The sequence below is a fragment of the Tateyamaria sp. 7Alg 36 genome, assembly GCF_059882455.1.
This window is the reverse complement of record NZ_CM187613.1, coordinates 2,252,707-2,309,288: the sequence shown is the minus strand read 5'-3', so window position 1 is coordinate 2,309,288 and position 56,582 is coordinate 2,252,707. Positions and strand designations below refer to the sequence as shown.

Annotated in this window: 55 protein-coding genes (2 of these 55 only partly in view); 18 read left to right on the top strand and 37 right to left on the bottom strand. The window is 59.6% G+C overall.

Features of this window, described 5'->3' with window-relative positions:
* On the top strand, window positions 1–224 hold the final stretch of the coding sequence (radC, locus tag AC6GQJ_RS11310; RefSeq protein WP_500768251.1) for a RadC family protein. The gene continues 526 nt to the left of window position 1, outside the view; 224 of the gene's 750 nt are visible here — the last part of the coding sequence; its start codon lies off the left edge, out of view; the stop codon is at window positions 222–224.
* Window positions 225–231: 7 nt separating this feature from the next.
* On the opposite strand, the gene AC6GQJ_RS11305 is transcribed toward radC, so the two are convergent.
* From AC6GQJ_RS11305 to secA, 3 genes are all read right to left on the bottom strand, one after another.
* Window positions 232–1,785 carry a phosphate ABC transporter substrate-binding/OmpA family protein gene (locus AC6GQJ_RS11305; protein ID WP_500768249.1) on the bottom strand — a complete coding sequence of 518 codons (1,554 nt, stop codon included), beginning with the start codon at window positions 1,783–1,785 and terminating at the stop codon, window positions 232–234.
* Between the two features lie 22 nt (window positions 1,786–1,807).
* On the bottom strand, window positions 1,808–2,815 hold the full coding sequence (locus tag AC6GQJ_RS11300) for a hypothetical protein (protein ID WP_500768247.1): 1,008 nt from the start codon (window positions 2,813–2,815) through the stop codon (window positions 1,808–1,810).
* 106 nt (window positions 2,816–2,921) lie between these two features.
* The gene (secA, locus tag AC6GQJ_RS11295) at window positions 2,922–5,621 is read right to left on the bottom strand and encodes a preprotein translocase subunit SecA (RefSeq protein WP_500768245.1); all 2,700 of its coding nucleotides are present in this window, start codon (window positions 5,619–5,621) and stop codon (window positions 2,922–2,924) included.
* Between the two features lie 177 nt (window positions 5,622–5,798).
* Between secA and AC6GQJ_RS11290 the strand changes: the two genes are divergently transcribed.
* From AC6GQJ_RS11290 to AC6GQJ_RS11275, 4 genes are all read left to right on the top strand, one after another.
* Window positions 5,799–6,638 carry a peptidylprolyl isomerase gene (locus AC6GQJ_RS11290; protein WP_500768243.1) on the top strand — a complete coding sequence of 280 codons (840 nt, stop codon included), beginning with the start codon at window positions 5,799–5,801 and terminating at the stop codon, window positions 6,636–6,638.
* Window positions 6,639–6,641: 3 nt separating this feature from the next.
* On the top strand, window positions 6,642–7,868 hold the full coding sequence (gene argJ / locus AC6GQJ_RS11285; RefSeq protein WP_500768242.1) for a bifunctional glutamate N-acetyltransferase/amino-acid acetyltransferase ArgJ: 1,227 nt from the start codon (window positions 6,642–6,644) through the stop codon (window positions 7,866–7,868).
* A gap of 22 nt (window positions 7,869–7,890) precedes the next feature.
* Window positions 7,891–8,289: a (deoxy)nucleoside triphosphate pyrophosphohydrolase gene (locus AC6GQJ_RS11280; RefSeq protein ID WP_500768240.1), complete on the top strand. Its 399-nt coding sequence runs from the start codon at window positions 7,891–7,893 to the stop codon at window positions 8,287–8,289.
* A gap of 106 nt (window positions 8,290–8,395) precedes the next feature.
* Window positions 8,396–8,530, top strand: a complete 135-nt coding sequence (locus AC6GQJ_RS11275) for a hypothetical protein (RefSeq protein ID WP_500768238.1) — start codon at window positions 8,396–8,398, stop codon at window positions 8,528–8,530.
* Between the two features lie 74 nt (window positions 8,531–8,604).
* On the opposite strand, the gene infB is transcribed toward AC6GQJ_RS11275, so the two are convergent.
* The 6 genes from infB to pip form a co-directional block, all read right to left on the bottom strand.
* On the bottom strand, window positions 8,605–11,085 hold the full coding sequence (gene infB, locus AC6GQJ_RS11270; RefSeq protein ID WP_500768236.1) for a translation initiation factor IF-2: 2,481 nt from the start codon (window positions 11,083–11,085) through the stop codon (window positions 8,605–8,607).
* A 7-nt stretch (window positions 11,086–11,092) separates the two neighbouring features.
* Window positions 11,093–11,713, bottom strand: a complete 621-nt coding sequence (locus AC6GQJ_RS11265; RefSeq protein WP_500768234.1) for an RNA-binding protein — start codon at window positions 11,711–11,713, stop codon at window positions 11,093–11,095.
* 22 nt (window positions 11,714–11,735) lie between these two features.
* The gene (gene nusA / locus AC6GQJ_RS11260; RefSeq protein ID WP_500768232.1) at window positions 11,736–13,358 is read right to left on the bottom strand and encodes a transcription termination factor NusA; all 1,623 of its coding nucleotides are present in this window, start codon (window positions 13,356–13,358) and stop codon (window positions 11,736–11,738) included.
* Window positions 13,358–13,939, bottom strand: a complete 582-nt coding sequence (gene rimP, locus AC6GQJ_RS11255) for a ribosome maturation factor RimP (protein WP_500768230.1) — start codon at window positions 13,937–13,939, stop codon at window positions 13,358–13,360. Before rimP ends, nusA begins: the two co-directional genes overlap by 1 nt.
* A 139-nt stretch (window positions 13,940–14,078) precedes the next feature.
* Complete coding sequence (locus AC6GQJ_RS11250; RefSeq protein WP_500768228.1) at window positions 14,079–14,855, bottom strand: ABC transporter substrate-binding protein; 777 nt, start codon at window positions 14,853–14,855, stop codon at window positions 14,079–14,081.
* Entirely contained in the window at window positions 14,852–15,823 is a 972-nt protein-coding gene (gene pip / locus AC6GQJ_RS11245) for a prolyl aminopeptidase (RefSeq protein WP_500768226.1), read from the bottom strand. Before pip ends, AC6GQJ_RS11250 begins: the two co-directional genes overlap by 4 nt.
* 49 nt (window positions 15,824–15,872) lie before the next feature.
* Here pip and ubiG point away from each other — a divergent pair, with 49 nt between their 5' ends.
* Window positions 15,873–16,622 (top strand): bifunctional 2-polyprenyl-6-hydroxyphenol methylase/3-demethylubiquinol 3-O-methyltransferase UbiG, encoded by a 750-nt coding sequence (gene ubiG / locus AC6GQJ_RS11240; RefSeq protein WP_500768224.1) that lies wholly within the window; start codon window positions 15,873–15,875, stop codon window positions 16,620–16,622.
* Window positions 16,623–16,628: 6 nt separating this feature from the next.
* On the opposite strand, the gene AC6GQJ_RS11235 is transcribed toward ubiG, so the two are convergent.
* Genes AC6GQJ_RS11235 through AC6GQJ_RS11220 form a run of 4 tightly spaced genes read right to left on the bottom strand, consistent with a single transcriptional unit; the run spans window position 16,629 to window position 18,934 of the window.
* Window positions 16,629–17,072: a MarR family winged helix-turn-helix transcriptional regulator gene (locus AC6GQJ_RS11235; protein WP_500768222.1), complete on the bottom strand. Its 444-nt coding sequence runs from the start codon at window positions 17,070–17,072 to the stop codon at window positions 16,629–16,631.
* A 6-nt stretch (window positions 17,073–17,078) separates the two neighbouring features.
* Window positions 17,079–17,909 carry a carbon-nitrogen hydrolase family protein gene (locus AC6GQJ_RS11230; protein WP_500768220.1) on the bottom strand — a complete coding sequence of 277 codons (831 nt, stop codon included), beginning with the start codon at window positions 17,907–17,909 and terminating at the stop codon, window positions 17,079–17,081.
* Window positions 17,909–18,166 (bottom strand): glutaredoxin 3, encoded by a 258-nt coding sequence (grxC, locus tag AC6GQJ_RS11225; protein WP_500768218.1) that lies wholly within the window; start codon window positions 18,164–18,166, stop codon window positions 17,909–17,911. The genes AC6GQJ_RS11230 and grxC overlap by 1 nt, the downstream gene beginning before the upstream one ends.
* A 42-nt stretch (window positions 18,167–18,208) precedes the next feature.
* Window positions 18,209–18,934 (bottom strand): double zinc ribbon domain-containing protein, encoded by a 726-nt coding sequence (locus AC6GQJ_RS11220; RefSeq protein WP_500768216.1) that lies wholly within the window; start codon window positions 18,932–18,934, stop codon window positions 18,209–18,211.
* A 22-nt stretch (window positions 18,935–18,956) separates the two neighbouring features.
* On the opposite strand from AC6GQJ_RS11220, the gene AC6GQJ_RS11215 reads away from it, so the two are divergent.
* Window positions 18,957–19,784, top strand: a complete 828-nt coding sequence (locus AC6GQJ_RS11215) for a methyltransferase domain-containing protein (protein WP_500768214.1) — start codon at window positions 18,957–18,959, stop codon at window positions 19,782–19,784.
* 55 nt (window positions 19,785–19,839) lie between these two features.
* Complete coding sequence (gene hemH / locus AC6GQJ_RS11210) at window positions 19,840–20,901, top strand: ferrochelatase (RefSeq protein WP_500768212.1); 1,062 nt, start codon at window positions 19,840–19,842, stop codon at window positions 20,899–20,901.
* Window positions 20,902–21,001: 100 nt separating this feature from the next.
* Here hemH and AC6GQJ_RS11205 read toward each other — a convergent pair whose 3' ends face one another.
* Together AC6GQJ_RS11205 and AC6GQJ_RS11200 are read right to left on the bottom strand one after the other, a co-directional pair.
* The gene (locus AC6GQJ_RS11205; RefSeq protein ID WP_500768210.1) at window positions 21,002–21,181 is read right to left on the bottom strand and encodes a hypothetical protein; all 180 of its coding nucleotides are present in this window, start codon (window positions 21,179–21,181) and stop codon (window positions 21,002–21,004) included.
* Window positions 21,182–21,322: 141 nt separating this feature from the next.
* Window positions 21,323–21,916, bottom strand: coding sequence for a L,D-transpeptidase (locus AC6GQJ_RS11200; protein WP_500768208.1), 594 nt, complete (start codon window positions 21,914–21,916; stop codon window positions 21,323–21,325).
* Window positions 21,917–22,088: 172 nt separating this feature from the next.
* Here AC6GQJ_RS11200 and dalA point away from each other — a divergent pair, with 172 nt between their 5' ends.
* Window positions 22,089–22,733, top strand: coding sequence for a divisome-associated lipoprotein DalA (gene dalA / locus AC6GQJ_RS11195; protein ID WP_500768206.1), 645 nt, complete (start codon window positions 22,089–22,091; stop codon window positions 22,731–22,733).
* A 2-nt stretch (window positions 22,734–22,735) separates the two neighbouring features.
* Here the strand turns inward: dalA and AC6GQJ_RS11190 are convergent, their stop codons facing one another.
* From AC6GQJ_RS11190 to hslO, 8 genes are all read right to left on the bottom strand, one after another.
* Window positions 22,736–23,233 (bottom strand): L,D-transpeptidase family protein, encoded by a 498-nt coding sequence (locus AC6GQJ_RS11190; RefSeq protein ID WP_500768204.1) that lies wholly within the window; start codon window positions 23,231–23,233, stop codon window positions 22,736–22,738.
* Between the two features lie 113 nt (window positions 23,234–23,346).
* Window positions 23,347–24,123 (bottom strand): ion transporter, encoded by a 777-nt coding sequence (locus AC6GQJ_RS11185; RefSeq protein ID WP_500773899.1) that lies wholly within the window; start codon window positions 24,121–24,123, stop codon window positions 23,347–23,349.
* Between the two features lie 16 nt (window positions 24,124–24,139).
* On the bottom strand, window positions 24,140–25,366 hold the full coding sequence (locus AC6GQJ_RS11180; protein ID WP_500768202.1) for a class I SAM-dependent RNA methyltransferase: 1,227 nt from the start codon (window positions 25,364–25,366) through the stop codon (window positions 24,140–24,142).
* Between the two features lie 39 nt (window positions 25,367–25,405).
* Window positions 25,406–27,238, bottom strand: coding sequence for an ABC transporter ATP-binding protein (locus AC6GQJ_RS11175; protein WP_500768200.1), 1,833 nt, complete (start codon window positions 27,236–27,238; stop codon window positions 25,406–25,408).
* Window positions 27,235–29,073 carry an ABC transporter ATP-binding protein gene (locus tag AC6GQJ_RS11170; protein WP_500768198.1) on the bottom strand — a complete coding sequence of 613 codons (1,839 nt, stop codon included), beginning with the start codon at window positions 29,071–29,073 and terminating at the stop codon, window positions 27,235–27,237. Before AC6GQJ_RS11170 ends, AC6GQJ_RS11175 begins: the two co-directional genes overlap by 4 nt.
* 166 nt (window positions 29,074–29,239) lie before the next feature.
* Entirely contained in the window at window positions 29,240–30,412 is a 1,173-nt protein-coding gene (locus AC6GQJ_RS11165) for a CCA tRNA nucleotidyltransferase (RefSeq protein ID WP_500768196.1), read from the bottom strand.
* Window positions 30,385–30,984 carry a CoA pyrophosphatase gene (locus AC6GQJ_RS11160; RefSeq protein ID WP_500768194.1) on the bottom strand — a complete coding sequence of 200 codons (600 nt, stop codon included), beginning with the start codon at window positions 30,982–30,984 and terminating at the stop codon, window positions 30,385–30,387. Before AC6GQJ_RS11160 ends, AC6GQJ_RS11165 begins: the two co-directional genes overlap by 28 nt.
* On the bottom strand, window positions 30,977–31,963 hold the full coding sequence (hslO, locus tag AC6GQJ_RS11155; RefSeq protein ID WP_500768192.1) for an Hsp33 family molecular chaperone HslO: 987 nt from the start codon (window positions 31,961–31,963) through the stop codon (window positions 30,977–30,979). Before hslO ends, AC6GQJ_RS11160 begins: the two co-directional genes overlap by 8 nt.
* Window positions 31,964–32,041: 78 nt before the next feature.
* On the opposite strand from hslO, the gene AC6GQJ_RS11150 reads away from it, so the two are divergent.
* On the top strand, window positions 32,042–32,479 hold the full coding sequence (locus tag AC6GQJ_RS11150; RefSeq protein ID WP_500768190.1) for an NUDIX hydrolase: 438 nt from the start codon (window positions 32,042–32,044) through the stop codon (window positions 32,477–32,479).
* On the opposite strand, the gene AC6GQJ_RS11145 is transcribed toward AC6GQJ_RS11150, so the two are convergent.
* Window positions 32,467–33,762 carry a PP2C family protein-serine/threonine phosphatase gene (locus AC6GQJ_RS11145; RefSeq protein ID WP_500768188.1) on the bottom strand — a complete coding sequence of 432 codons (1,296 nt, stop codon included), beginning with the start codon at window positions 33,760–33,762 and terminating at the stop codon, window positions 32,467–32,469. The genes AC6GQJ_RS11150 and AC6GQJ_RS11145 overlap by 13 nt on opposite strands.
* A 152-nt stretch (window positions 33,763–33,914) precedes the next feature.
* Here AC6GQJ_RS11145 and AC6GQJ_RS11140 point away from each other — a divergent pair, with 152 nt between their 5' ends.
* Window positions 33,915–34,247, top strand: coding sequence for an Hpt domain-containing protein (locus AC6GQJ_RS11140; RefSeq protein ID WP_500768186.1), 333 nt, complete (start codon window positions 33,915–33,917; stop codon window positions 34,245–34,247).
* Here AC6GQJ_RS11140 and ilvA read toward each other — a convergent pair.
* Window positions 34,244–35,470, bottom strand: coding sequence for a threonine ammonia-lyase IlvA (gene ilvA, locus AC6GQJ_RS11135; RefSeq protein WP_500768184.1), 1,227 nt, complete (start codon window positions 35,468–35,470; stop codon window positions 34,244–34,246). The two genes, AC6GQJ_RS11140 and ilvA, sit on opposite strands and share 4 nt — an antisense overlap.
* A gap of 117 nt (window positions 35,471–35,587) precedes the next feature.
* Here ilvA and AC6GQJ_RS11130 point away from each other — a divergent pair, with 117 nt between their 5' ends.
* Window positions 35,588–36,808: an argininosuccinate synthase gene (locus AC6GQJ_RS11130; RefSeq protein WP_500768182.1), complete on the top strand. Its 1,221-nt coding sequence runs from the start codon at window positions 35,588–35,590 to the stop codon at window positions 36,806–36,808.
* Here the strand turns inward: AC6GQJ_RS11130 and AC6GQJ_RS11125 are convergent.
* On the bottom strand, window positions 36,798–37,505 hold the full coding sequence (locus tag AC6GQJ_RS11125; protein ID WP_500768180.1) for a sulfotransferase-like domain-containing protein: 708 nt from the start codon (window positions 37,503–37,505) through the stop codon (window positions 36,798–36,800). The genes AC6GQJ_RS11130 and AC6GQJ_RS11125 overlap by 11 nt on opposite strands.
* 124 nt (window positions 37,506–37,629) lie before the next feature.
* Here AC6GQJ_RS11125 and msrA point away from each other — a divergent pair, with 124 nt between their 5' ends.
* Window positions 37,630–38,289: a peptide-methionine (S)-S-oxide reductase MsrA gene (gene msrA, locus AC6GQJ_RS11120; protein WP_500768178.1), complete on the top strand. Its 660-nt coding sequence runs from the start codon at window positions 37,630–37,632 to the stop codon at window positions 38,287–38,289.
* Here msrA and AC6GQJ_RS11115 read toward each other — a convergent pair.
* Both AC6GQJ_RS11115 and AC6GQJ_RS11110 read right to left on the bottom strand, forming a co-directional pair.
* Window positions 38,286–39,164, bottom strand: a complete 879-nt coding sequence (locus AC6GQJ_RS11115; RefSeq protein ID WP_500768176.1) for a ribokinase — start codon at window positions 39,162–39,164, stop codon at window positions 38,286–38,288. The genes msrA and AC6GQJ_RS11115 overlap by 4 nt on opposite strands.
* Window positions 39,164–41,419: an NADP-dependent malic enzyme gene (locus tag AC6GQJ_RS11110; protein WP_500768174.1), complete on the bottom strand. Its 2,256-nt coding sequence runs from the start codon at window positions 41,417–41,419 to the stop codon at window positions 39,164–39,166. Before AC6GQJ_RS11110 ends, AC6GQJ_RS11115 begins: the two co-directional genes overlap by 1 nt.
* 125 nt (window positions 41,420–41,544) lie before the next feature.
* Between AC6GQJ_RS11110 and mutS the strand changes: the two genes are divergently transcribed.
* On the top strand, window positions 41,545–44,175 hold the full coding sequence (gene mutS, locus AC6GQJ_RS11105; protein ID WP_500768172.1) for a DNA mismatch repair protein MutS: 2,631 nt from the start codon (window positions 41,545–41,547) through the stop codon (window positions 44,173–44,175).
* A 60-nt stretch (window positions 44,176–44,235) separates the two neighbouring features.
* On the opposite strand, the gene AC6GQJ_RS11100 is transcribed toward mutS, so the two are convergent.
* The gene (locus AC6GQJ_RS11100; RefSeq protein ID WP_500768170.1) at window positions 44,236–44,799 is read right to left on the bottom strand and encodes a nucleotide exchange factor GrpE; all 564 of its coding nucleotides are present in this window, start codon (window positions 44,797–44,799) and stop codon (window positions 44,236–44,238) included.
* 3 nt (window positions 44,800–44,802) lie between these two features.
* The gene (gene hrcA / locus AC6GQJ_RS11095; protein WP_500768168.1) at window positions 44,803–45,873 is read right to left on the bottom strand and encodes a heat-inducible transcriptional repressor HrcA; all 1,071 of its coding nucleotides are present in this window, start codon (window positions 45,871–45,873) and stop codon (window positions 44,803–44,805) included.
* A gap of 95 nt (window positions 45,874–45,968) precedes the next feature.
* Between hrcA and rph the strand changes: the two genes are divergently transcribed.
* From rph to hemW, 3 genes are read left to right on the top strand one after another with little or no spacing between them, the layout of a single operon-like run.
* Entirely contained in the window at window positions 45,969–46,682 is a 714-nt protein-coding gene (gene rph, locus AC6GQJ_RS11090) for a ribonuclease PH (RefSeq protein WP_500768166.1), read from the top strand.
* On the top strand, window positions 46,679–47,290 hold the full coding sequence (rdgB, locus tag AC6GQJ_RS11085; protein WP_500768164.1) for an RdgB/HAM1 family non-canonical purine NTP pyrophosphatase: 612 nt from the start codon (window positions 46,679–46,681) through the stop codon (window positions 47,288–47,290). Before rph ends, rdgB begins: the two co-directional genes overlap by 4 nt.
* Window positions 47,283–48,428 carry a radical SAM family heme chaperone HemW gene (hemW, locus tag AC6GQJ_RS11080; protein WP_500768162.1) on the top strand — a complete coding sequence of 382 codons (1,146 nt, stop codon included), beginning with the start codon at window positions 47,283–47,285 and terminating at the stop codon, window positions 48,426–48,428. Before rdgB ends, hemW begins: the two co-directional genes overlap by 8 nt.
* On the opposite strand, the gene AC6GQJ_RS11075 is transcribed toward hemW, so the two are convergent.
* The 7 genes from AC6GQJ_RS11075 to AC6GQJ_RS11045 form a co-directional block, all read right to left on the bottom strand.
* Complete coding sequence (locus AC6GQJ_RS11075; RefSeq protein WP_500768160.1) at window positions 48,425–49,312, bottom strand: ParB/RepB/Spo0J family partition protein; 888 nt, start codon at window positions 49,310–49,312, stop codon at window positions 48,425–48,427. The genes hemW and AC6GQJ_RS11075 overlap by 4 nt on opposite strands.
* Before the next feature lie 3 nt (window positions 49,313–49,315).
* Window positions 49,316–50,125, bottom strand: a complete 810-nt coding sequence (locus AC6GQJ_RS11070; RefSeq protein ID WP_500768158.1) for a ParA family protein — start codon at window positions 50,123–50,125, stop codon at window positions 49,316–49,318.
* Window positions 50,118–50,726 carry a 16S rRNA (guanine(527)-N(7))-methyltransferase RsmG gene (rsmG, locus tag AC6GQJ_RS11065; RefSeq protein ID WP_500768156.1) on the bottom strand — a complete coding sequence of 203 codons (609 nt, stop codon included), beginning with the start codon at window positions 50,724–50,726 and terminating at the stop codon, window positions 50,118–50,120. The genes AC6GQJ_RS11070 and rsmG overlap by 8 nt, the downstream gene beginning before the upstream one ends.
* Window positions 50,726–52,594, bottom strand: coding sequence for a tRNA uridine-5-carboxymethylaminomethyl(34) synthesis enzyme MnmG (gene mnmG, locus AC6GQJ_RS11060; RefSeq protein WP_500768154.1), 1,869 nt, complete (start codon window positions 52,592–52,594; stop codon window positions 50,726–50,728). Before mnmG ends, rsmG begins: the two co-directional genes overlap by 1 nt.
* Before the next feature lie 4 nt (window positions 52,595–52,598).
* Window positions 52,599–53,882 (bottom strand): tRNA uridine-5-carboxymethylaminomethyl(34) synthesis GTPase MnmE, encoded by a 1,284-nt coding sequence (mnmE, locus tag AC6GQJ_RS11055; protein WP_500768152.1) that lies wholly within the window; start codon window positions 53,880–53,882, stop codon window positions 52,599–52,601.
* Window positions 53,883–53,904: 22 nt separating this feature from the next.
* On the bottom strand, window positions 53,905–55,176 hold the full coding sequence (gene rho / locus AC6GQJ_RS11050) for a transcription termination factor Rho (protein WP_500768150.1): 1,272 nt from the start codon (window positions 55,174–55,176) through the stop codon (window positions 53,905–53,907).
* 124 nt (window positions 55,177–55,300) lie between these two features.
* The gene (locus tag AC6GQJ_RS11045; RefSeq protein WP_500768148.1) at window positions 55,301–55,750 is read right to left on the bottom strand and encodes a CopD family protein; all 450 of its coding nucleotides are present in this window, start codon (window positions 55,748–55,750) and stop codon (window positions 55,301–55,303) included.
* Between the two features lie 408 nt (window positions 55,751–56,158).
* On the opposite strand from AC6GQJ_RS11045, the gene AC6GQJ_RS11040 reads away from it, so the two are divergent.
* A protein-coding gene (locus AC6GQJ_RS11040) for a Maf family protein (protein ID WP_500768146.1) crosses the window boundary here: on the top strand, window positions 56,159–56,582 show its 5' portion. It continues 176 nt past the right edge of the window; 424 of the gene's 600 nt are visible here — the first part of the coding sequence; it begins with the start codon at window positions 56,159–56,161; the stop codon falls past the right edge of the window.

The window sequence follows — 56,582 nt, the reverse complement described above, 5'->3', positions numbered from 1 at the left end:
CCGTCTATCCCCGCGAGGTGGCAAAGCGTGCGCTGGAACTGAACGCCTCGGCGCTGATCCTTGTGCACAATCACCCGTCAGGTGACCCCACGCCCAGCCAGTCAGACATCGACATGACAGCACAGATTGACGCCGCTTGCGAGGCATTGGGGCTGACGTTGCACGACCACCTGATCGTCGGCAAATCGCGCGAGCTTAGTTTCAAAGCCGCAGGCTACCTGTGAGGCAATATTAGCGCACCCAGACCTCGACGCGGCGGTTGGCCTGCCGACCCCACGCGCTGTCGTCGCAGGCCATGGGCAATGCCTCTCCGAAGGCGTCAACACCTATGTCGATGCGGTCGAAGTTCACCGTCTCTGCGGCGCGTACAAGGGCGCGTTTCACCGCCTCGGCACGGCGTAAGGCAATCTCCCGGTTCGCCGTCGCGGGACCGTCACCATCGCTAAAGCCGACCAGACGCAACTGGCGCGAATCATAGGTGCCCTGTTCAAGCGCGCGGGCCAGTTGCTGCACGTTCGAACGCGATTGCGCATCAAGGCGCACCGACCCCGCCTCGAACCGGAACGAGGTGGTCAGCCGCGCCATGCCATAGAGGGTGCGCGTCATGCGCTGCAACTCTTCCAGCGGCACCTCGGGCCCTGCCGAAGTAACAGCATTGGCAAAGCGATAGCCCTGTTCATTGATTGACACCTCTTCGGGAGCCTGATCCACAAAACCGGCGCGCCGGATGACGATTTGCGCCGACGGCCCCCGCATATAGGCCAGCAATTCGCGCGCGATCTTCGGCAGTCGCCGTGCGGGCATATACAGGAACATCGGCGCGGTCAGAGGATAATCTTCGGTCTTGATCGTGCCCCGCGCTGCGCGCAGCGAGAACCCGCATTCCCCCGTCAGGGTAAGGGCGCGGGCATTCCCCGTTTCCGCAAAACTGGCGATACCAAAGGCGAACGGATCGTCCAGAACCGCTTCGACCACCTCGCTCGCTCTATCATGACGGCGGATGCCCTCCGCGAACGTGGCGCGCACAGGCCCCATGACCTTGTCTTCGATCGACTGGCCCAGTCCCGTGCGCTCTCCGGGAAGATGCAGCACGATTGGCGCGTCCGCCCCGCCAAGGGCCTGCCAATTCGTGATCTGCCCCGCAAAAACCTGCGCCAATGCCTGAGGCGAGATGCTGTTCACAGGGTTGGTCGGCGACACAATCGGCACCATCGCATCCAGCGCCAGAACGCGACTGCGATTGGCGTCCGTCATATCGCCCATCCCCGCCTCGCGGGCGCGCTGGCGTTCCTCGGGGCGTATTTCGCGCAGCGCCATGACCATATCGGCGTCATTGGCCAACAGGTCGGCAAACCCTTCGTCGGTGGTAGACACTTGGATATAGAACCGGGCCACGGGCTTTTGCGTCGCCTCGTTCGCCAGTTCGAACATCAGTCCCGAATATTCGGTCGCCTCGCGCCGCACCGTATAGCTGTTGCGCAGTGCGAACCCTTCGATCAGGGCAGGCACCAGCACCGCCCCCATGGTGGAAGAACCGGAAATCGACACTTCGGCCACGAAGTCCTGCAGGTTCGGGCAGGCGGGACCGTCGCACAGCACACCCGACCCATCGACCGTCAACTCGCCATAGACCGTCTGGATGCGATAGAATTCACCGTCAAAGCCCAACAACGTGCCGCTCAACTCCACCTGCCCATCAGGCGAGGTCAGCGTCACGTCCTGCGCCATCAGCGCGGAGGCCCAAAAAGAAAGTGCGGCGAAAATCGCCGCACGCGCCCAAGCCATAGTAAGCCCTTTGTTGCAACACTCAGTTGCTGGCGACTTTCAGGTCTGAGACAAGATTGTTCAACACAAGAAAGCTGCCGATCGCATCACATTGTGGCACGGACAGGCTCAAATCCTGCGATTTCATGCGACCACCTGCCAACATCTCCAGCGATTGCGCCTCAATCTCGACACCGCAATTGTGCGCGGTCACTTCGGCCTCAACGCTCAGGTCCACGGTGCCGGACTGTTTCGACACCCCGCTGGGAAAACTGTAGACCTCGGCCATCAGTGGTTCGGCCAGTGCCGTGTCGCCCAGACGCAGGGTCACACCACTGTCACCCGTGGTAAGCGCCACAAGATCCTGCTGCGCACCGGACCAGATATGGCCCGCGTCGCCGTAATCGGCCCCGAATTCACGGGCGTGCAGTTCAAAGCCCGAGTCGCCGCGCCATTGCAGCACCACACGGTCATAGGTCGCGATGTCGCTAACAGTGGCCTGAGCCACAGCGCCGTCGCCATTGGAAAATGCCATGATGAACACGGCCTGTTCGGTTAGGGCGGGCACGGTGACGAACAGTGCGCCGTCATTGTCTGTGGTTTCGGAAAACATCATGCCGTTGTGGTGCACGGTCAGCCGTTCGTTCGGCGCGCAAGGTGCCTCAAGCGACAGGTTAACCAACGCGCCTGCGACAGGCGTTGCAGTCGCGATGGCATCACAGCCTTCGGCCTCTGGCAGGTCATCAGGTGCGGGCGGCATATCGGTCGCTGGTGCGGCAGTGCGCTGCACCCCCGTCACGGCAGAGGGCATGTCTACACCCACCGTGTCGCTGGCCGAAGTCAGTTGCACGCCCTGCACTTGCAACAGGATGTCTGCACTGGCCGCGTTTTCCAGATCGGTTTCAGGTTCCGCGACAGGGCCTGCCACAACAGGGCGCGCTGCCTTGCCGTAATGTTCCTCGGCGGCCTCGCTGCTTTGCATGACAAAGCCGATGCCAGCCGCGATCACCAGCGTGCCGACCGCTGTTCCGATTTCCTTGACGTGTTTCACTGCCCGACTCCCCCTTAGCGGATTGGTTCAGGCAGAAACTGACAGGCCAACGCGGCTGTCTTATGACGGCCGCGCGGAGTCTTTGGGGCAGAATTGGGGCGGGCGGTTAGGCCAGCCGCCCGTGACAATGCTTGAACTTATTCCCCGACCCGCAGGGGCAGGGTTCATTCCGACCGGGGTTGCCCCACGTGCTTTGATCGTTTTCATCAAAGCCGTTATCGACCGCATCCGCCGTGGGCGACGGGGGCGATTCCGGTTCGGCAGCTTGGGTGGCCGCAGCCTGCTGGGCCGCGATATCGGCCAGCATCTTCTGGCGTTCCTCGTCCGTCATCGGGCGGATCATCGACAGTTTCTGCGTCACTTCGGTGCGCAGGCTGTCAAGCATCGCCTCGAACAACTGGAACGCTTCGTTCTTATACTCGTTCAGCGGATCACGCTGCGCATAGCTGCGGAAACCCACAACCGAGCGGAGGTGTTCAAGCGTTAGAAGATGCTCGCGCCACTTGGTATCGATTGCCTGCAACAGCAGCTGCTTTTCGATGCTGCGCATGTTCTCGGGACCGAACGCTTCGGCCTTTTGGGCCAGCAGGGCGTCGCTCGCTTCGATCAGGCGCTCGCGCACCTGTTCGTCGTCTACGCCTTCTTCCTCGCACCATGCCATCACGGGCGCATCCACGCCCAACTGTTCGATGGCAGCGGCATACAGCCCCTCACCATCCCACTGGTCGGCATAGCTGCCTTGTGGCAGGTACTGGTCAATCAGATCGTCCACCACCTGATCGCGCATGTCGGCCACGATCTCGGACAGGTCCTCGGCTTCCATGATCTCGCGGCGCTGGCTGAACACGACCTTACGCTGGTCGTTCATCACGTCGTCGAATTTCAGAAGCTGTTTGCGGATGTCAAAGTTGCGGCCTTCGACCTTGGCCTGCGCCCGTTCGAGCGACTTGTTGACCCATGGGTGCACAATCGCTTCGCCCTCTTCAAGGCCAAGCGTCTTGAGCACGCGGTCCAGACGGTCAGAGCCGAAGATGCGCATCAAATCGTCTTCGAGGCTGAGGTAGAAGGACGTACGCCCCGGATCGCCCTGACGGCCTGAACGACCGCGCAACTGGTTGTCGATGCGGCGGCTTTCGTGGCGTTCAGAGGCCAGAACATACAGACCGCCAGCGGCCAATACTTTCTGCTTTTCGTCTTCGTGCTCGGCTTCGATCCGTGCGCGCAGGGCGGCGGGATCGGCCTCTGGATCGGCGGTGATCGCCTCAAGCACTTTCATTTCGACGTTGCCGCCCAACTGGATGTCGGTGCCGCGTCCGGCCATGTTGGTCGCGATTGTGACCGCGCCCAGTTTGCCTGCATCCGCGATGATCTGCGCCTCTTTCTCGTGCTGGCGGGCGTTCAGGACGTTGTGCGGGATGCCTTCGGCAGCAAGCGCCTGCGCGAACATCTCGGACTTTTCGATGGAGGTCGTGCCGACAAGAACCGGCTGGCCCTTTTCGTGCGCTTTCTTGATCTCCTGAACCATCGCCTTGTATTTCTCGGCGGCGGTGCGGAATACCTGATCGTCCTCGTCAACGCGGGCAATCGGCTTGTTCGTTGGCACTTCGACCACGCCCAGACCGTAGATTTCGCTGAATTCCTCGGCTTCGGTCGCGGCGGTCCCTGTCATACCGGCCAGCTTGTTATACAGGCGGAAATAGTTCTGGAACGTGACAGAGGCGAGCGTCTGGTTCTCCGGCTGGATCTTGACATTTTCCTTGGCCTCGATGGCCTGATGCAGACCATCCGACAGGCGGCGGCCCGCCATCATGCGGCCTGTGAATTCGTCGATCAGGACAATCTCGCCCCCCCGAACGATGTAATCCTTGTCTTTCTTGAACAGCTTGTGCGCGCGCAGACCTTGGTTGACGTGGTGCACGATGGACGTGCTTTCGGGATCATACAGCGACGCGCCTTCTTCGATCAGGCCACGTGCGCGCAACTGTTCCTCGAGGAACTCGTTGCCGTCATCGGTAAAGGTCACGCTGCGCTGTTTCTCGTCCAGCTCAAAATGGCCATCTTCGATCAGGGGAATGATCGCGTCGATGGTCACATACATCTCGGAACGGTCCTGCAACGGACCGGAGATGATAAGCGGCGTACGCGCTTCGTCGATCAGGATGCTGTCCACCTCGTCCACAACGGCAAAGTTATGGCCGCGCTGCACCATTTCGGCGATGCTCGGCTTCATGTTGTCGCGCAGGTAGTCAAAGCCAAGTTCGTTATTCGTGGCATAGGTTACGTCGCAGGCATAGGCCGCACGCTTGTCTTCTTCGGTCATGCCAGCGATGGCGACGCCGGTGGTCAGGCCCAAGGTGGCAAACACCTTGCCCATCCATTCCGCGTCACGCTGCACCAGATAGTCGTTCACGGTGACAACATGCACGCCCTTGCCCGTCAGCGCGTTCAGATAGCACGCAAAGGTCGCGGTCAGGGTCTTGCCCTCACCCGTCTTCTGTTCGGCGATGTTGCCCTGATGCAGGAAGATCGCGCCAAGCAACTGGGTATCATAGGCGCGCAGGCCCAAGGTCCGGCGGGCGGCCTCGCGGCAGTTGGCAAACGCCTCGGGCAGAAGATCGTCCAGACTTTCACCGCTCATGGCGCGTTTTGCCAAGGCTTCGGTCTTGTCTTTCAGCGCCTCATCGCTCAGCGCCTCGAACTCGGGCTCTAGCGCGTTGATCTTCTCGACCACTGCTCGCGTTGCTTTGACCTTGCGGTCATTAGGCGTGCCAAACACCTTTTTAGTAAGGGTTCCGAAACCGAGCATGCGTTCTCCAGCCGATCAATTCATGTTGTACAGCAACTTGCTTGCCGGGCGTGCGCCAAGCCCATAGATAACGAAAGGGCAAAATTCGGCCCCGGCCACGTCCATAGGGCGATGTAAGGGTCGCACCAAACCGTGTCAATGCACGCAGCCCTGCGTGCCTATCTCAAGGACTGATTGATGATGAAACACCTGCTTTGTTTGCCCGCTTTGGGCTTTGTCGCCGCCATGGCCCTGCCCGCAGCAGCCCAGGACGCCGACAAAGTGGTGGCAACAGTGAATGGCACCGACATCACCGTCGGTCACATGATCGTCGCCCGTGCGACTTTGCCCGCCCAATTTCAGGAACTGCCCGCCGAAGTGCTGTTCAATGGCATTCTCGAACAACTGGTGCAGCAAACACTGCTGGCGCAGTCCTATGAGGGTGACCTGCCCAACCGCGCGCAACTGTCGCTTGAGAACGAAACACGCTCATTGACCGCTGGCGAGGCGCTGGAACTGGTGCTTGCAGATGCCTTGACGCCTGCGGCCATCCAGACCGCTTACGAGGCGCGCTATTCCGAGGCAGAAGAGACCAAGGAATATAACGCCTCCCACATCCTTGTGGAAACCGAGGATGCCGCCCTTGCCGTGAAAGAAGAAGTTGAAGGTGGCGCGGATTTCGCCGCTGTCGCGCGTGAAAAATCCACAGGCCCATCCGGCCCGAATGGTGGTCAGCTTGGCTGGTTCGGCGAAGGCGCGATGGTCCCCAGCTTTGAGGCGGCTGTGCTTGAGTTGAAAGTGGGCGAAGTGTCCGACCCCGTGCAAACGCAATTCGGCTGGCACGTTATCACGCTCAACGAAACCCGCGTAAAGGATCGTCCGACCCTCGATGAAGTCCGCGGCGAGATCGAAGAAGAAGTGCGTACTGCCGCCCTTGAGGCGCGGATCGAAGAACTGACTGCGCAGGCCACCATTGACCGTGCCGGTGCGGAAGGCGTCGATCCCTCCGTACTGCAAGACCTGTCGCTGGTGGACTGATCCATGGCCAAAATCACCAAGGTTTCCCCCCTCGCGCCTGCGCAATTTCCCGACCTGCCCGTCATTGACGGGGTGACATTCGCCGCTGTTGCGGCGGGTGTGCGCTATGCTGGGCGAACGGATGTCATGTTGGCCAAATGCGCCGCAGGCACGGCAATCGCCGGCACGTTTACCCGCTCTGCCACGCGCTCCGCTCCGGTTCTGGACTGTCAGGACAAACTGGGCGGTGCCAGCGATGCAGGGGCGGTCATCTTGGTGAACTCCGGCAACTCGAACGCCTTCACAGGGCGCAGCGGCCGCGAGGCTGTCAGCGCGATTGTGGAGGCCACGGCCAAGGCCACCGAAGTCCCTGCGGCGCGGGTTTTCACTGCCTCCACGGGCGTCATCGGTGAACCCCTGCCCTTCGACCGGATCACCGCCAAGTTGGACGAGTTGAACGCCTCACTGTCCCCCGACGGGATCGAGGATGCCGCGCGGGCGATCATGACCACAGACACCTATGCCAAAGGCGCTACAGCGACCGTTAAAGTGGACGGAAAAGAGGTCAAGATCGCGGGCTTTGCCAAGGGCAGCGGCATGATCGCGCCGGATATGGCGACGATGCTGGTCTATATCTTTACCGATGCAAAAGTGGACCAAAACGCGCTGCAGGAAATGACCAGCGCCATCTGTGACACCACGTTCAACTGCATCACCGTCGACAGTGACACGTCGACCTCGGACAGCCTGATCGTCGCGGCCACAGGGGCCAGCGGCGTGGATGCCTCAGACGACGATGGGTTCAAAGCGGCCCTAGGCGACGTAATGCTGGACCTTGCCCATCAGGTGGTGCGGGACGGCGAAGGGGCAACCAAGTTTGTCGAAATCACTGTCACCGGCGCGCAGGACGATGCCAGCGCCAAGGTACACGGCCTGTCGATTGCCAACTCCCCCCTCGTGAAAACGGCGATTGCTGGCGAAGATCCCAACTGGGGCCGCGTCGTGATGGCCGTTGGCAAATCGGGCGCCCCCGCGGATCGGGACACCTTGTCGATCTGGTTCGGTGACACTCTGGTTGCAGAAAACGGTTGGGTCAGCCCCACCTATGTTGAAGCCGACGCCGCCGCACATATGAAGGGCGAGCATATCCGTATCCGCGTTGATTGCGGCATGGGCACAGGATCGTCCACGGTTTGGACCTGCGACCTGACCCACGGTTATATCGACATCAACGCCGACTACCGGTCGTGATTGTCTGGCGGAGGCGTTCGCTGTGAAGGTCGTACTGGTATCGGCGGTAGCGCTGATTGATACGGATGGACGGGCGCTGCTGGCGCAGCGCCCCGAAGGCAAGTCCATGGCGGGCCTGTGGGAATTCCCGGGTGGCAAGGTCGAAGCGAATGAAACGCCCGAGGCCGCGCTGATCCGTGAGTTGCAAGAAGAACTTGGGATCAACACGTGGCAATCATGCCTCGCACCCCTGACCTTTGCCAGTCACAGCTATGATTCGTTTCACCTGCTGATGCCGCTGTTTGCCTGCCGGAAATGGGAAGGCACGCCGCAACCGAAGGAAGGACAGACCCTGAAATGGGTTCGTCCCAACGATCTACGGTCTTATCCCATGCCGCCAGCGGACATTCCGCTGATCCCGATCCTGCGCGATTGGCTTTGATCCGTACATAAGTCGCACAAATTTTAGGATTTCCGCATGATTGTTGATGACAAGTTAACAATTTTGCGGCCTAATTAAGGCAGGTTTTTTCTGGGGAGAGAAGGCAATGCTTAAGACTATATCTTTGGGTACCTCGATTCTGGTTCAGGGTCTGTACGTTAAAACGCTGCCAGACGGGCGTATGACCGTCCGCGTTGACGGAGAGCAGTATTCCGGCAAACCGATATCGCAAGTCGCCTGAGATAACTTTCAGACGGACATGCAAAAGGGGGGCAGTTTTCGCTGCCCCCCTTTTTCTTTGTCTGGTGATGACGATCAGTCGAGAGAGCGCGAAATCTCTTCCCGCTCGAAGATCTCGATAACGTCTTTCGGACGCACATCGTCGTAGTTCTCGAACGCCATACCGCATTCCTGACCCGACTGAACCTCCGCCACTTCGTCCTTGAAGCGCTTGAGCGTTTTCAGCGTGCCTTCGTGGATCACAACGTTGTCGCGCAGCAGACGCACACCAGCAGAGCGGCGCGCGACGCCTTCGGTGACCAGACAGCCGGCGACTTTGCCGACGTTGGACACTTTGAAGACCTCTTTGATCTCGGCATAGCCGATAAAGGTTTCGCGGATTTCGTTGCTCAGCAGACCGGAGGCCGCCGCTTTCACATCGTCCACAAGGTCATAGATCACCGAATAGTACCGGATCTCGACGCCCTTCTGGTTGGCGGTGTTACGGGCGGATGCGTTTGCACGGACGTTAAAGCCCATGATCGGCGCGTTGGATGCCTCGGCCAGACCCACGTCTGTTTCGGTGATGGCGCCGACACCCGAATGCAGCACGCGCACGCGCACCTCGTCGTTGCCGATCTTTTCCATCGCCTGAACAATCGCTTCGGCAGAACCCTGCACGTCGGCTTTGACCAGAATGGGCAGTTCGCTGACATTCTCGTCGGCTTTGGCGTTGGCCATAAGCTGTTCAAGAGTCGTTGCCGCACCGGCCGCTGCGCGTTTGTCCTTGGCGGCGTTGGCGCGGTATTCCGCGATCTCGCGCGCCTGCGCTTCGGTTTCGGTCACGTTCAGAACGTCACCCGCTTCGGGTGTGCCGTTCAGGCCCAGAACCTCAACAGGGACCGACGGACCGGCCTCTTTGACACGCTCGCCCTTGTCGTTGATCAACGCACGGACCTTACCGTACTGCTCACCCACAACAAAGATGTCGCCCTGACGCAATGTCCCGTTCTGCACCAGAACGGTGGCAACAGGACCGCGGCCCACATCAAGCTGCGCCTCGATCACGGCACCTTGGGCGGCGCGGTCGGGGTTCGCTTTGAGTTCGAGCAGTTCGGACTGCAGCGCAATCGCTTCCAGCAGGTCGTCGAGACCTTGGCCGCTGATCGCAGACACTTCGACGTCCTGCACTTCGCCCGACATCTTTTCCACGATCACCTCGTGTTGCAGCAGGTCGGTACGTACTTTGTCGGGGTTGGCCGCAGGCTTGTCGATCTTGTTGATGGCAACAATCATCGGTACCTTGGCCGCTTTGGCGTGCGCAATCGCTTCGATCGTTTGCGGCATCACAGCGTCATCCGCCGCAACAACCAGCACGACGATGTCCGTCACCTGTGCACCGCGGGACCGCATCGACGTGAACGCCGCGTGGCCAGGAGTGTCGAGGAAGGACAGAACCTGCCCGCCATCGGTTGTCACCTGATAGGCGCCGATATGCTGCGTGATTCCGCCCGCTTCGCCCGCGACAACCTTCGCATTGCGGATCGCGTCCAACAACGAGGTTTTGCCGTGGTCGACGTGACCCATGATCGTGATGACCGGAGGACGCGATTGCAGATCTTTTTCGTCGTCCACAATTTCCTTGATGACGTCTTCGACGTCCGCGTCGGAAACGCGTTGGATGTTGTGGCCGAATTCTTCGATGATCAGTTCGGCGGTGTCGGCATCAATGGTTTCGTTCTGCGTGACCATCAGGCCCATCTGCATCAACGATTTGACCACGTCACCGACGCGTTCCGCCATACGGTTGGCCAGCTCGGACACGACAATCGCCTCTGGCAGATTGACGGTGCGCGTGACCTTTTCACGCTCAACCGAACCACCCATGGCTTTCTGGCGTGCACGTTCCTGCTTCCGCTTCATCGCGGCCATCGACCGCTGGCGTCCACCTTCACCGCCCGAAAGCGCTTGGTTCAATGTCAGCTTGCCGGAACGGCGGCCATCGTCGCCCTTGTTGGGGCGTGCGTTGCGCTGATCGCGATCGCGATCCTGCTTGCGGGGCGCTGCCGTGGCAGGGGCCTGACGCTGTGCCGGTTTGGCGGCGTCTTCCTGCTTGGCCGCCGGTGCAGCAGCAGCTTGCGCGGCAGCAACAGCTTCGGCGGCTTTGCGTGCTTCTTCCTCGGCTTTCGCCTTGAGGCTTTCCTCACGCTCTTTCTCTTCGCGTTCCTTCGCCTCGATCTCGGCGCGGCGACGCTCGCGTTCTTCTTCGCGGGCCTTTTCGGCAGCTTCGCGTTCTGCAGCCTCTTCGGCCTCACGCGACTTGGCAGCCTGAACCGCCTTCAGACGGCGCTCCATCTCGGCGTCGGTAATACCAGCCGGACGGCGGCTTGGGTCGCCCACGGACGGCCCACTGGTCGCAGCAGGCTTTGCCGCGCCAGCTTTGGGTACAACGACCCGCTTGCGTTTCGTTTCGACGACGACATTCTTGGTGCGTCCATGGCTGAAACTTTGTTTCACATTGCCCGGACGCGCGCCGCTGCGCAGACCCAGTGTCTTTTTCCCGTCAGTATCGCTCAAAGCTCGTCTATCCTTCCAAGCGGCCGTTGCCGCCTTCATTTTCGCGCACACCGCGTAAACGGTTGGCTTCCTCTACAACACGTTGCGTGAGTCCACCAGAGGCCAGCGCGCCGTGTATCACAGTTTGGCGCCCAAAGGCCAAACCCAACTCATCCGCTGTCAACCAGCCGATATACGTTCCATAGTGCGGTGTACTAAGTTTGGACTTGCCACGTCCGGACCCATCAACCGCTTGTATCAGCACCTGCGCCTCTTCATTCTGAAGCCAAGCCTTTACTTTTTCATACCCTGCGACCGCGCGCCCCGACTTGCGGGACAGGGCGATCAGATCAATAACGCGTCGCGCCAATTGGCGTTCCACTTCACCGACAAGGTCGTCCGGCACTTGCACGGGCATCTTGGCGCCCCGTGCAAACAATTTCTTGGCGACCGCCTTGTCCAGCGCGGCACGATCCGCCGCAACATAGATACCACGACCAGGCAATTTGCCCGCGATATCCGGTACAATTTGCGTCTCTGGACCGACCACGAAACGGATCAGCCCGTATTTCGGCTGAACCTCTCCGCTCGCAATACATTTGCGTTCAGGTCCGTCCGACCGATCTTTTGAAGCGCCACCGCGACCCATGTTGTTGCCCCGAGGCCTGCGATCAGGCCTCGGACTCCTCAACGGTATCGCCGTCTACGTCTTCGCCGCCTTCTTCGGCTTCCAGCTCGGCGGGATCAACCCAACCCAGCATGATGCGTGCAGTCATAACCAGATGCTGCGCCTCTTCCAAGGATACGTCAAAGGATTCCAGCGTCCCTTCGTCCTTGTGGCGTTCGCCGTCCACAGTCGTCCAACCGCCAGCGAGCTCCCAATCCGCACAGGTTGCAAAATCTTCGAGCGTTTTCACGTCGTCTTTTGCCAGTGCTTCAATCATTTGGGGTGTCAGGCCGTCGAAATCAATAAGGCTGTCCTCGGCACCCAAAGCGCGCGCGTTTTCAAGCGCCTGCTTGGCCGCCGCTTCCAGCACATCGCGGGCACGGGCCTGCAATTCGGCGGCGGTGTCTTCGTCCACACCGTCGATGACCAGCAGTTCGTCCACTTCGACATAGGCGACTTCTTCGAGGTTGGTGAACCCTTCGGAAACCAGCAATTGTGCAAAGAATTCGTCAAGGTCGAGATTGTCCATGAACAGCTTGGTGCGCTGTTCGAACTCGGCTTGACGGCGCGCCGATTCGTCGGCTTCGGTCATGATGTCGATGTCCAGACCAGTCAACTGGCTGGCCAGACGCACGTTCTGACCACGACGGCCAATGGCAAGGCTCAGCTGCTCTTCTGGAACGACGACTTCGATCTTGCCGGCTTCTTCGTCCAGAACAACCTTGCTGACCTCGGCGGGCTGCAACGCATTCACAAGGAAGGTTGGCTGATCTTCGTTCCACGGGATGATGTCGATTTTTTCACCCTGCAATTCGTTCACAACGGCCTGCACACGGCTGCCGCGCATACCAACGCAGGCACCGACAGGGTCGATGGACCCGTCATAGGAAATAACAGCAATCTTCGCGCGCGAACCGGGGTCTCGGGCAACGGCCTTGATCTCGATAATGCCGTCATAGATTTCTGGCACTTCCATCTTGAACAGCTCGGCCATGAATTCGGGCGCTGTGCGGCTCAGGAAGATCTGCGGGCCACGCTGTTCGCGGCGCACATCCTTGATGTAGCAGCGGATACGGTCGTTCGGGCGATAGGATTCACGGCCGATCTTTTCGTTGCGACGCAGGATCGCTTCACCTGCGCCCACATCAACGATGACGTTGCCGTATTCTTCGCGTTTGACCAGCGCGTTGATGATCGTGCCTGCGCGGTCCTTGAATTCTTCGTACTGGCGGTCACGCTCGGCTTCGCGCACTTTTTGCAGGATCACCTGCTTGGCGGACTGGGCGGCGATCCGGCCCATTTCAACGGGCGGTACTTCTTCGATGAACTGCTGACCGACTTCGGGATCTGCCATGTACTGTTTGGCCTGCTCGACGGTGAATTCGGCCTGATAGTTTTCCAGCAGCTCATCCTCGACCACGGTGCGAACGCGAGTGAACGTGGCGCGACCGGTCTTGCGGTCGATGGAAACACGAATGTCCATTTCAGCGCCGTACCGCGACTTGGCCGCACGGGCGAGGGATTCTTCCATCGCTTCGATGACCAGCGACGGGTCGATCATCTTTTCGCGCGCGACCGCCTCGGCGGTTTGCAAAAGCTCAAGCTGGTTTGCAGATGTAATGGCCATCAGTCGTTCTCCTCGGTGGTGTCTTCTTCTTCAGACACTTCGTCAAATTCGGTTTCCTTGAGCACGCCCGCAGCTTTGCGTTGGCGCAACATTTCCTTGATCAGCTCGTCGGTCAGAACCAGTTTCGCTTCGGTCAGCCACTCGAACTTGAGCCCGATCGTACCTTCCGCGACGTTGATCAGAACCTCGTCACCGTCAATTCCGGCCAGCACACCCTTAAAGCGGCGGCGGCCATCAATCAGTTCATCGGTTTCCAGCTTGGCGTCATAGCCTTCGAACGTATCGAAATCCTTGAGACGGGTCAGCGGACGGTCGATGCCGGGGCTCGACACTTCGAGCGTGTAGGCATCCAGAATGGGGTCTTCGACATCCAGTGTGGCGCTGACAGCGGTCGAAATCGCGCCGCAATCGTCCACCTCAATCCCGCCATCGGGCTTGTCGGCCATGATTTGCAGCGTCGTTTCCTTGCCGCTCATCAACCGGATGCGCACCAGTTCATAGCCCAGATCCTCGATCACCGGTGTGATGATCTCGGCAAGGCGTCGGTCGATGGCTGCTTTTGCGATCAGGTCGTTTGACATGGGGTATTCGTAATCTTTCAGGCACAAAAAAACGGGCGCGCGGCCCGTTGATATTTCTCGGTGGAGCGTTGGGTTTGGACCCCAGCGCGCCGCTGTTGAAAGGGCATATACGCAGCTTGCCCGTCTGATGCAAGGCCCGTCAGGCCATCCACCACCTCTCGGCCATGCGCAGATTGTCCAGCGGCCACGACTTACCAACGGTTTGAGGCACCACAACCGAGGTCGACGCGATATGCGTCGTGGCCGCCGTTGCGGGCAATGTCTGGAAATGGCGCGGGTCGGCATCGGGGGTCAGCGCGGTAATATCCGCCACCTCGACCATGCCGTCCTGCAACGCCTCGGCACGGACCGCATCGGCGCTGAACTGCACGAACTCGACACTGTCGAACCAGCCTGCACGCTCTTTCCAGTGATCGCTGACGCGGGTGCCGATAAAGTGACGCCCCTGATCCAGCTTTTGCACGCGGTACAGCCCCGTGCCCGCACCTGTGGTGCTGCGCAACTCGTACCCCGGATGTGCCAGCAGATAGGGCAGATTGGGGTTCGGCGCGTTCAGCGTGATTTCAACCACATGCGTGCCAAGCGCGCGTACATCCATCGGCAATGCAGTGACCGCTTGGGCATCAAAAGCGCTGCCATCGTGGAACCGCACGCCTTCGCGCAAGTGGAACTGCCAGCGCTGCGCAGTGGCGTCCGAGGACCAGCCAACCGCGAGATCCCCGCGCAACGTGCCGTCGGCGGCGATTTCGGTCAGGTTATCAAAGACTGTCGCGGTCACCGCCTGATCGAACAGCGGGCGCGCCAATGCCGCACGCAACCGTCCGCCACGGCGCGGGGCCGCAGACACACCCGTGGCCGCCAGCAAAGCAGCGGCAGCACCGGAGGTAAAAAGGGCGCGGCGGTCTATTCGGGTCATTTCCCTGCGATCCTGTCCATGGTGCGTACCAGTTCAGCCGAAATTCCCGGTTCGGACAAGGCATGACCGGCACTGCGCACCATTTTCAGGTTCGACGCAGGCCAGACCTTGGACAAGGCATAGGCACTTTCGGGTGGACAGATCATGTCATATCGCCCCTGCACAATCGTACCTGGAATGTGTTTGATCCGGTCCGCATGGGCCAGAATCTGGCCATCGAACTCAAGGAATCCGCCATTGGTGAAATAGTGATTCTCGAGCCGCGCAAAGGCGCGCGCATAGTCGCCGGGGGCCTCGCCACCAATGCCAGTGGAATGGATCGACGCCAGCGCATTTTCCCAAGATGACCACGCGCGGGCATAACGGATTTCTGTCGCCATATCCCCTGAAAACAGGCGTCGGTGATAGGCAGCGATCAGATCGCCGCGTTCTTCTTCGGGCACCAGCGCCTCAAAACGGGCCCAGACTTCGGGCCAGAACCGACCGGCACCGCCGCCATAGAACCAGTCCAACTCGCGCTGTGTCATCAGGAAGACACCGCGCAGCACAAGGTTGCGCACACGCGCAGGATGCGTTTCGGCATAAATGAGCGCCAAAGTCGCGCCCCAACTGCCGCCGAACACGATCCAAGCGTCGACATCCAGCGTGCGGCGGATCATCTCGATATCATCGACCAGATGCCACGTTGTGTTGTTCATCACCGACGCATGGGGCCGCGACCGCCCGCAGCCGCGCTGGTCGAACAGGATGATTCGGTACACTTCGGGATCAAAATAGCGCCGCATTGATGGGCTGCACCCACCACCAGGACCGCCATGGAACACAACAACGGGAATCCCGGACGGATTGCCGCACTGCTCGACATAGATGCGGTGCCCCTGCCCAACGTCCATCATACGTTGGTCATAAGGATCGATCGGCGGGTACAGATATTGCACCGCGCGCTTTTGGTCACTGTGTTTGTCCATTACTGACCTACATAGGGCTAGAACTGCACCTGAGCATACGGAGACCGAAATGCAAACGCATCAAACCACCGTGGACCCACAAGAAATCGCCAAATTCGAAGCGATGGCCGCAGAATGGTGGGACCCGAACGGAAAATTCAAGCCGCTTCACATGCTGAATCCATGTCGGCTCGACTATATCACGCGCCAGATTGCCGCAGAGTTTGACCGCGATCTTACCACGGACAAACCGTTTTCGGGTCTGCGCATCCTGGATATCGGCTGTGGCGGCGGGCTGCTGTCCGAACCGATGGCGCGGCTGGGCGCGGATGTGGTGGGCGCGGACGCGGCCGAACGTAACATTCCAGTGGCCAAGGTCCATGCGGAACAATCCGGCCTCGATATCGACTATCGCTTTACCACGGCCGAGGACATGGCCGCAGCGGGCGAACAGTTTGACGTGGTGCTGAACATGGAAGTGGTCGAACATGTGGCCGATCCGCTCAGCTATCTGACGGCGTGTCGAGAGTTGCTGAAGCCGGGCGGTTTGCAGGTCTGTTCGACGATCAACCGCAACCCCAAATCCTATGTGGTGGCAATCATCGGCGCGGAACATGTGATGCGTTGGTTGCCCAAGGGCACGCATGAATGGTCCAAGTTCATCACACCGGACGAACTGTTCGAACTGCTGCGCAAGGCGGGTCTGGAACCGGTCGACCGTCAGGGTTTCGTTTTCAACCCGCTGACATGGGGCTGGAGCCTGTCGGACCGTGATCTGAGCGTGAACTACGTCACCGCCAGCGTAAAACCCCGCGCCTGATCACCGTCAGGCCTTACCGGACAGGCGCTGGCGCAACTCGCGCAGGATCGGCAGCGTCTCGCGGACGCGGTCTTCGCCCAGATTGTCGATTACCTCGGCAATCATCGGGGCGATGCCGCTTAGCGCCTGTTCACGGGCGCGCAGCCCTGCGGGGCTGATCCCGACCATCTTGCGACGCGCATCGTCCCAGTCGGGGCGGATATGCACATATCCGGCCCATTCCAGACGGTTCAGCGTGTTGGTCATCGCCCCGCGCGTCACGTTGAATGTTTCGGCCAATTGCGCGGGCGTGCGTTCGCTTTCCAGCCATGCCAACTGGTTCAGCACCGAAAAATGCGAGATTTCCATCCCCTTGGGCAACACGCGGCTTAGGCGGTTACGCACCATCTGGTCCGCCGCCAATACTTCGCTGAACAGCGAAATCGCCAGTACATTTTTTTCAGTGCCCATACACTTTCAAGGGCCGACAAAGGGGCGCGCATTGTCCCGCGAAGGGATCCTTTTGCGCGCGTCGGCCACTTTTTCCATGTCTAAATCAAACGTATAAACGCCGCTTGCTGTCCCTGCGTCAAGGATGACGTTGCCCCAAGGATCGACCGCAAGGCTGTGGCCATATGTGCTTCGGGTCTTTTCAAAGCGGCTTGGATGGGTGCCGGTTTGGGCAGGGGCCAACACCCACGCGCCCGCCTCGATTGCTCGCGCGCGCAACAGGCTATGCCAGTGCGCCGCCCCCGTGACGGGCGAGAAAGCGGAGGGATAGGTCAGGATCTGCGCCCCGGCCGATACCAGCGCATGGGAGAGCTTCGGGAACCGCATGTCATAGCAGATAGCCATGCCCAGATCGCCAAACGGTGTATGGGCCAGCACCGCCCGATCGCCCGGACGGTAGCCCGAGGATTCGGTATATATCTCGGTGTCAGAAATATGCACGTCGAACATGTGGATTTTGTCATAGTGGGCCAGAACACTGCCATCCGCCCCAATAAGAAATGACCGATTCGCAAACCGGCCCTTTGGATCATCGGTCTTGAGCGCCAGCGACCCGATCAGGAGGTGGATACCGCAGTCGGCCGCGACAGCGCGCAGACCGGCCAGCGTGATATCCGCATCCTCGGGTTGCAGTACCTCTGCCTGATGCGCCCGACTGGTGGACAGACAATTCGTCACCTCAGGGGTCAGGACGAACTGCGCGCCCTGCGCTGCCGCCTGCCGCACCATGGCCGATGTGGTGGCCAGATTGGCCACCGGATCGTCCGACACAGTCAGTTGCAGCAGCGCGGTTTTCATCAGGCCGCCAGCAACGCGTCCAGCTTGCCCGCACGCTCAAGCGCATAGAGGTCGTCACAACCGCCCACATGTATGTCACCGACAAAGATTTGCGGCACCGTGCGGCTGCCGCCCGCACGTTTGATCATCTCGGGTTTGCGGTCGGGGTCTTGCAGCACGTCGACTTCGGAAAACTCGACGCCTTTCTCGTTCAGCAGCCGCTTGGCCGCATGACAAAAGCCACATAGCGGCGAGGTATAGATTTCTACTGCTTTCATATCAGTCGGTCCTTTTTGACAGGAATGTCGTTGGACACAGACTTAGGAGTCTTTCACCACGCGCGCCAGTACAGACACGCATACGTGTTGCGCACCGCCCGTCAAACAGGCGTCGGTACAGGCGGCGAGGGTCGCGCCCGTGGTCATCACATCATCGACCAACAGGATGCGCCGCCCCGCGATACGATGCCTGCGGCGCGGGTTCACGCGGATGGCGCCGTGCAGGATGTCAGCACGCTCGACCCTTGATTTACCATCCAGCGACGGCGTACGACGCGGTCGCTCCAACAGGTCGGCGCACCAGTCACAGCCCGTCAGCTTAGCCAGTTGCGCGGCAATCAGCGCCGACTGGTTGTAGCGACGTTTGGCAAGCCGCAGCCAATGCAGCGGCACCGGCGCGATCAGGGTTTCCAAATTCAGCAAGGGCCGCACAGACATTTCCATCCACCCTGCAGCGGGGCGGGCGATTTCCTGTCTGTCGCCATGTTTCAAGCGCAGCACCAAATCCCGCCCCATCCCAGCGTAAACCAGTGCGGCACGACCCTGCGCCCACGGTTTGGGATCGCGCAAACAGGCATCGCAATGCACGACCGTACCGGCAGCATCACCGGGCAAAGGCAGCGAACAACTGTCGCAAGCGGTGCCACCGATGAACTGCGTCTGCGCCCAGCACGCGCCGCACAGGCCAAAGTCGCTGTCCACCACCTGACCGCATCCCAGACAGCGTGGGGGGTAGATGGCGGCAAGTGTTGTTTGTAATAGGCTCATGTAATCCCTACCTCAGAAGCCCATGACCCAGAAACAGCCACCGTCCTCTTTTGCCGATCCGCGCGCCCTGCAGCGCAACCGCGCCCGCGCGCGCGCCGAGGCGCTGTTCCTGCAAGAGATTGCCCGCGACGAGGTCGAGGATCGGCTGGGGATGGTTAACAAACCCTTTCACAATGTCGGAATTGTGACCCCCTACCCCGACCTGTGGCAGTCCCGCATCGACGGGGCCACGGTGGTGCCCGACAGCGACACGATCGCGCTTGAGGTCGGCGCGCATGATCTGGTGGTGCACAGCCTCGGGCTACACTGGTCGGGCGATCCGGTCGGGCAACTGATCCAGTGTCGCCGCGCCCTGAAACCGGACGGAATGCTGCTGGCCGTCGCCCTGGGTGGCCAAAGCCTGCACGAGTTACGCAGCGTTCTGGGTCAGGCCGAGGTTGCGGTAACAGGCGGCCTGTCGCCCCGCATCGCCCCAATGGGCGAGGTGCGCGATCTGGGTGCGTTGCTGCAGCGGGCGGGTCTGGCCCTGCCGGTCGCGGATACCGTGCCGCTGACTGTGCGCTATCAATCCATGTGGCACCTGATGCGCGATTTGCGGGCGATGGGCGAAACCAACGCGATGGCGGCACGGCTGCGCCAACCGACGCGACGCGCGGTGTTTGATCACGCTGCCGAGCTTTATGACCAGAACTTTGCCCACCCCGACGGCGGCATCACGGCGAGTTTCGATCTGATCGTCCTGACAGGCTGGGCACCGGACGAAAGCCAGCCCAAACCCCTGCGCCCCGGATCGGCACAGGCACGTCTTGCCGACGCCTTGCGCACGGACGAAACGCCGCTGTCAGATTGACCTGCAAGCAAAAGCGTTTATCTGAACGTCAAACAGGAACAGGGACGCGCCAGAAATGCTCGATTCAAGCCATACCGCCAAACGTCCGGAACACGCCGCGGCGGACCATCCGGCGATCAAGCCAAAGCGGGTCGGCATTTTGCTGGCCAACCTCGGCACGCCCGACAATTACGACTATTGGTCGATGCGCCGTTACCTCAACGAATTCCTGTCGGACCAGCGGGTGATCGACTATTCCCCATGGCTTTGGCAGCCGCTGTTGCAGACAATTATCCTGACAAAACGGCCCTTTACGTCCGGTGCGGCCTACAAGTCCATTTGGAACCACGAGGCGGGGGAAAGCCCGCTGATGACGATCACCAAGGCGCAAACCGCCAAGATCGCGAAAGGTATGCAGGACCGGTACGGCGATCAGGTCATGGTCGATTTCTGCATGCGGTACGGCAACCCGTCCACCAAATCCAAAGTGCGCGAGATGATCGACGCGGGTTGTCAGAAAATCCTGTTCTTCCCGCTGTACCCGCAATACGCGGGCGCGACGTCGGCCACGGCGAATGACGAATTCTTCCGCAGTTTGATGGAAGAAAAATGGCAGCCGACGACGCGCACGGTCGAGCCCTATTTCGAACATCCCAAGTATATCGAGGCGCTCGCCCAATCCATCGAACGGGCCTATGGCGCGATGGAAACACGCCCCGACATTCTGGTGTGCAGCTATCACGGCGTGCCGATCCGGTACCTGATGGAAGGTGATCCCTATCACTGCCAATGCCAAAAAACGACGCGCCTGTTGAAGGAACGTCTGGACTGGCCCGATACGGACATCAAAACCACGTTCCAGTCCAAGTTCGGCCCCGAAGAATGGCTGCAACCCTACACCATCGAGGAAGTCGCGCGACTGGCCGAAGCGGGCAAAAAGAACATCGCTGTCTGTGCGCCCGCATTCTCGGCGGATTGCATCGAAACGCTGGAAGAGATCAACGAAGAGATCAAGGAAAGCTTTGAAGAGGCCGGTGGCGAGACCTTCACCTATATCCCCTGCCTCAACGACGATGACGCGCATATCGACGCGCTGAACACCGTAATCGAAGAGAATTTGAAAGGCTGGCTCGACTAAGGTCGGGCCGCTTTACCGTCACGGTTTTCAGGGTCGTGACCGGAAACGAAAAAAGGCGGCACTTGCGTGCCGCCTTTTCAATTTTCAGTGCAACAGACTATTAGTCTGCAACAGCCGCAGCAACGACGAGCAACAGCAGCAGGGGCAGAACGATACCGCCCGAGGAGCTACCTGTTTCTTCGACGATGACAGGTGCTTCGATGATCGGATCGGCAGGAGCGCCGGCAAATGCGGTCGAAGCAGCAGCAGTCAGAGCAGCAGCGAGAACGAGTTTTTTCATATTAATAACCTCCAGTTACGCGCGCGGGCATAGAATACCACAACGCACCCAAGACTTACCTCGTATCACTGTGTAAACAGGATTGCAGAACGAAAGCAAAGTGTGATTCAAACGCATCGCTTTCGATCCGACAAAATGTCGTCAAATAAGCAACACTTGTGTGCCCACTTTGGCCATCCCGAACAGCTCTGCAATGTGCTCGTTGTACAAACCAATGCAGCCATTGGACGATTTACGGCCAATTTTGCGCGTATCGTGCGTGCCGTGGATGCGATAGTAGGTCCAGCTCAAATACAAGGCATGTGTGCCCAGCGGGTTATCTGGACCGGGGCCGATATAGGGTGGCCATTCCGGATTCCGCTTGAGCATCGAAGGTGTCGGACGCCAGCTTGGGCCGTCCACTTTCTGGATCACGCTTGTGCGGCCACGACGGGTCAGGTCGTCGGTCAGCGGCACGCTGGACGGGTACAGTTTGTAAACCGACTGGTCCTCGTTCCAGTAGTGCACGGCGCGGCTGTCAATATCGACAAGGATCGCACCGTTGCGCAGATTGTCGAAGTAAGGACGCCAGTCCAGCGTGCGGAAGCTGGAGACGTTGCGGCGCACGGATTGTGTCGGATCACGCTCTGCCTGACCTGCGGACAGGTTCTGGGCAATCGCGGGTGCGCCGATGAAAGCCGCCGAACCCGCCAGAAAGGCGCGTCTGGTGGTAGAATTAAACGATGATTTGGACATTAGATGTCACTCCTGAATCTTTACCTGCCATTTGTGCATAAGATATTGCGCGAATGTCGCAGTCGCAAATCAAAGACGCGTCATCTTGCAGGATCACGCCGATGTGCGTTTGTAATGCAACGCGCAAAGGTCTATCGACATGCACAAATGTCTCTAATGATGTGCAGGTCCCATGCGAATTCTCTCTTTCCTTCTGGTTGCCCTTCTGACGCTCAGCGCATGTGCCACGCCCCAAGCACCGACCATCGGTGATGACGGCCGTCCGCTGCCAAAACTTTACCGTATCCGCAACAACGACACCGCCAAGCTGCAGTTCCGCATGCTGGATTCGGTCAACGCATTGCGCAGCGCCCAAGGCGCCCCTGCGGTCGAACTGAACCCGCAGCTGAACGCCGCCGCCGCGACCCATTCCAAGGACATGTCCTTGCAAAACCGCCCTTGGCACTTCGGTTCTGACGGCTCTTCCCCGATCGACCGCCTTGCGCGCGTTGGCTACAACGGCCGTCTTGTTGGCGAAAACATCTCGGAAACCTACGAGACCGAGCTTGAGACACTGGCCGCATGGATGGAGCAGCCTGACACGCGCCGCACCATCGTTGCGCGCGATGCCCGCGACATGGGCTTTGCATGGTTTCAGGAACCCAATGGCAAAATTTGGTGGACGCTTGTGATGGGCAACCCCGGTGTTGCGCCGCTGATCCCTGCCGCCAACCCGTCGGCAAGCCGCCTTGTGCCGGATCGCGTTGATAATCCGGATGCCGCCGTGGACAATACCGACGAAAACACCGTCGTCGGTACCACCACACCGGCCAGCTGATATCAGGGATTGATCTGGATGGGCGTGCCGTCACGCACCATCGCATAGATGTCTTCCATCTCTTTATCGGTCACGGCAATGCACCCCCACGTCCAGTCGCCTTTCTCGCGACGGAACAGGTTTGAATTGCCGTGGATAAAGATATCGCCACCTGGCGGTTTCCCGAGCGCTGCCGCCTCTGCACGGTCCTGACGGTTGGGATAGGAAATGCCCAATGACAGGTGGAACTTGCTGTTGGGATTGCGACGGTCGATCAGATACGTCCCTTCGGGCGTCTTGCCGTCACCCTCGTAAAACTTGTCGCCCAGCGGCGCGAAGCCAAGGTCGATCTGGTAATCCTTCAGCACCCTGTTGTGGTGCATCAGGTACATTTTACGCGCCTCTTTATTGACCACCACATAGGTGACTTCGGGGCCGCGATAGGTTTTGAACTTGCTCTCGGTGCATGCGCCCAGCCCAAGGGCCGCCACGCCCCCCATCAGCAGATGTCTGCGTTTCATCTCAATACTGTCCCACTCGGGTTATTTTTTCATTGCAGCGCAAATAACACTTTTGCGTGCACGCCGCCTAGCCGGTTTCTGTTTGCGGCCCATCACCAGAACGTGATGGTGATTTAGGGATCACGCTTGTCCAGCTTGGCTTCGATCGCATCAAGACGGTGCAGAACCAGATCGCGATAGCTGTCAGTGGCGGCGTTCGATTCCTCGGCATGGGCGTCCTGCATCGAGTTCACGATCAGACCAACCAACAGGTTCACAACGGCAAAGGTGGTCACCATGATGAACGGTACAAAGAACATCCACGCATAGGGGTAAACTTGCATGACAGGGCGCACGATGCCCATCGACCATGACTCCAGCGTCATGATCTGGAACAGGGAATAGCCGCTGCGACCCAAGGTGCCGAACCATTCGGGAAAGCTGGCCCCGAACAATTTGGTCGCCATGACCGCGCCGATGTAAAAGATCATCGCCATCAGGACAAAGACGCTGCCCATGCCGGGCAAGGCCGTGACGAACCCTTCGACCACGCGGCGCAGGGACGGCGCGACCGAGATGACGCGCAGTACCCGCAAAATCCGCAAGGCGCGCAGCACCGACAGCCCGTCACTCCCCGGTGCAAGGGCGATCCCCACGATGACAAAATCAAAGATGTTCCAGCCGCTTTTGAAAAACGCCATGCGGAACACGAACAGTTTGGCAATGATCTCAGCCACGAAGATGGCAAGGCACACATGGTCGATGATCGCGATCAGCGGCCCGACATGGTTCATCGCGGTTTGCGACGTTTCAAGCCCAAGAGTGATCGCGTTCACGATAATCACGGCCATGATAAAGTTGCCGAATTTCGGCCCGTTCAGAATTTCGGCCAAGCGCGCGCGATCAATCATCATCTGTCTCCTTGCGTCACCGCATATGCGACAGACGGAACGATCCGACAAGTTCTACATGCGCTGACCAGCGGAACTGATCCACTGGCTGCACCCATTCGAGGACATAACCGGCAGCGATCAGCGTTGCGGCATCGCGGGCAAAGGTCTGCGGGTTGCAGGACACATGGGCGATGACCGGCACCTGTGCGGTCGCAAGCTCCGCGATCTGTGCGGCGGCCCCTGCGCGGGGCGGGTCGATCACGGCGGCGTCGAACTTTTTCAACTCGTCCGGCAGCATCGGGCGGCGGAACAGGTCGCGCGCGACCGATTGCACCAGTTTGAGGCCCTGCGCCTGCCGCCATCCGGCGTCCATTGCGGCAACCATCTCCGGCGCGCCCTCGACCGCCATGACTTCGGCCTTGGCCGCCATAGGCAGCGCAAAGGTGCCGCAGCCTGCAAACAGGTCGATCACCGATTTGGCATTGCCCACAATTTCGGACACCAGCGCGGTCAGCGTGTCCTGCCCATGTTGCGTCGCCTGCAAGAACGCCCCGGGCGGGGGTGTAACCCGCGCTGCACCCATCACTTGGGCGGGGGGCATGCGCATGCCGATCAATTCGTCGTCCCACGTGAGGCGCGCCAAGCGGTGGCTTTCGCACAAGCCAGCCAGCGCGATACGCAACGGCCCATCCAAGGGTTTGCCGCCAGTGACGGACACATCCAGTCCTTCGATACTATCGGTCACGGTGATCGCCAGCGCGCCTTTGCGGCTGGACCCGACCTGCGCCAACGCCTCGGCCAAGGGGGGCACGGCAGCCAGTGTCGGCGTCACAAGGATGCAGTTTGGCACCGGTATGATCGCATCGGACTTGCGCCCGTGAAACCCGACCAGCGCGCCTTTTTTCGTGCGGCGGGCCGAGAATGTGGCACGGCGGCGCGAACGGTCCGGCGAGGTCAGTGTCGGGCGAATGTCGGTTTCGACCCCGTGCACCGACAGCGCGGTAGCCACCAAGGCGCGCTTCCAGTCCGCCACCAGATCATCGCTGGCGTGCTGCAACTGGCATCCACCGCAGGATCGGAAATGCGGGCATGGCGCGGCTACGCGGTCCGGCGAGGGGGATTCGATGCGGATATTGTCCAGCGTATCGCCGTTCACATCGCCGCTCACCACTTCACCCGGCAGGGTAAGGGGCACAAAAAGCGGGCCGTGGGCGACGCCGTCGCCTTGCTGACCCAATCGTTCAATTGTCACTGTTGTCATGGATCAACGCCTACCCGCAGCGCCGCGCGGGCAAAAGCCCTATTCGGCAGCCTTGGTGCTGATGAAGCCGCCCGATTGACGCCGCCAGTACCGCGCATAAAGCCCGCCCTTGGCTAACAACGCGTCATGCGTGCCCTGTTCGACAATCCTCCCGTCATCCATCACCAGAATGCGGTCCATCTCGGTCAGGGTGGACAGACGGTGCGCAATGGCCAGAACCGTCTTGCCCTCCATCACCCGTGACAGGGCGGACTGGATTGCGGCCTCGACCTCGCTATCAAGGGCGCTTGTCGCCTCGTCCAGCACCAGAATGGGCGCGTCTTTCAGGATGGCACGCGCCAAGGCGATGCGCTGGCGCTGGCCGCCGGACAGTTTCACGCCGCGTTCGCCTAGATGCGCCTCATACCCGCGTCGCCCCTTATGGTCCTGAAGGGCAAGGATGAATTCGTGCGCCTCGGCCTTTTCGGCGGCAGCAATCATCTCTTCATCCGTGGCATCGGGACGCCCGTACAGAATGTTGTCCCGCGCCGACCGGTTGAACATCGCGGTTTCCTGCGTCACCAACCCAATATTGCGACGCAGGCTTTCCTGTGTGACCTGCGTTGTTTCCTGCCCATCAATCCGAATTGCGCCGCTTTCCGGTTCATAGAGACGCAAAAGAAGCGACACGAGCGTCGATTTCCCCGCACCGGAGGCACCCACAATGCCGACTTTCTCGCCCGAGGCGACCGTGACCCCAATGTCCTGAATGCCACCTGCATCCCGCCCATAGGCGAAGCCGAGATCATCAAACACGATCTCGCCATTCTGTACCTCAAGCGTGGTGGCGCCTTCGGCATCCTCGACCCGTGCGCGCGGTGTGAGGGTACGCACGCCATCCTCAATCTCGCCCACATTGGAATAGATCGCCATGAGGGTGAAGCTGACCCAACCGGTCATCTGTGCGATGCGGATCGCCACGGCACCTGCGGCCACGATATCGCCCGAAGTGGCCAGACCGCGTTGCCACATCAGGATGGTCCCGCCCAACAACAGCACAGGCAAGAGCCCCGCCAGAGACATCAGTGCAAACCGGAAACCTGCCGCCAGAACGCCGAACTTTACCGCATTGGTGCGAAAAGTCGCCATCGCGCCAAGCGCCGCCTGATCCTCGTGATCGTCATGGGCGAACAGCTTGACCGTTTTGATGTTGGTGATCGTATCAACCACCTGCCCCGACACCATCGCCCGCGCCGCCGCCCGACTGGCCGAACGTTTGCGAATGCGCGGCAAATACCAGCGGATCAGCGCGAAATAGGCGACCAGCCAAACGGCAAAGCCCAACGCGACCCGCCAATCAATCGCCAGCAGCAACAGGACCGACCCGACAAGCGAGGCAAGCGCGAACGCGACCACGTTGATGAACTCGGACACCACATCGGTCACAGCACGTGCGGCCTGCATCTGCTTTTGCGCGATCCGCCCTGCAAAATCGTCGTCAAAAAACCCGACCGCCTGCCCCAGCGTCCAGCGGTGCAGACGCGACAGCACCAGCGGGTTCACATTCGGCTGCACAACAATGGCGTTGGACGCCGCGCTAAGCCCGAACAGCACAGGCCGCGCGATCAGGAAAAACACCAGCGCCCCGACCAGCAGGCCGACATTTTCGACTGCAAAGAACCCGTCGGGCCCAAGCGAGACTGTTGCATCAATCACCCACCCAAGGATCAGGGCGGTCCCCGCCTCGAGCGCGCCCGCGACGGCAGAACAGAAGGCCGCAAACCACAGCGCGGGCCACGCCCCCGACAGACACCAGCGCATGAACGGCCACAGTTCTTGTGGCGGTGGCCCGTCGGCCCTGCGGAATGAATCGATCCAGTTTGCTATCTTCACGTGTCGACCTCGGCATTGATGAACCCGCCCGATTGGCGCGCCCAGAACTCTGCATATAGGCCATGCGCCGCCAAAAGCGCGTCATGATCCCCGTCTTCGACAATCTTCCCGCCATCCAGCACCAGAATGCGGTCCATTTGGGCGATGGTGGACAGGCGGTGGGCAATGGCAATGACGGTCTTGCCCTCCATCATCTTGTACAGCGTGTCCTGAATTGCGGCCTCGACCTCGCTATCGAGTGCGCTTGTCGCCTCGTCCAGCAGCAGGATCGGCGCGTTCTTGAGAATGACGCGGGCCAACGTGATCCGCTGCCGCTGCCCGCCAGACAGTTTCACGCCCCGCTCGCCCACTTGCGCGTCATAACCGGTACGCCCTTGGGGGTCTTCTAGCGACAGGATGAAATCATGGGCCTGCGCCTGCTTGGCGGCTTCGATCAACTGTGCCTCGGTCGCGTCGGGCCGGCCATACAGAATGTTGTCGCGCACCGACCGGTGCAGCAGGGAACTGTCCTGTTGCACCATACCGATGTTCAGGCGCAGGCTGTCCTGCGTCACCTTGGTGATGTCCTGACCGTCGATTTCGATCGTGCCGGATTCAGGGTCGTAGAACCGCAACAGCAGCTTGACCAAGGTCGACTTGCCCGCGCCCGAGCGTCCGATCAGGCCCACCTTTTCACCAGGGCGGATGACCATATCAATCGCGTCCAACCCTCCTGTGTCGCGGCCATAGTGATGGGTCAGACCGCGCGCGACAATCTCGCCACGCGCCATCTGTAGCGGCACCGCATCGGGCGCATCCACCAAGGCGATCGGCTGTGCAATCGTCTCCATCCCTTCGGCCACGACGCCCAGTTCCTGAAAGAACGAGGTCAGCGCCCACATGATCCAGCCGGTCATCGCGTTCAGCCGCAAGGTCAGCGCCGTCGCCGCCGCCACGACACCCACGCTCGCCGCACCTTGGGTCCACAGCGCGATGGCCCAGCCCACAACGCCGACGATTAGCAAGCCGTTCAGGACAACCAGCACCACGTCCATAATGGTGAAAATCCGCATCTCTTTCTGGAAAGTGCGCCGCGTGTGTTCAATCGCATCGCGGGCATAGTCCAACTCGCGGTCGTGATGGGCGAACATCTTGACCGAATGGATATTGGTATAGGCATCGACCACCCGCCCCGTCAGCGATGACCGCGCGTCTGACGACGCTTTGGACGCGGGGCCGACGCGCCGCACCGTCCACACCACAAGGCACCCGTACAGCAGGAACCACAGCGCAAGCGGCAACAGCAACCGCAGGTCCGCAACACTCAGCAACACCGCCGCCCCCAGAAAATAGGCCAGCGAGAATGAAATGGCGTCGAAGACCTGAAACACCACCTCGCCCGCTGATCTGGGAGTCTGCATGATGCGGTTGGCGATGCGTCCGGCAAAGTCGTTTTCGAACCACCCGACGGATTGGCGCAGCACATGTTTATGCGCGCGCCACCGGATCAACGTGCCAAAGTTCGGCAGGATCGTGTTGTTCAGCAGCATCACGTCCAGCAACTGGATCGCGGGGCGCAACAACAGGACAAAGACAGACACCGCGATTACTTCGGTCCCGTATGTCGCCCAGAATTCGGACGGTTCGGTCCCCAGCAGATCGACTATCCGCCCCATGTAGTAGATCAGCCCGACCTCGATACCGGCGACCAGCAGCGACATGATCCCCGCCAGCACAAACACTGCCTTGAACGGCTGGGAATAGGCGCGCAGGAAGGGCCAGATGCGGGTCGGCGGCGTGTCGGTTTCGGTATAACGGGTGTACGGATCGACGAGCGATTCAAAAAAGTTAAACATGCGGGACGTCTCTTAAACGGGAATTGAAACATGGGTGTGACGCAGGCCAAGGCCCGTGCCGTCACCTGTGACGGTCTTCGACAATGTCAGATGTCGTTCCAGATCCCGCGAAACATGCCGTAACCCTCCGTATCTGCGCCGACCCTAGCCGCCGTTTTCACAAAAGTCACGACCCCAGAAGCTGTGCTTTTTTCTTGGCAAGATCCGAAGCGAGCCATTCGGCCTTTTTTTCCGACAGGGCCGCGCCCAGCGCCTTGCCTTGCAGGGGCGCAAGATCGCTGGCCTGCACCGGAAAACTGGCCGCAGCGCCCAGCGCAACATCCGCTGTGACATCGACGGCTGGCATCGTGTTTGCCATCGCCGCACGCAGCAACATCGCCCCAAGGCCCGCCTGTTCCCCCGCGAGGTAGCCAACGGCCTTCGCCCCCATCATCGACATGGAATGGTCACGGATCAGCGCCAGTTGCTTTTGCTGCGCGCGCGACAGACGCAACCGCGCCTCGACTTCCATACCGCCCAGCGCAGCGAGGCGCGCCATAGGGTTGGGGGCGCTACCCACAACCCCTTCCAGATGCACCAAGGGCGCAACGAATGACGGATCCGCAGCGGGCAGGATACGGGCAAGAACGCCGGTCTGCGCCATCACCGCCAAGGAAGGCGACGGGTCGGGCGCGGAAAGAAGTTTGACCATCTCCGCGCCGATGCGTTCGGCAGAAAGTGTCTCTAACCCGTCCAGATTCGCGGCAATACCGCTGAGTGCGTCGCTGTCCCATCCATTAGTGGGATCGGCATAATAGGCGTGAAACCGGAAGAACCGCAGCGTGCGCAGATAATCCTCGCGGATCCGCGTGCCAGCGTCTTCGATAAATCGCACACGCCGCGCCAGCAGGTCGGGCAAGCCGCCCAACGGGTCGACAACCGTGCCACGGGCATCGGCATAAAGCGCGTTCATCGTAAAATCCCGCCGCAGCGCATCGTCGCGGATATCACGCGAGAACGCGACCACGGCACGCCGCCCATCCGTCGCGACATCCTTGCGAAAGGTTGTAATCTCGAAAGGGGTGCCTTTGACCACAACCGTCACCGTACCGTGGTCGATGCCGGTGGGAACGGCGCGAAAACCGGTGGCGTCAGCGATGGAGATCACCTGATCCGGCGTGGCGTCAGTGGCGATGTCGATATCGCTCGCCGCGGCGCCCAACAGCGCGTTGCGCACACATCCCCCGACGAACAGCGTGCGATATCCACCCTGCCCGATGGCGGCGCATAGCGCCTGCGCGGCGGGGTCGGTCAGAAACGCGGTTTCAGGGTCTAGGGTTTTGGCAGTGCTTCGGTCCATGCCCGCAATATACGCGCGGTCGCGCCCCAGATGTAATAGGGCCCGTAAGGTACCGTGTAATAGGCGCGCTGCTGCCCGCGCCAGCGGCGGGACTGTACGACGTATTGCGCGGGATCAAGGACGTGTTCCAGTGGTACGCGGAACACCTCGGCCACCTCGCCCGCCTCGGGTGTCGCGTCGAATTCTCGAGTGATCAGCGCAACCACGGGCGTGACCATAAAGGAAGTGACGGTTTCATGGGGCGCAAAAGTTCCCAAGACCTCGACAGTATCGATGGGCAAGCCAATTTCCTCGTGCGCTTCGCGCAGGGCCGTGGCGATCAGGTCGGTGTCGCCGTCGTCCTGTTTGCCACCAGGAAAGGCGATCTGCCCCGGGTGATGCTTCAGCGCCGAGGACCGCTTGGTCAGGATCAGATCATAGCCCCCTTCCCGCGCTATGATCGGCGCCAGCACGGCGGCAGGGCGCAGCTTGCGATCCGCAGGAAGCGACACGGACGGGTTCAGATCAAAGTCCGAGGAAGGATCACCGCCCCGCGCCAAGGCGGCACGGGTGCGGGAGAGCAGATCACTCACTGGCGTTGTCTTTTGCCTCGAACCCAACGGTGGCCGGATCAAGATCGTAATGCGCGCCGCAGAACTGGCAATCAGCCGTCACGCGTCCCTCGTCCGTGGTCATCGTTGCGATGTCACGGGCCGAGTAGATCGACAGGCTTTGACGCACGCGATCTTCGGAACAGGAACAGCCAAAGCGCACAGGCTGCGCTTCGTAAACGCGCGGCGCTTCTTCGTGGAACAGACGCAGCAACAGATCGGTCGGTGGCACTTGCGGGCCGATCAGTTCCATATCCTCGACCGTGTCCAGCAGGATATTGGCGCGGTTCCAGTTCTCGGATTCATCTCCGTCCAGCAGATCATTCGCCGCCAGCAACTCGCCCGTGCCTTCGCCTTTGGCCATCAAGGGCGACGCTTTGGGCATGTGTTGCAGCATCACGCCACCCGCACGCCAGTGTTCGGCGACGTTTGGTTCAGACGATAGGCCGAATTTGAGCTGGAACCGGGTGGGCAACTGTTCGGACTGGGCAAAATACGCCTCGGCACAGGCCGACAGCGACCCGCCTTCCAGCGGCGTGATCCCCTGATAGGGTTTCATCCCCTCGCCCTGATCAATCATGATGGCAAAATACCCTTCACCCACCTGATCGAACGGCGCGCTGTCGGTCAGACGGTCCGCATCAAAGCTGGCATAGGCGCGGATACGTGCGACACCGCCTTCATCCTCGGGCGCATAGTAATCAGTCGCAATCATGCGCACCGCCCCTTTGGACTGCACCTGAAGGGACAGTTTCCAGCGCAAGCTGATCGTCTGACCGATCAACGCAGTCAGCAGCGCCATCTCGGCGACAAGCGCTTCGACCTGACGGGGATAGTTGTGTTGTTTCAGGATACCATCCAACACGCCATCCAGACGCGCAACGCGTCCGCGGATGTCGGCCGCATCAAGTTGAAAGGGCAGGACGGTGTCGTCCCACGCAAGTTGTGTACCAAGAGTCATGGGGTTTCCTTTGGCGCCGCGTGTTGGCATTTTGACGCCCTATATAGGATGCGATGGCAAAACTGAAAGAGGGTGCTTGTGAACCGACGTATCGGAGACCCCCCGCAAAACGGGCGCGCCTACACGGTCAGGCACGGTGCCTACGCGATTTTGCCACGCAATGGTCAGGTTCTTTTGACCTGTCAGTTCGGGACAAAACCGGATTTCCAACTGCCTGGCGGCGGGATCGACTCGGGCGAAAGTGCCGTGCAGGCGCTGCACCGCGAAGTGTTCGAAGAAACCGGTTGGCGCATCGCCCGCCCCCGCCGTCTGGGTGCGTTCCGGCGGCATGTGTACATGCCGGAATATGACATGTGGGCGGAAAAGGTCTGCCATGTGTTTGTCGCGTGGCCCGCCATGCGGATCGGTGAGCCAACCGAACCTGATCATGCCGACATCTGGATGCATCCCGAAAACGCAGCGCATGCGTTGGGCAATGATGGCGACCGGATGTTTCTGACCCGCTATTTTTCCTGATCGGGACCGTGATATTCGAACAGAATGCCCGACACGTCGTCGGGAAACCGCTGCTTGTCCGCGAATGTTTCAAGATGTTCCAGCAACTCGTCGAAAAAGACGGGGCCAGAGACATCCGCGAGGGTGTGCATGATCCGTTCAAGCCCGTCTTCTTCCAGCATCCTGCCATTCGGGGCGGGGCATTCCGTCACCCCGTCTGACAACAGCAGCAATCTGTCACCGGGTTGAAGATGTGCCTCGAATGCGGTGAAGGAAATCCCCGACATCAGGCCCACGGGGAAACCGCCGGGGCCTGTCTGTTCAATCGTTCCGTCCGCACGCTGTATGGCGGGATGCGGATGACCGGCCTGCGCCATGCGTACCTTGCCCGTGTTCAGATCAACAATCGCCAGAAGCAGGGTAAAGTAATGTTCCGTCTCCATTTCGTCGAGGACAAGATCGTTTAGGGTTTCGATGACCTGTTCGGGGGGCAAGGCCGCAAAACCGCCATTGCGGCGACGGTGCAGCGCGACATTCTGATCCGGCGCCGCAGCTGACAGATAGCCAGCAAGCCGCGCCGTCATCAGGGCCGAACTGACGCCGTGCCCCGACACGTCAATCGAGAACAGGCCAAGATGCCCCTCGCCCGCGTCGAAGAACCCGACCAGATCACCGCCGACATGGCCGCTTTGCCGCAGCATCAGCGACACATCGCCCGAACCGAACGCCTTGTGACGGTCCCGCACCAGCGATTGCTGCAACTTCTCGGCCTCGCGCAGATCACTGTCGAGAGCGTCATAAACCCGTTGCAGTTCATCCAGCGTCTCGGTGATTAGCGCATTCTTGTCGGTCAGTTCGCGCTGCATTTGCAGGATACGCTCACCCGCGGCCATGCGCGCGCGCAGCTCGGTCGCGTTCACGGGTTTAGACACGAAATCATCCGCGCCCGCCTCAAGCCCTGTTGCGATCTCGTTCTTCTCGCTCTTGGAGGTCAGGAGGATGAAATAGCCGTATTTGTCACCGGACCGTTTGCGAAACGCACCGCAGAATTCAAGGCCCGTCATACCCGGCATCATCCAGTCGCTAAGTACAAGGTCGGGCTGGATACGGGCCGCGATGGTCAATGCCTCTTCGCCGGACTCGGCGTCGTACACATCAAAGCCCCAGCGTTTCACCATGCTGCACAGAATTTTGCGCTGCACGCGACTGTCATCGACAATCAGAACCCGAAGGCGCGCATCCGGCAAGGCGTGGGGGTTCGGCGCGACGTGCTCCGACCCTGCGGCTTTGAATTTAACATTCATCTTGCAATATTTTCCAAACTCTATGCCGGACCTACTGCAAACCATTTAATGCTCTGTAAAACCAAGAACACCGGACCGCTAAACCTTTAGGTATAAACCGGATCTTAACCGCGGCTGTGCTTAGACTTGCCGCGATCAACCGGAGAATCGCGATGATTGACTGGCAACGGGTGGCACTACTAAAGGCCGAAATCGGTGCCGAGGATTTTGACGAAGTGGTGCCGCTGTTTCTTGAAGAGGTGTCCGAAATCACGCTGCGGCTGGGCACGGAACCCGATCTGGATAACCTTGAGGAAGACCTGCATTGCCTCAAAGGGAGCGCAATGAACCTTGGGTTTGTGAACTTCGCGCGCCTGTGCAGTGACGGCGAAACCCTTGCCGCCAACGGACAGGCGGCGGGGGTCGATATCAGCGGGATCCTGTCAAGTTTTGCAGAATCCCGCCGCACATTCCTAAGCGGACTGGAAACAGGCGTCGCCGCCTAAATGACAAACTGCGCGAGGGTTTCGTCGTTGGTGATGTCCGTATAGGTGAACCCGCCCGCATCTAGCGCTGCGCGGAAACTGTCAAAATTCTCGGGCCGCTGCGTTTCGATCCCGATCAGGACCGACCCGAAGTTGCGCGCCGATTTCTTCAGGTACTCGAACCGCGCAATGTCGTCTTCGGGGCCAAGGATATTCAGGAATTCCTTCAGCGCACCGGGACGTTGCGGCATCCGCAGGATGAAGTATTTTTTGACGCCTGAGTAACGCTGCGCACGTTCCTTGACTTCGGGCAAACGCTCGAAATCGAAATTACCGCCCGACGCGACACAGACAACTGTTTTGCCCGCAATCTGGGACTTGATGTCGTTCAGCGCCTCGATGGCCAGCGCACCGGCAGGTTCCAGCACGATCCCCTCGACGTTCAGCATCTCGACAATTGTGGTACAAATGCGGTCCTCGGCGATACCCAGCACATCCTGCACGTCGATATCCGCCAGCCGCGCAAAAGTACGCTGCCCGATCTTGGCCACGGCGGCCCCGTCCACGAAACTGTTCACCGGCGACACATCAACCGGATGCCCCGAGCGCAGCGCCTCGGCCAAGGACATTGCGCCACGTGGCTCAACCAGTGTCATCGGCACGTGTTCCCCGAAATAGCTGTGCATGCCCGCCGACAATCCGCCGCCGCCCACGGGCAGCACGATCCGATCCGGCAGCTTGCCCAGTTGTTCTTCGATCTCGACCGCGATGGAGGCTTGCCCCTCAATCACGTCCTCATCATCGAATGGCGACAGGAAATGCCCGCCCGTTTCCGCGCAAAACGCCTGCGCCGAGGCCAGCGTGTCGTCGAAATAGTCGCCTGTCAGACGGACTTCGATCCGGTCACCGCCGAACATGCGGGTCTTGAGGATTTTCTGCTGCGGCGTCGTCACCGGCATGAACACCACGCCGCGCACCCCGAAATGGCGGCACATATACGCAACGCCCTGCGCATGGTTGCCCGCGCTGGCGCAAACAAAAACCGCATCCTCACGCATCACCTTGCGCATCGCGTTGAACGCGCCGCGCAGCTTGTAGGACCGCACAGGGCTCAAATCCTCGCGCTTGAGCCAGATATCCGCCCCATATCGCGCCGACAGCAGATCATTGCGCAACAGCGGCGTTGGCGGAAATACGTCACGCATCGCACGCTCGCCAGCGCGGGCACCGTCCTGAAAGCTCATCCGCTCATCCTTTATCGCATTGTTGCCGACGTAACGGCCTTGCCCTCATGGGTCAATCTTGCCCCTAATGCGCAAAAGCGGTATCGCCAGCCAAACCTGAAGAGGAATATCAAGATTATGAGCGCCCCAAAGAAAGTCGTCCTCGCCTATTCCGGCGGTCTGGACACGTCGATCATCCTGAAATGGCTGCAAACCGAATACGGTTGCGAGGTTGTGACCTTTACCGCCGACCTCGGTCAGGGTGAAGAACTGGAACCCGCCCGTGCCAAAGCGGAGATGATGGGGGCCTCGTCCATCTATATCGAAGACGTCCGCGAAGAGTTCGTGCGCGATTTCGTGTTCCCGATGTTCCGCGCCAATGCGCTTTACGAAGGTCTGTACCTGCTGGGCACCTCCATTGCGCGCCCGCTGATTTCCAAACGTCTGGTCGAAATCGCCGCCGCCGAAGGGGCCGACGCAGTCGCCCACGGTGCCACTGGCAAGGGCAACGATCAGGTCCGTTTCGAACTGGCCGCCTATGCGCTGAACCCCGATATCAAGGTGATCGCGCCATGGCGCGAGTGGGATCTGTCGAGCCGCACCAAGCTGATCGACTTTGCCGAAAAGCACCAGATCCCGATCGCCAAGGACAAACGCGGTGAGGCGCCGTTCAGCGTGGACGCGAACCTCCTGCACACCTCGTCCGAGGGCAAAGTGCTGGAAGACCCCGCCGTTGACGCGCCCGATTACGTCTATCAGCGCACCGTCGCCCCCGAGGATGCACCGAACGAACCCGAGTACATCGAAGTCGGTTTCGAAAAGGGCGATGCAGTCTCTATCAACGGGGAAATGATGTCTCCGGCGACGATTCTGACCGAATTGAACCGCCTTGGCGGCAAGCACGGCATTGGCCGTCTTGATCTGGTTGAAGGGCGTTTTGTCGGCATGAAGTCACGCGGCATCTACGAAACACCTGGCGGTACAGTCCTGCTTGAAGCGCATCGCGGCATCGAACAAATCACCCTTGATCGCGGCGCTGCGCACCTCAAGGACGAAATGATGCCCCGCTATGCCGAGTTGATCTATAACGGTTTCTGGTTCTCGCCGGAGCGTGAGATGCTGCAAGCCTTGATCGACAAAAGCCAAGAGCATGTCACCGGCACTGTCCGTTTGAAACTGTACAAAGGTCTGGCGCGCACGGTTGGCCGTTGGTCCGATCACAGCCTGTATTCCGAGGCGCACGTGACGTTCGAGGACGATGCAGGTGCCTATGACCAGAAGGACGCGGCAGGCTTTATCCAGTTGAACGCCCTACGTCTGAAACTGTTGGCTGCGCGGGACCGTCGCCTTAAATCGTGATCTTGTGCGCGGCGAGGGCCTCGTAATGAGGCATCGCCGCGTCCGCCAAACGAGCATAGTCGCCTGTCAGTTCGGGCAGTGGCCCCTCTGCCCCTTCAAATCCGGTCGAATCGTGCACGGCGCCGTACCAATGCGCGGCCCAGACACCATCCTGCGGATGCCCCCCTTTGGACCAGCGCAGCATGTTCGGCGTCCAGTCGATGCCCACACGCGCGCACAGCATCTGTAACATTCCGCTCGGGTTGTCCCGAATATCCGCTGAATCGATGACAATCGGATCGTCGGTACGGTTCAGGATTTTCACCTGCTGCACAAAGCCGAGGTCAGACAGAACCGGCGCCTCGCGCTTTTTGGCATAGCTTGCCACCACCCGCGCCGGATGCCGGATCAGCAGCACATGTCGCATCTTTTCCATCCAGTCGGTCGGCCAATCGGGATACATGTGATGGGCCATGTGCTTTTGATAAAAAACAGGCTCTGACACTGGGGAAACAAGGGATTTCGCCACCTCTGACGGGTCCGTTGGCTGGCTCTCCAATATAGCGTCGCGCATGGGATGATCGTCGCCGCTGCGCTTGAGAAAGGCGGCGTAAAACGGTTCATCCACCACGCGGGAATCCCCCCGCGCAGCAAAGCTATACATCATGGCCGTCGACAGATTGCGCGGCCCAGACCACATGGCGATACGTTTTGTCATATGCGCACGCTAGAACGACGCACCGGCGGGGTAAACGGCAATCACAGCTGCGCGACCTCCCGTGGCTGTGAATTGTAAACCTTTGGTTTCTGACACAGGGTTCCGCCCAAAAGGGAGCACCGCCATGACCAAGATACGCACGATCAAATCGGTTGGACTGGCCTTGATGATTGCCATCGGCCTGTTTGCCCAAGCCAAGACAGGCCACGCCCAGAACCTGCAAACCCTGACCGTCGCGGGTGGCTGTTTCTGGTGCGTGGAGGCGGACTTCGAGAAAGTCACCGGCGTGAAAGAGGCCGTTTCAGGCTTTGCTGGCGGCACGGTGGCGAACCCGACCTATAAACAGGTCGTCGGCGGTGGCACGGGCCACTACGAGGCGGTCGAGATTACCTATGATCCCGCTGAAGTCGATGTGGATACATTGCTGGCGCTGTTTTTCCGGTCGGTCGATCCCACAGACGCGGGCGGCCAGTTCTGTGATCGGGGCGATAGCTACCGAACGGCGATTTTTGCGACACCTGCACAGGTATCAGCTGCCGAAAAGGCCAAGGCAGATGCCGCCGCTGATTTGGGCCAGACCGTCGTGACCCCGATCCTTGAGGCAACGACGTTCTACCCCGCCGATGGCTACCATCAGGATTATTACAAGCAAAACGATCTGATCCTGACCCGCTTTGGTCCGAAAACCAAAGCGAAGGCATACAAAGCCTACCGTGATGCCTGTGGCCGCGATGCACGGGTGAAACAGCTTTGGGGCTCTGCCGCGCCGTTTGTGGGCGGCTAGACCAGCCGCGCGTCCTCGATATCCTTAAGGTCGGGGATCACATCCGCTGTACCGCGCCGCGTCACCATCAGTGCCCCCGCTTGGGTAGCAAGCGACAAAGCTTGCAGCATCGGCATGCCCCGATCCAGCCCCGCAACCAGAAAGCCGGTGAACGTATCACCAGCCCCTGTCGTATCAACGGGCGTGACCGGAATTGCGGGAATATCAGTCTCTGTTCCGGCGGAAACGTCCAACCAACGGCACCCGTCGCCCCCCAAGGTAACAACGATTGAATCGATCCCGAGGTCTTTCAAATCTGTCTTTAGCGCGGCAACCAGTTGCTCCGCCTCGACCTCGTTCAACACCAGCATATCGGTATAGGGCAGCACCGCTGCGACCGCCTCGGCGTCAAACGGGGCGGCGGCATAGATGACCCGCAGGCCAAGACGCTTGGCGGTTTGCGCGGCGAACAACTGGCCGTTGGTTTCATTTTGCAGGACCAGACAATCGCCCGCCGCCGCATCCGAAAGGGCCGCCCCAATCATATCGTTGGTGATGGCGCGGTTTGCGCCGGAAAACAGGATGATCTGGTTTTCCCCGTCTTCGGACACGGCGATGTTCGCATGCCCCGTCGCCTCGTCCGACAGGGATGCGATATGGCGCGTATCGACGCCGTATTCCATCAACCGCTCGACCGTCCACGTCCCTTCGGCACCGACCGCGCCGATATGGGTCACGCGCGCCGCCGCCCGAGCCATCGCAACGGACATATTCGCGCCCTTGCCGCCCAATCCGCGTGAAAACTCTGCCGCGCCCAAAGTTTCCCCCGCCGCTGGCAGGTGCGGGACGCGGTAAAAGTTGTCGATGTTGATCGACCCGAGATTCCAGACAGCCATCAGCCCACCTTGCAGGCCGCAAGCACGGCCATGTTAAGAATATCGTTTGCGGTCGACACGGTTGAACAGATCTGGATCGAACCATCGACCCCCGCAAGGATCGGGCCGATCACCGTCGCGCCCCCCATTTCCTGCATCAGCTTGACCGAGATGCTGGCCGAATGGCGCGCGGGCACCACCAGAATGTTCGCGGGCCCCGTCAGGCGCGAGAACGGATAGGCCGCCTGTGCCTGCGCGTTCAACGCCACATCGACCGTCATTTCGCCCTCGTATTCGAAATCGACGCCACGGGCATCCAGAACACGCGGTGCCTGATGCATCTTCTCGGCCCGCTCGGACACCGGATAGCCGAAGGTCGAAAAGCTGACAAAGGCGACACGCGGCTCAAGCCCCATGTTACGCGCCACGACAGCGGCTTGGGTGGCGATATCGGCAAGGTCTTCCTCGTTCGGCCATTCGTGCACCAAAGTGTCCGCGATGAACACGATGCGTCCCTTGTGAATCAACGCCGTAATGCCCGCCGCCTTGCTGTTCGCGTCGGCAGTATAGACATGGTTGATCCGGTCGAGGATGTGCGAGGATTTCCGCGTCGCCCCCGTGACCAACCCGTCACCATGCCCGTGCGCCAGCATAAGCGCGGAAAACACGTGCCGATCCCGCGCGGCGAGGCGGTGAATATCCGAACGGTCAAAACCGCGCCGCTGGAGCCGGTCGTAAAGGTGCGATTTGTACTGATCCAGATGTGTGGTGTTGGCGGCGTTCACCACCTCCAACTCACGCGCCGCATCGCCCAGCCCCGCCTCTTCCAGCTTGGCCTTGACGTCATCGCTGCGCCCGACAACCAGCGCTTTGCCAAAGCCGGAGCGTTGGTACATGACCGCAGCGCGCAACACACGCGGATCGTCGCCCTCGGCAAAGATCATGCGGGCCTGCGCGGCGCGGGCGCGCGCGTTGATGCCGGTCAGAATGCTGGCCGTCGGATCCATGCGGGATTTCAGGCTAAGCTCATAAGCGTCCATGTCGATGATCGGCCGACGCGCAACGCCGGTGTCCATCCCCGCCTTGGCGACAGCGGTCGGAATGCGGTGGATCAAGCGCGGATCAAATGGCGTTGGAATGATGTAATCGCGCCCGAAGGACAGGGATTTGCCATAGGCCAGCGCCACTTCGTCCGGCACGTCCTCTCGTGCCAACGCAGCAAGAGCGTGGGCACAGGCAATCTTCATCTCGTCATTGATGGCGCGGGCGTGGATGTCCAGCGCGCCGCGGAACAGGTAGGGAAAGCCGAGGACGTTGTTCACCTGATTTGGATAATCGCTGCGCCCCGTGGCAACGATGGCGTCCATCCGCACCTCGTGCGCCTCTTCGGGGGTAATCTCGGGGTCGGGGTTCGCCATGGCAAAGATGACCGGATTGTCCGCCATGCTTTGGACCATCGCGGGCGTCACCGCCCCCTTGACCGACACACCAAGGAACACATCCGCACCCACCATCGCCTCTTCGAGCGTGCGCAGTTCGGTCTTTACCGCATGGGCCGATTTCCACTGGTTCATACCTTCGGTACGGCCCTGATAAATGACACCTTTGGTGTCACAGGCGATACAGTTGTCGTGCCGCGCGCCCATGGATTTCAACAGCTCCACGCAGGCAATGCCCGCCGCGCCGGCGCCATTCAGCACAATTTTGACGTCTTCGATCTTTTTACCAGACAGATGCAACGCATTGATCAACCCAGCCGCACAGATCACCGCCGTCCCGTGCTGGTCGTCGTGAAAGACGGGAATGTCCATTTCCTCTTTCAGACGCTGTTCGATGATAAAACATTCCGGCGCCTTGATGTCCTCAAGGTTGATGCCGCCAAAGGTCGGCCCCATCAACTTGACCGCATTGCAGAACGCATCGGCGTCTTCTGTATCCAGTTCGATATCAATCGAATTGACGTCGGCAAAACGTTTGAACAGGACCGCCTTGCCCTCCATCACCGGCTTTGATCCCAGCGCCCCGAGGTTGCCAAGGCCCAGCACGGCCGTCCCGTTGGAAATCACCGCAACGAGATTGCCCTTGTTGGTATAGTCGTAAGCCAACTCGGGGTTTTCGGCGATCCGTTCGCACGGCACCGCAACACCTGGCGAATAGGCGAGGCTGAGGTCACGCTGCGTCGTCATCGGGACGGTCGCGGTGATCTCGAATTTTCCGGGTGTCGGCTCCAAATGGAACGCCAACGCCTCTTCTGGGGTGACCTTGTTGTTTGCCATGTGATGCATCCTCCCTGACTTAACGGGTCTTATCCCACCGACGCCCTTCGCTCAATCGACTTTGGCTTTCGCTTGGGCGGCGCTGTTTGTAAGGTCGCGCAAATTCCGCCTCGGGGGGCTAATAGATGTCGATCACGCCAATGATGGCGCAATACCTAGAGATTAAGGCAGCGCATGCCGATGCGCTGCTGTTTTATCGCATGGGTGACTTTTACGAGATGTTCTTCGACGACGCTGTGGCCGCCGCCGCCGCGTTGGATATTGCGCTGACCAAACGGGGCAAGCACGAAGACAAGGACATTCCCATGTGCGGCGTGCCCGTGCATTCCGCCGAAGGCTATCTGCTGACCCTGATCCGCAAAGGGTTCCGCGTCGCCGTGTGCGAACAGATGGAAAGCCCCGCCGAGGCGAAAAAGCGCGGTTCGAAATCCGTGGTCAAGCGTGACGTGGTGCGCCTTGTGACACCTGGCACGTTGATTGAGGATTCGCTGCTTGAGGCACGGCGGCACAATTTCCTCGCCACTTTTTCGGATGTGCGCGGCGAATGCAGCCTGTCTTGGGTCGATATTTCAACCGGCGCGTTTCACGTAATGTCCGTCGGAATGGCTCAGTTAGGGCCTGAATTGGCCCGCCTCGCCCCGTCTGAACTGGTTGTCGCTGACAACAAGGAATCCGCCCTGCGCGAGATTTGCGATGATTTCGGCATTCCGGTCACGACCCTTGGTCTTGCCGCCTTTGACAGTGCTGCGGGGCTGGACAGGCTGACATCGCTGTTCAAGGTCGCCACACTGGATGCCTTCGGCACCTTCACCCGCGCTGAGGTCAGCGCGATGGGTGGGCTGGTCGAATATCTGGAAATTACGCAGAAGGGCAACCTGCCCCTGCTGCGCCCCCCGCAGCAAGAGGCGCTGGCAAAAACGGTCCAGATCGATGCCGCCACGCGCCGCAACCTCGAACTTACCTCTGCCCTGTCTGGCGGGCGGTCCGGCTCCGTCCTCGACGCGATTGACCACACTGTGACGTCGGCAGGCGCGCGGCTGCTGGAACGTCGCGTATCCTCCCCATCGCGCCAGTTAGAGACTGTTATCGGCCGCTTGGCCGCCGTTACCTACTGCGTCGAAAACCAAGGGTTCGCCCAAGACATCCGATCCGCCCTGCGCAGCGTTCCCGACATGGACAGGGCCCTGTCGCGCCTCGCGCTGGATCGTGGCGGACCACGCGATCTTGCCGCCCTGCGGGCAGGTTTGGGTCAAGCCCAAGAGATCGCGGGCAAGCACACAGCCGACATGCCCACTGTCCTCTCTGACGTATTCGCCGACCTTGGTGGCCATGACGAACTGGTCGAACAGCTTGAGGCCGATCTGGTGGCTGAACCCCCGTTGCTTGCCCGCGACGGCGGATTCATAGCATCGGGGTGTGATCCCGATCTCGACGACGCGCGCAAACTGCGCGACGAAGGGCGATCTGTCATCGCGCAGCTGCAACAGGAATATGCAGGCCTGTCCGGTGTCACCACGCTCAAGATCAAGCACAACAATGTCCTCGGCTATTTCATCGAAGTGACCGCCACCCACGCGGACAAGATGATGTCGGCCCCCCTGTCGGAAACCTTCATCCACCGTCAGACGACAGCCAACCAAGTGCGCTTTACCACCGTCGAACTCTCCAGCCTTGAAACCCGCATTCTGAACGCTGGTTCCCAAGCTCTGGAGATAGAAAAGCGTCACTATGAAAGGCTAAAAGCGCTTGTCCTGGCCAATGCGCCGCAGATCAACCAAACCGCGCAAGCCTTGGCTGAAATCGACCTCGCCACCAGTTTCGCCCACCTCGCCGTGACCGAAGACTGGTGCAAACCCACGCTCGATTCCACCCGCGCCTTCGACATCACTGGCGGGCGCCATCCAGTCGTGGAAAAGGCGCTGCGACAACAAGGCGGCGCACCATTCATCGCCAATGATTGCAGCCTGAACGCCGAAGCTTCTGCCGCCATCTGGCTGCTAACAGGCCCGAACATGGCCGGTAAGTCGACATTCCTGCGGCAGAACGCACTCATCGCGATCCTTGCCCAAACCGGCAGCTACGTGCCCGCGACACAGGCCCATATCGGCCTCGTCAGCCAGATTTTCAGCCGCGTTGGCGCGTCGGACGACCTCGCGCGCGGCCGCTCGACCTTTATGGTTGAAATGGTCGAAACCGCCGCCATCCTGAATCAGGCCGACGATCGTGCACTGGTCATCCTCGACGAAATCGGGCGCGGCACAGCCACATATGACGGCCTGTCGATCGCATGGGCAACGCTGGAACATCTGCACGACGTCAACCGCTCGCGCGCACTGTTCGCAACGCACTACCATGAAATGACCGCCCTCGCCGGCAAGCTCGACGGCGTCGACAATGCCACGGTCGCGGTCAAGGAATGGGATGGCGAGGTGGTCTTTTTGCACGAAGTGCGCCGTGGCGCCGCCGACCGGTCCTACGGCGTACAGGTCGCGCAACTTGCCGGTCTGCCAGATGCAGTGATCGCCCGCGCCCGTGTGGTCCTCGACGCACTGGAAAGCGGCGAACGCGAAGGCGGCGCAACGAAAAAGACCCTGATCGACGATCTGCCGCTGTTCGCTGCGCCCGCCCCTGCCCCACAGGTCAAAACCGCACCGTCGCCCGCACTGGATATCCTGAACGACATCCACCCCGACGACCTCACCCCGAAAGAAGCGCTCGATCTTATCTACAAGCTCAAAGCCGCTGCGACCTCGTAAACAAAAAATGGTGCGGTCCATCACAGACCGCACCATCATTGTTCTTCAAATATGCAAATCTTAGCTTGCAGGCATTGATGACACACCGACCTGCGCGGGACGCAGCAACCGGTCGTGCAACATGAAACCTTCGGCAGCGACCTGAATGATCTCGCCCGACTTGGTGCCGGGAACAGGCGCTTCGAACATTGCCTGATGGTGCTGTGGGTCAAACGTATCGCCGACTTCCGGCGCGATCACTTCGATCCCGTGCTTCTTGAACACGTTCAGCAACTCGCGCATCGTCAACTCGACACCCTCCAGCAATGCGCCGGACACTTCACGCTGTTCATCGGTCGCCGCCTCAAGCGCGCGCTTCATGTTGTCATAGACGGGCAACATGTCACGGGCCAGTTTCGACCCACCATAGTTCTCGGCCTCGCGACGGTCTTTCTCGGACCGTTTGCGCGCGTTTTCCGCATCGGCCAGTGCCCGCATAAAGCGGTCTTTCAGCTGGTCACGCTCAGCGCGCAGCTGGTCAAGTTCCATCGCTTCGTCATCAATCTCCATCATGTCGTCGGCGTATTCTTCGCCTTCGGCCGTGTCGATATCATCTAGAAAATCATCATTCTTTGGCTCAGCCATTGTTCACCTTTCACTGCGGTCTGACAGCATTCGCCCGACCAGCTGGGCTGTGTAATCCACAATCGGAACGATGCGGCCATAGTTCAGCCGCGTGGGTCCGATGACCCCGACCGCTCCGATAATCTTTCGATCCGCGTTCATATATGGGGAAACCACCAAAGAGGAACCCGAAAGTGAGAAAAGTTTGTTCTCAGAGCCAATAAAAATGCGCACGCCGTCACCCGCTTCGGTCAGGTGCAGGAATTCGGCAATGTCCCGCTTGCGCTCGAGATCATCAAACAGGGACCGGATGCGATCCAGATCGCCCGCCTCGGTCGTATCGTCCAACAGGTTCGCACGGCCCCGCACGATCAGGCGATCAGGTGAATCACCATCCCCTTCCCACGATGCCAGACCGCTTTCCACAAGCGCTTGAGACAGCGCGTCGATCTCTTGACGCCGTCCCTCCATCTCGCGCTGTACAATGGTTTTCACCTCGCTCAGCGTATGGCCCTCGATCATCGCGTTCAGGAAGTTCGCCGCCTCGCGCATGGACGATTGCGTTTGTCCGGGTGGCGGTTGGAACAGCCGGTTCTCCACATGGCCATCGGCGAACACGATCACGACCAGCGCCTGATCCGGCCCCAATGGCACAAAATCAAGGTGCTTGATCGGAGCCTCGCGTTTCGGCGTCAGCACCAGCGACGCGCCCTGCGTCACCCCCGACAGCGCCGAACCGACGCGGTCCAACAGGCCCGCAACATCGCGTTCGTTCGATCCCAGCGTCGCGTCGATCTTCTCGCGATCGGACTCGTCGGGCACGCTGATCTCCATCAGCCCGTCCACAAACATGCGCAGCCCCATCTGGGTCGGCACGCGGCCCGCGCTGACATGGGGGCTGCCCAGCAAGCCCATGAACTCAAGATCCTGCATCACATTGCGGATGGTCGCCGCGCTGACCTTTTCGCTGAAGTCGCGCGTCAGCGTGCGGGATCCGACCGGATCACCACTCTCCAGATATCCTTCGACCACGCGGCGAAACACCTCGCGCGAGCGGTCATTCATATCGTCCAGCAATTTCCGAGTATCTGTCATCGTCTGTATTAAAGTCCCAGAAAATCAAAGGTCAATCGGGGTTGCCACTGGCCCGACCCTAGCGGTATCCCAGCTTAGTAGCGAAAGGAAATTCTATGCGCCCGTCAGGACGACAGTTAAGCGAAATGCGCGCCGTTTCAATCGAAACAGGCTTTACCAAACACGCCGAGGGCTCCGCCCTGATTAAAATGGGCGATACGCACGTTTTGTGCACAGCAACAATCGAAGAACGCGTTCCGCCGTTTATCAAAGGCTCCGGCCTTGGCTGGGTTACGGCAGAATACGGCATGCTGCCCCGCGCCACCAACACGCGGATGCGTCGAGAGGCGGCGTCGGGCAAACAAGGCGGACGCACCGTTGAAATCCAGCGCCTGATCGGCCGCGCCCTGCGCGCCGGTGTCGACCGTGTCGCACTGGGCGAACGCCAGATCACCATCGACTGTGACGTTCTGCAAGCAGACGGCGGCACGCGCTGCGCCTCGATCACCGGCGGCTGGGTTGCACTACGCCTCGCCGTTGGAAAACTGATGAAGGCGGGCGATGTGACAACCAACCCGCTGATCTCTCCTGTATCGGCGGTCAGCTGCGGTATCTATGCGGGCCAGCCCGTGCTTGACCTTGATTACCCCGAGGACAGCGAAGCAGGCGTTGACGGCAACTTTATCATGATGGGCGACGGTCAACTGATCGAAATCCAGATGAGCGCCGAAGGCTCCACCTTCTCGCGCGGGCAGATGAACCAGCTGATGGATCTGGCCGAAAAAGGCACAGGCGAACTGGCCGCTGCGCAATTGGCTGCCTGCGCATGACACGGGCGTTCGACGGCAAGCGTATCCTGATCGCGACCCATAACGCGGGCAAGCTGGAAGAGATGGAACAGCTGTTCGCGCCCTTCGGGGTCGAGGTTGTCGGGGCTGCGGCCCTGAACCTGCCCGAGCCAGAAGAGACGGAAAACACCTTTGTCGGCAACGCTCGGATCAAAGCGCATGCCGCGACCAAGGCGACGGGCCTGCCCGCGCTGGCCGACGATTCAGGGATCGAGGTGGATGGCCTTGATGGCGCGCCTGGCGTCTATACCGCCGATTGGGCCGAAACGCCCAACGGGCGGGATTTCATGATGGCCATGAACCGTACCCACGACGAACTGGTCAAACGCGACGCGCCCCAACCATGGACCGCACGGTTCTGTTCCACAATGGTTTTGGCGTGGCCCGACGGGCATGACGAAGTGTTTGCAGGCACAGCCGAAGGCACGCTTGTCTGGCCTGTGCGGGGTGCCTTGGGCCACGGTTATGACCCGATGTTCCAACCCGTTGGCCACGACCGCACTTTTGCCGAGATGTCCGCAGACGAAAAAAACGCCATCAGTCACCGCGCTGACAGCTTTGCCAAACTGATCGCTGGCTGCTTTGGCTGAAGATTGGGAAAACGGCGGGTTCGGCCTGTACTTGCACTGGCCGTTCTGCGCTGCAAAATGTCCCTATTGCGACTTCAACAGTCACGTTTCCCAGTCCGTAGACCATGACGCATGGCGGATCGCCTTTCTGGACGAGATCGAAAAGGCCGGCGCGCAAACCCAAGGGCGCGTGCTGCGATCCGTCTTTTTCGGTGGTGGCACCCCCAGTTTGATGGCGCCCACCACGGTCGAAGCGATCATGCGCAAGATCACTGACACGTGGCCAACGGCAAACGATCTTGAAATCACGCTTGAGGCCAACCCGACCTCTGTCGAAGCGCAGAAATTCGCGGCCTTCCGTTCTGCTGGCGTGAACCGCGTGTCCATGGGCATTCAAGCATTAAACGACACGGATCTGCGCCGTTTGGGGCGGATGCATACTGCCGCTGAGGGCCTCGCCGCGTTTGACATCGCGCGTCGTACCTTTGATCGCGTCAGTTTTGACCTCATGTACGGACGGCAGGAACAAACATTGTCGTCTTGGGAATCCGAGTTGCGGCAGGCGCTGTCCCTCGGGTTGGATCACGTATCGCTGTACCAGCTCACAATCGAATCCGGCACTGTGTTCGGGGATCGGTACAAACTGGGCAAACTGCGCGGCCTGCCCGACGACGACCTGTCCGCCGACATGTACGCGGTTACGAATGACATTTGTGCAGGCTTTGGCTTGCCACGCTACGAAGTCTCTAATCATGCCAAAGACGGCTCTGAATCTCGGCACAATTTGATCTATTGGCGTTATGGAGATTATGTCGGCATCGGTCCTGGCGCGCACGGGCGACTGACCACTAGCGTTGGCCGCGTCGCGACTGAGCAGAAGCGCATGCCAGCCGCTTGGCTGGAAGGCACGAACCGCGAAGTCCGTACCGCCCTCGCCCCTAGCGATCAGGCAGTTGAAATGCTGATGATGGGTTTGCGCGTTGCGGACGGTGTGGACATCGACCGGTACGAAAACCTTGGGGGGACACCGCTGCCCCCCCATCGGATCGACGAACTTGTCGAAATGGGCCTGCTAATACAAGAAAACAGGCGAATTCGCGTTACAGATCAAGGGTTTACCTTGCTGAACGGTGTACTGCGCACCCTCTTGGCGGACTAAGGGGCGCTCAGCTTGCGGCACAGGTCGTCCAGCTGGTCCAAACTTTCGTAAGACAGCGTAACCTGACCCGATTCCCCATCCGGCTTGTGCGTCAGTGTCACTTTTAAACCTGTCGCCGCAGACAGATCCGCCTCAAGCGCGCGGGTGTCGGCATCTTTCTCTAACGCGGGCGATTTACGCGCTTTTGCGGAAGGTTCAGGCGGATCACCCGCCGCACTTCTTTTCACCAACGCTTCGGTTGCACGCACAGACAGCCCTTGGGCGATGACCTGTTTGGCCAACCCTTCTGGATCATCCGACGTGATCAACGCCCGCGCATGTCCGGTGCTCAGCGTCCCTTCGGCAAGATGCTTTTGAACCGCATCCGGCAGCCCAAGAAGACGCAGAAGGTTCGCAATATGGCTGCGGCTTTTACCAAGCGCTTCGGCCATTTTCTCCTGCGTGTGCCCGAACCGATCCATCAACTGCTTATAGCCAGCCGCCTCTTCAATCGGGTTCAGGTCCGCACGCTGAATGTTCTCGATGATCGCAACTTCGAGGACTTCGGTGTCCGAAAAATCCCGGACAATGATCGGCAAAGTATGCAACTGCGCCTGTTGCGCCGCACGCCAGCGCCGCTCGCCCGCAACGATCTCATAACCATCACCGGACGGACGCACGATCAAAGGCTGCAAAACGCCCTTTTCCTTAATCGACGCGACCAGATCATCCAGCGGCGCGGAATCAAACCGTTTGCGTGGCTGGTTCGGGTTCGGGTGAATACGCTCAATCGCGACCTGCTGTTCCGCCCCACGGGGCGACACGGCTTGCTGTTCGGTTTCGGCCACATCCGCCATCAATGCGGACAGCCCACGGCCCAACCCTCGTTTTTTGTCCATCGCCATGGCTTAGCCCCCTACTCGTTCATTGTTCGCGGCCATTTCCTTGGCCAGTTCTCGGTACGCCAACGCGCCTTTGGAAGTGCTGTCATAGGACAAAACCGGCATCGCGTATGATGGCGCCTCGCTAACCCTGACGTTGCGCGGAATCCGCGTCTTGAACACCAAGTCACCAAGGTTATCCCGCGCATCCTGTTCCACCTGCTGTGACAGTTTGTTACGGGTATCGTGCATCGTCATCACGACACCTTCGATCCGCAAGTTCGGGTTGCCGGTCTGGCGCACTTCCCGAATGGTGAGCATCAGTTGAGACAGCCCCTCCAACGCGAAAAATTCGCTTTGCAGCGGGACAAGAATCGAGTGAGACGCAATCATCGCATTCACCGTCAAAAGGTTCAGCGAGGGCGGGCAATCAACGAGGATATAGTCAAGATTGTACTGATCCATCTGCGTTTGTCGCAGCGCATCGTGCAACAGAAAGCTGCGCTTTTCATTCGAAATCAGCTCAATATCGGCAGAACTCAGATCAACGGTCGCAGGAACTACCCAAAGGTTCTCAATGTCTGTGGTCAGCACGACATCTTTCAGATCCACATCCTCTAACAGCAGCTCGTAAGTGGTGTATTCACGATCTTCCATCTCGATCCCGAGGCCTGTGGATGCATTGCCTTGCGGATCAAGGTCAACGACCAGCACGCGATACCCCAACTCAACCAAAGCTGCCGCAAGGTTGATCGTTGTTGTCGTCTTGCCAACGCCACCTTTTTGGTTGGCCACCGAGATTATTTTGGGCCCCTTAGGTCGGGTAACATCAGACACGCTCGATTTCCTTTATGTGCAGGATTGCTGCTTCTGGGTTTGTTTTACTCTGGGTTGCAACGTAACTAAACCTCCATTCAGCCTGTGCGCGCTCAATTTCGTCACGCCACGTTGCGCCCTTCATGAAAACACAGGTACCGCTTGCTTTCAGGTGTGGTCTTGCCATTGCCAGAAGCGCGTTTAAATCCGCGAGGGCACGGGCCGAAACGACCTCAACCTGCATGGGAGGTATTTGCTCAATTCTTGAAGCAACTACTTTGCACGGGATTGATAACTCGCGGGCGCATGTTCTCAAAAACGCTGACTTTCGCTGATCACTTTCGACCATCGTCACGGACAATTCACGGCCCTCCCCTTGCGCGAGGATGGCGACCACCACGCCAGGAAGGCCCCCACCGCTACCTAAATCCAGCCATTCTCCGTCCACGGACAAGTAAGCCTGCGCCGAATCCCAGATATGCCGATCCTCTAGCCCTTCGAGCGAGGACTTGGATACAAGATTGATTTTCGGCGACCACTTTCGAATAAGCTCCGCGTATAGCCGGAGCTTCTCCAATGTTTCACGTGAAACATCGCGCGTGTACCAAGAGGGCTTTTGCATCACGCGGACTTCTTTTCCAGATAGCGGATACGACCAAGCAGCAGTGCCAAGGCAGCGGGCGTCATACCGTCGATACGCCCAGCCTGCGCAAGGTCCGTAGGTCGAATACGCTCAAGCTTTGTGGTTAACTCGGCGGACAGTCCAGAAACTTCCCGATAATCAAATGCCGCAGGTATCTTGTGCACCTCATCCCGCCGCATTTTTTCCACATCCGACTTCTGACGCTGGATGTAGTTTGCATAGAGCGCGTCGCGCGAGATTTGCTCTCGGATCTCTGATGACATGTCTCCGAGCGATGGATCAAGCCGCAGCACGTCGTCGAACGTGACATCTGGAAATGCCAGCAATTGGAACGGCGTCCGTTTGGTGCCATCTTGGTTGATCTTAATGCCCTGCGCACTGATCTGTTTCGGCGTGTAGGACGTCGCTCCCATAAGGGACATCCCCTGCGCTAATCTCTCCCGCTTTTCCGAGAAGACCGTAGCCCGCTCTTTACCAACGCAGCCAACTTTCATCCCGATGGGAGTAAGTCTCTGATCAGCGTTATCGGCACGCAGCGACAGACGGAATTCCGCGCGCGAGGTAAACATGCGGTAAGGTTCCGTCACGCCACGGGTGGTCAGATCGTCGATCATCACCCCGATATAGCTTTCATCCCGCCGGAAAATCACAGGCTCAAGGTTCTGCGCCGAACGCGCGGCGTTCAGCCCCGCAACCAAACCTTGCGCGGCTGCTTCCTCATAGCCCGTTGTGCCGTTGATCTGCCCAGCGAGGTATAAGCCGGGAACAGTCTCAAGACACAAGTCGCTATTTAGCGCGCGCGGGTCGACATAGTCGTATTCGATGGCATAGCCAGGTTGCAAGATGACAGCCTGTTCCAGCCCATAGATCGAGTGGATGTAGGCATCCTGCACATCAACGGGCAGAGAGGTAGAGATACCGTTCGGGTAGACCGTGTGGTCATTCAACCCCTCAGGCTCAAGGAAGATCTGGTGCGAGTCTTTATCCGCAAAACGCACCACTTTATCTTCGATCGACGGGCAGTAGCGTGGGCCGATCCCCTCGATATGGCCACCATACATCGCGGAACGGCTTAGGTTCTCGCGGATAATCTCGTGGGTATTGCTGTTCGTGTGCGTAATGCCGCAGGACACTTGCCGGATTGAGGGCGCTTTGGATAGGAAAGAGAACAGCACCGGATCTTCATCGCCCTGCTGTTCTTCCAACAAATCCCATGCGATGGTGCGCCCATCAAGTCGCGGCGGCGTTCCGGTTTTCAACCGGCCGAGCGGCAGGTTGAACTGATCAATGCGCTCAGCGAGCTTGGTGGATGCGTTGTCACCTATCCGCCCGCCGGAGTAGGACGTATCCCCAATGTGGATCATACCACGCAAAAATGTGCCGGTCGTAAGGACAACTGATTTAGACGGAACCTCGGACCCATCGGCGAGTAGTACGCCCGCGATGGTGTCGCGCTTCATAAGGAAGTCGACGACCTCACCCTCAATGATGTCGAGGTTCGGACGCGTCTCCATTAGTTTCAGCATCTCGGCGTGGTAGACCGCGCGATCCGATTGGGCACGCGGGCCCTGAACGGCGGGCCCCTTGCGACGATTTAGTAGACGGAACTGGATGCCCGCTGCGTCAGCTACGCGCCCCATCACCCCGTCGAGCGCGTCGATTTCACGGACGAGGTGCCCCTTCCCCAACCCGCCGATTGCAGGATTGCAGGACATGACGCCGATGCCAGATTTCTTCATGGTCACCAGTGCTGTGGTCGCACCGCAGCGCGCTGCAGCATGTGCCGCTTCACATCCTGCGTGGCCGCCGCCGATTACGATGACATCAAATTGTTTCACGTGAAACACTCCATCATTTGCCGAGGCAGAAACTGGAAAAGATTTCGTCCAGCAAGTTTTCAACGTCTACACGCCCGACCAGAACTTCCAGCGACCGAACAGCGACACGAATCTCTTCTGCCGCAATATCATAATGATCGGAGCCCGCGCCAACAAAGCGAATGGCGTGGTCAAGTTTTCCAACGGATGACTGCATCGCATCACGGTGTCGCGCGTGTGTGGCCAGCCCTGCACCTTGGGTCCGCTCCGCAAGAAAGGCGGAGATGCGGGAGATCAATTCGCTGACGCCCTGCCCCGTCTTACCCGAGACTGAACCGTTCGGATCGGACTTTAAATCGCCCTTGGGCCGCAGGACAATATCCTGAGAAAGTGTGTCGATCATCAGATCTTCATCAGGTTCTTTCAAAAACACCCGCAGGTCCGCATCGCGGGCACGTTCCATCGCGCGCCGGATGCCTTCCATCTCAATCTCATCCTCACCGTCGCGTAGGCCAGCGGTATCAAGCAGCGTCACAGGCAGCCCTGCCAAGTCCATACGCACTTCGATAATATCACGGGTGGTGCCCGCACGGGCGGATGTGATTGCCGCATCGCGTTTAGCGAGGGCATTTAGTAACGTGGACTTACCCGCGTTCGGCGCGCCCACAATGGCAACTTCAAAACCGGTGCGGATACGTTCTGCCGAGGCGAAGCCGGCAAGCTCTTTCTCGACCTGTTCACGGACCCCACTGAGCAAGGCGATCACTTCGGGCGTTACGTCGACCGGTACGTCCTCGTCCGCGAAATCAATGGTCACTTCGATCAACGCGGCGGCGCGGATCAAGTCCGCGCGCCAGCGCTCGATCTTTTGGCCAAGTGCGCCTTTCATCATACGCAGCGCTTGTTGCCGCTGGCCTTCAGTCTCGGCCTCAATCAGATCGCCAAGACCCTCTACCTGCCCCAAGTCCATCTTGTCGTTGTCGAGAGCGCGGCGCGTAAATTCGCCAGCTTCGGCCATGCGCGCATTTGTCTGCCCAAGGGCACGCAGCACGGCAGACACAACGGCGATACTGCCGTGCAGGTGGAACTCCACCACATCTTCGCCGGTGAAACTCTGCGGACCCGCAAAACGAAGAACCAAGGCTTGGTCCAGAACCTCACCCGTTGCATCACAGAGATCACGCAGAACTGCCTGCCGCACAGGTGGCAACGACCCACACAGGGTCATTGCGCAGTCAAACGCCCGAGGCCCAGAGATCCGAACGACGGCAACACCTGCACGACCCTGCGCCGTGGCAAGGGCAAATATCGTATCCATTCAAAGGCCCTTCGCGTTGGCGTTAGGTGTTCATGGAGTCGAAGAATTCGCTGTTTGTCTTGGTCTGCTTCAGCTTCGAAGTCAGGAATTCGATCGCGTCCGTTGTGCCCATCGGGTTCAGGATACGACGCAGCACAAAGGTTTTGGCAAGGTCGATCTTGTCCACCAGCAACTCTTCTTTCCGCGTACCGGACTTGAGGATGTCGATGGCTGGGAATACGCGCTTGTCCGCAATCTTGCGATCCAGAACGATTTCCGAGTTACCCGTGCCTTTGAATTCTTCAAAGATGACTTCGTCCATCCGGCTGCCGGTGTCGATCAGCGCCGTGGCGATGATGGTCAGCGAACCGCCTTCTTCGATATTCCGCGCCGCACCAAAGAAACGCTTGGGGCGTTGCAAGGCGTTCGCGTCCACACCACCGGTCAGGACTTTACCCGACGATGGCACGACAGTGTTGAACGCTCTACCAAGTCTTGTGATCGAGTCGAGAAGGATAACAACATCTCGTTTATGCTCAACCAGACGTTTGGCTTTTTCAATCACCATTTCTGACACTGCAACGTGACGTGTCGCAGGTTCGTCGAAGGTAGAGCTGACAACTTCGCCCTTCACCGAACGCTGCATATCGGTGACTTCTTCGGGACGTTCGTCGATCAGAAGAACGATCAGATAGCACTCTGGGTGATTCTTTTCGATACTCGCCGCGATGTTTTGCAGCAGCACGGTTTTACCGGTGCGCGGTGGCGCAACGATCAGGGAACGCTGGCCTTTGCCGATTGGCGCAACAAGGTCGATGATACGGGCCGAACGGTCCTTGGTCGCGGGATCGCTGGTTTCCATCGTCAGACGCTCATCCGGGTACAGCGGCGTCAGGTTGTCAAAGGCAATCTTGTGGCGCGCTTTTTCAGGGTCTTCAAAGTTGATGCGCGTGGCACTTGTCAGGGCAAAGTAACGCTCGGTGTCGTCAGGCGCCTTGATCATCCCGTCAATCGTGTCGCCGGTGCGCAGCGAATATTTGCGGATCATATCGGGCGATACATAAATATCGTCCGGTCCCGGCAAATAGTTCGCCTCGGGCGAGCGCAGGAAACCAAAACCGTCCTGCAAAACCTCAAGCACGCCGTCGCCGTATACTTCCCAGCCCTCGTCCGCGCGTTCGCGCAGGATCTGGAACATCATCTCGCCCTTACGCATGGTCGAGGCGTTTTCGATTTCCAACTCTTCTGCCATCGCAAGAAGGTCTTTGGGGCTTTGTGCCTTCAGGTCGGCAAGGGCAAGGACTTCGGTTGTCATCGGGAATACTCTTGGCCCGCCACAAGAAAGGCGGTGCACATCCATTCAATTGTAAAAGCTGTCGCGATCCCCGGACGGGGTGCGCCTTTGCAGATAGGCGGCTGGGCCGCCCGAGTCAACGGTTTCAGAATTTCACAACCACGGACAGCACGATCAGCACCATCAACAGCGTCGGCACTTCGTTCATCATCCGGTACTGCCGTCCGGTCTTGATCGCGCCACCGGCAGCAAAGATTTTACGCTGCTTGGACAGCCATCCGTGAAAGCCGGACATCGCCAGAATTCCGAACAGCTTCGTCCACGGCCACACGGCGTTCCAGTCGACGACACCAGGGATCAGGACCAGACACAGCCCAAACAACCAGGTCGCTATCATAGCGGGCGTCATAATCACTCTGAGCAGCTTGTATTCCATGGTCTGGAACAGCGCATGCGTCTCGCCAGTCAATCCGACCTCTTCCGCGTGATAGACGTAGAGCCTTGGCAGATAGAAAATCGCGGCCATCCACGCGATCACCGACATGATGTGGAACGCTTTGATCCATGGGTACAGGTTCGCGAGCAGATCGATCATCTCATGCCTCTCAAGAGTCCGGTGATCACCTAATAATAAATATAAGATTAAGAAAAGGATGATGATTATGTAGGGAACCGTTTTCCTGTGGATTACGCAGTTTCACACGGACTTATCCCATGTGTGTGCAAGATCTTCTGTTTTACACACGTCTCTGCATACAGTGATATAAAATATAATAATAACATGTACTTAGTCATAAATTGACATTGTGTATAACGGGATAGTTCTGTGGATATGTGGGGATAACCTCCTTGCCCACATGATTTGGGTTATCCCTGTTCACTCGGGGCGACTCGGTGTGGATTACCGTGAAACGGGGCGACTTCTCCCACTTGCAGCGACTCTCGGCACACTTCACATAAGTACGCACGCGCTTCATGGCGTTTTCTACACAAGGTTACCCACATGCCCCCACCTTTGATCCTTGCGTCAGGCTCTTCGATCAGGGCCCAATTGTTGCGCAACGCCGGTCTTGAGTTTACCACCACGGCGGCGCGGATCGATGAGGACGCGATCAAGATGGCGTTGCAGGCCGAAGATGCCCCGCCCCGCGACATTGCCGATACGCTGGCCGAGATGAAGGCGCGCAAAGTGTCAGACAAGTCCCCCGATGCGATGGTCATCGGCTGTGATCAGGTTCTGGCCTTTGACAAGACGATCCTGTCCAAACCGATCAGCCCCGAAGACGCGCTTGCTCAATTGCAGATGATGCGCGGCCAGCGGCATATGCTGCTTTCTGCCGCTGTCATCTATTACGAGGGCAAACCGGTCTGGCGACATATCGGGCAGGTCCGGTTGCGGATGCGGGATGCGTCTGACGACTATTTGA

Excerpts from the sequence above, each read along its gene's own strand:
- AC6GQJ_RS11305 (WP_500768249.1), bottom strand. The coding sequence starts at position 1,785 with ATGGCTTGGGCGCGTGCGGCGATTTTCGCCGCACTTTCTTTTTGGGCC.
- secA (WP_500768245.1), bottom strand. The coding sequence starts at position 5,621 with ATGCTCGGTTTCGGAACCCTTACTAAAAAGGTGTTTGGCACGCCTAAT.
- AC6GQJ_RS11290 (WP_500768243.1), top strand. The coding sequence starts at position 5,799 with ATGATGAAACACCTGCTTTGTTTGCCCGCTTTGGGCTTTGTCGCCGCC.
- argJ (WP_500768242.1), top strand. The coding sequence starts at position 6,642 with ATGGCCAAAATCACCAAGGTTTCCCCCCTCGCGCCTGCGCAATTTCCC.
- AC6GQJ_RS11275 (WP_500768238.1), top strand. The coding sequence starts at position 8,396 with ATGCTTAAGACTATATCTTTGGGTACCTCGATTCTGGTTCAGGGTCTG.
- AC6GQJ_RS11265 (WP_500768234.1), bottom strand. The coding sequence starts at position 11,713 with ATGGGTCGCGGTGGCGCTTCAAAAGATCGGTCGGACGGACCTGAACGC.
- nusA (WP_500768232.1), bottom strand. The coding sequence starts at position 13,358 with ATGGCCATTACATCTGCAAACCAGCTTGAGCTTTTGCAAACCGCCGAG.
- rimP (WP_500768230.1), bottom strand. The coding sequence starts at position 13,939 with ATGTCAAACGACCTGATCGCAAAAGCAGCCATCGACCGACGCCTTGCC.
- AC6GQJ_RS11250 (WP_500768228.1), bottom strand. The coding sequence starts at position 14,855 with ATGACCCGAATAGACCGCCGCGCCCTTTTTACCTCCGGTGCTGCCGCT.
- pip (WP_500768226.1), bottom strand. The coding sequence starts at position 15,823 with ATGGACAAACACAGTGACCAAAAGCGCGCGGTGCAATATCTGTACCCG.
- ubiG (WP_500768224.1), top strand. The coding sequence starts at position 15,873 with ATGCAAACGCATCAAACCACCGTGGACCCACAAGAAATCGCCAAATTC.
- AC6GQJ_RS11235 (WP_500768222.1), bottom strand. The coding sequence starts at position 17,072 with ATGGGCACTGAAAAAAATGTACTGGCGATTTCGCTGTTCAGCGAAGTA.
- AC6GQJ_RS11230 (WP_500768220.1), bottom strand. The coding sequence starts at position 17,909 with ATGAAAACCGCGCTGCTGCAACTGACTGTGTCGGACGATCCGGTGGCC.
- grxC (WP_500768218.1), bottom strand. The coding sequence starts at position 18,166 with ATGAAAGCAGTAGAAATCTATACCTCGCCGCTATGTGGCTTTTGTCAT.
- AC6GQJ_RS11220 (WP_500768216.1), bottom strand. The coding sequence starts at position 18,934 with ATGAGCCTATTACAAACAACACTTGCCGCCATCTACCCCCCACGCTGT.
- AC6GQJ_RS11215 (WP_500768214.1), top strand. The coding sequence starts at position 18,957 with ATGACCCAGAAACAGCCACCGTCCTCTTTTGCCGATCCGCGCGCCCTG.
- hemH (WP_500768212.1), top strand. The coding sequence starts at position 19,840 with ATGCTCGATTCAAGCCATACCGCCAAACGTCCGGAACACGCCGCGGCG.
- AC6GQJ_RS11205 (WP_500768210.1), bottom strand. The coding sequence starts at position 21,181 with ATGAAAAAACTCGTTCTCGCTGCTGCTCTGACTGCTGCTGCTTCGACC.
- AC6GQJ_RS11200 (WP_500768208.1), bottom strand. The coding sequence starts at position 21,916 with ATGTCCAAATCATCGTTTAATTCTACCACCAGACGCGCCTTTCTGGCG.
- dalA (WP_500768206.1), top strand. The coding sequence starts at position 22,089 with ATGCGAATTCTCTCTTTCCTTCTGGTTGCCCTTCTGACGCTCAGCGCA.
- AC6GQJ_RS11190 (WP_500768204.1), bottom strand. The coding sequence starts at position 23,233 with ATGAAACGCAGACATCTGCTGATGGGGGGCGTGGCGGCCCTTGGGCTG.
- AC6GQJ_RS11185 (WP_500773899.1), bottom strand. The coding sequence starts at position 24,123 with ATGATTGATCGCGCGCGCTTGGCCGAAATTCTGAACGGGCCGAAATTC.
- AC6GQJ_RS11180 (WP_500768202.1), bottom strand. The coding sequence starts at position 25,366 with ATGACAACAGTGACAATTGAACGATTGGGTCAGCAAGGCGACGGCGTC.
- AC6GQJ_RS11170 (WP_500768198.1), bottom strand. The coding sequence starts at position 29,073 with ATGTTTAACTTTTTTGAATCGCTCGTCGATCCGTACACCCGTTATACC.
- AC6GQJ_RS11165 (WP_500768196.1), bottom strand. The coding sequence starts at position 30,412 with ATGGACCGAAGCACTGCCAAAACCCTAGACCCTGAAACCGCGTTTCTG.
- hslO (WP_500768192.1), bottom strand. The coding sequence starts at position 31,963 with ATGACTCTTGGTACACAACTTGCGTGGGACGACACCGTCCTGCCCTTT.
- AC6GQJ_RS11145 (WP_500768188.1), bottom strand. The coding sequence starts at position 33,762 with ATGAATGTTAAATTCAAAGCCGCAGGGTCGGAGCACGTCGCGCCGAAC.
- AC6GQJ_RS11140 (WP_500768186.1), top strand. The coding sequence starts at position 33,915 with ATGATTGACTGGCAACGGGTGGCACTACTAAAGGCCGAAATCGGTGCC.
- ilvA (WP_500768184.1), bottom strand. The coding sequence starts at position 35,470 with ATGAGCTTTCAGGACGGTGCCCGCGCTGGCGAGCGTGCGATGCGTGAC.
- AC6GQJ_RS11130 (WP_500768182.1), top strand. The coding sequence starts at position 35,588 with ATGAGCGCCCCAAAGAAAGTCGTCCTCGCCTATTCCGGCGGTCTGGAC.
- AC6GQJ_RS11125 (WP_500768180.1), bottom strand. The coding sequence starts at position 37,505 with ATGACAAAACGTATCGCCATGTGGTCTGGGCCGCGCAATCTGTCGACG.
- msrA (WP_500768178.1), top strand. The coding sequence starts at position 37,630 with ATGACCAAGATACGCACGATCAAATCGGTTGGACTGGCCTTGATGATT.
- AC6GQJ_RS11115 (WP_500768176.1), bottom strand. The coding sequence starts at position 39,164 with ATGGCTGTCTGGAATCTCGGGTCGATCAACATCGACAACTTTTACCGC.
- AC6GQJ_RS11110 (WP_500768174.1), bottom strand. The coding sequence starts at position 41,419 with ATGGCAAACAACAAGGTCACCCCAGAAGAGGCGTTGGCGTTCCATTTG.
- mutS (WP_500768172.1), top strand. The coding sequence starts at position 41,545 with ATGTCGATCACGCCAATGATGGCGCAATACCTAGAGATTAAGGCAGCG.
- AC6GQJ_RS11100 (WP_500768170.1), bottom strand. The coding sequence starts at position 44,799 with ATGGCTGAGCCAAAGAATGATGATTTTCTAGATGATATCGACACGGCC.
- hrcA (WP_500768168.1), bottom strand. The coding sequence starts at position 45,873 with ATGACAGATACTCGGAAATTGCTGGACGATATGAATGACCGCTCGCGC.
- rph (WP_500768166.1), top strand. The coding sequence starts at position 45,969 with ATGCGCCCGTCAGGACGACAGTTAAGCGAAATGCGCGCCGTTTCAATC.
- rdgB (WP_500768164.1), top strand. The coding sequence starts at position 46,679 with ATGACACGGGCGTTCGACGGCAAGCGTATCCTGATCGCGACCCATAAC.
- AC6GQJ_RS11075 (WP_500768160.1), bottom strand. The coding sequence starts at position 49,312 with ATGGCGATGGACAAAAAACGAGGGTTGGGCCGTGGGCTGTCCGCATTG.
- rsmG (WP_500768156.1), bottom strand. The coding sequence starts at position 50,726 with ATGCAAAAGCCCTCTTGGTACACGCGCGATGTTTCACGTGAAACATTG.
- mnmE (WP_500768152.1), bottom strand. The coding sequence starts at position 53,882 with ATGGATACGATATTTGCCCTTGCCACGGCGCAGGGTCGTGCAGGTGTT.
- rho (WP_500768150.1), bottom strand. The coding sequence starts at position 55,176 with ATGACAACCGAAGTCCTTGCCCTTGCCGACCTGAAGGCACAAAGCCCC.
- AC6GQJ_RS11045 (WP_500768148.1), bottom strand. The coding sequence starts at position 55,750 with ATGATCGATCTGCTCGCGAACCTGTACCCATGGATCAAAGCGTTCCAC.